The following is a 57,671-nucleotide window of genomic DNA, read 5'->3' on the forward strand; positions in this document are numbered from 1 at the left end:
TCCATTTAATTTCCTCTGGATAAGGGATTCTTGTACCCATAAGAAAAACACCTCCGCTAGAATCATATTGATTAAATACGACTCAGGAGGTGTTTTTTCCTTGTCTCACTTTATGGGGTCACTTCATAAAAGCTCTGAGCTTTTTTCTTTATAAATACTTAATAAACGTGTGTGTGTTAAATCCAAACCATTACATTCCATTTCAGCTCTTCAATTATGAGAATATTTTTCAAGTTTCTTTACCGGTTCATTACTGCATAAGTTAAAAGAATGAGATATAAGAATTAATAACCCAAGGGTTACTCTTTAGTTGGATTTCCATTCATATTTAATATCTGGTAAATTTTCTTCATTTTCATACCCTCTACCAATGATATTAAATCCATGCTTCTCATAGAATCGCTGTGCTTTTTTATTTACCTCAAATGTGTATAATGTTAATCTACCAGTTGATTTTTCCTTTGCTCTATCAATCAGTCTTTGACCTATACCGATTCCTTGATAATCTAGATGAATATAAAGTTGGCTTATTTCCGTTTCATTATAGGCGATCATTCCTACTATTTTGTCACTAACTAACGCTACTTCAATTTGAAACTGTACTGGTAAAATATGATTTATAAAATCTACTTGATTTTCAAAGCTGTGAAATTCTTTCTTATTAATAGCCTTTTCCTTACTATCTCGCCACATTTTAACTGTTTGTTCAGCGTACTTAGGATTATACTGAATAATTTTGACTTCCTCTTGGTTCACTATACTCCTCCTAAGTTTTTATACATTTATCTCTTAAAAACTGTTGAATACTAGCCGTCTTCACAAACTTCTATATTAAGGTAAATCTGTTGTTAATCTGTACTTACCACAATGAAGACATTTATATAAATGTCCAACTATATAAGAATTCAAGGCATTTTTGAGATCACTCTGCTGAAGATTATACTTTGATGCTTCTATTGTTAAATCACTTTGGAGTTCTGGCTCGAGGTGACGAACTCCTTCCCAATCTACTATTCCTATATAGGCACAAAAATCATTACAGTGTTCTAACCAGGATATTTCTTGCCACGATGGAATTGAAGGAGTTCTTAAATGAAGTTCAGCAACTTTATTATCATCTTTAAAGGAGATTGGATATTGATAATTAAAGAATACATCATGTTCCTTCCCTGCTTTTCCAGATGCAATGCAATGAACACATATAACTTCTAAGTCACTTTCTCCATAACTTCCCTCATTAAAGAAAGAACTCTCTTGGTTACACACCTCACATATATCTTTATAGTAAGATATACTTCCACTTTCATAAACATTAGGATGATATTTAAAATAAGGGAGCTGGTGGATAACTTTAAACTCATCTATTATATTTTCTAGGTCAAGGAGAGTAATTGTTATTTTTTTATCTTCAGTTTCCTGATATATAGTAAATTTCGTCGTATAATCATTCAACCGTTTAATTATTTTTCTTATGTTGATAATCTTATTGTATTCAGTATCAAGTACATGATAAACTTCTGTACTGTTACTAACAGACCTCCTAAATGATTCGAAATCTTGGGTAGATATGTATTTACTCACCTCAGACAAGAATGTCCCTTTCTGATTATTATTCAATTCTACAAGATCAATTTCTAATATTAAGGTATAGGACATATATTAATCTTCCTTCAAGTAAATTATTAGATTACTATCATTGAAATTATCTTTCATTATTAAATTAACCAGTTACTTTAATAAGACAATAATCATTTAAGATTTGTAAGTTTAAAGAAATCTGATTCAGGTTTCATAATTTTTGTACCTTTTTCTGATTGAAAGTAAATTTCTTTGTCGTTTTCATACAACACCTTTATTTCGATATCTCCAAAGTCTATGACACTTGTTTTTTCACGAGGTGATACTTCTTCATCCCAGTCAATAGCTTCGTTGATAAAATTTACAATTCCTTCTAATTGAATTTTGTCATTTATTTCAGAACAACCTTCATTAGAAGAACTTTGATAGATACATATACTAGCTGGAACATTGTCAATCCAAGTTGTTGAATGATAAATAGGAGTTTTATCAAAAATAACTTCCGTTCGATTATTCATTTTAAAGTAGCTTGCCGAAATAGATAATTCCCAATCTAATCCTTTTTTACGCCATCTAGACATAAAACCTGCTACTTCTTTGTTTTCATTAGAAGAGCTTTGTTCGTATTCAACTTTCCAACCATACTTTGGGAGTTCTTTTGAGTAAAAATCATAAATATCATTCCAGTGGTTTCCTTCCATTACATACTTATGTTCTGTTGGTTTCAAGCCTTCAAATAAAGGAATATCCTTGTGTTGTTCTGGTATAATTGACATTCCTTCATAAGTGTCATCTGTGACTTTTTGAAATGTAAACCAACCAATAACAATTAAAATCGCAATAGTACCACAAATTAACCAATTTGTTTTATTCATTGACTCCTCCTTAATCTCCATTCTAATTTTACCAAAAATTCCTAATACCTTGTACAACTATTCTCCCTCAAAAAACTAATCACAATCTCACAATGTCCCCCCACCTTAATTCTAACTCTACCACATTTAATAGATTTCCCTGACGCTACCCCTTAAGAGATTATCCTATATAAGAGTAAAATATTAAATTTAACCACAATAAAGAATCCTTTCAAAAGTCATAAATGATACTTTTAAAAGAATTCTTCAATTTACCCAACAAATATTTTTCGGCGATCATAGGCAAAGAAGATCATCGCGACACCTAAGATAGCACAAATCATGTACATAAATGAGTATGAAAAAATATCAGCCATCGGCCCCATAATGACACCGCTTAGCGATACACCTAGATCAGCCATAGCAATAAATAAACCAAGTAACACATTGCGATTCATCTGAGGCAAAACAAAGGTCAAATACGTTGTTAACGTTGGATAAAGGAGGGCCTGTGCTATCCCCATTAAAATTGCACCAACATAGAAAAAAATTGCTCCACCCATAATTGAAAAGCTTACACTTTGGGCCGCCAATGCCAGAATAAACATAGTCCCCATGATAAAAGATGAATGCCATTTTCCATCTGAAGGAATTTTTTTTCTTAAAGCAAAACGAGCATAAACAACTGCCCCCGCCTGGAGCATGAGATAAATTCCAGCATTACCGTTTTTTAATTGCATAGCGTACAGTGGTATAAAGGTTGTAATAGCCCCGAAGACAGAGGAAGAAACTAACATCAATACGCTGCATTTAAACAAAAATGGATTTTTTACTAACTGACTATATGACTTAAATGTACTTACTCCCTGCTCATTACTTTTTACAACAGGTTGATTCTTATCCTTTTCCATTTTGGCACTATAGCCAAATACTCCTGTAAAGAGGGCAATTGCTATCATCATTACTGTAAAGTAATCCATTCCCTCTTGCCAAATGCCTAACGCAAGCATTGGGCCAATAATACCCGGCATATATGAAAATAAAGAATAAAGTGAAATGCCCTGAGAACGATCCTTCTCTGATAGTGCATCAATAATTCCTATTTGTAATGCCATTGAAAAAAAAGCTGTCGATACCCCTTGTAACATACGCGCAATTAAATAACCACCTAATCCAGTAAATGTATATAGTATTAAAGCAATTCCATTGATAATAAGAATAATGCGTAAAATTTTTATTGGTCCGTGCTTTTGAATAATATGGCCTGCCCATGGACGAAAGAACATGGTTGTAAACAAATATGCCCCCATTATCAAGCCGATTGTTGTATTGCTGGCTCCTAATGATTCTCCTTGTAATGGAATAATCACATTTAGTATAGAATTGGCACTAAAATACAGAAGAACCAGCAGATACAAACGTAAAAAAGGCCAAGACATAGCTCCACTCACAATTTTTCTCCTCCTAAAATCGCGTAACAATGACTTTATGTATTAATATACTCTTTTCGAAAGTTATTCCACTATTAACAAAAAATCTGCATTACTTTCATATCCACTTTGCTATAAAGACTGTATATATGAATAATCATTTCCCTCAAATAGATCGCTTCCTTGTCTTACTTCATCGTAAGTAATATTAAAACGTTATTAACGCCTGCAATAATTTTTTTGCGTACTCTGACTGAACGTCCTTTAATTGTTCGATTTTAAGCGCTTCTTCGATTTGACCACCTCTAAAAATAATGACTCTGTCGCAAATATAGGCAGCAGCCTGTATATCATGAGTTATAAAAACATAACTCATGTTGTAGATTTTTTTTAACTCTATTAACAACTCAAGGACTTGTGTTTGAACAGATATATCTAATGAACTGATTGCTTCATCTAATAAAACACATTTTGGTTCTGTTGAAATGGCTCTTGCAATACACACCCTCTGAACCTCTCCACCTGATAACTCATGAGGATATTTTTCTTTATAGGAAGAACTTAATCCTACTTGATTTAATAGATGATCAATCTTGCTTTGATTTTCCTTTTTGCCCTTATTCTGAATGTTTAATGGCTCCATTATTGCTTCTTCAACAGTAAAGAAGGGATTAATTGAAGATTTATAGTCTTGAAAAACAGCGCTAATATTGCCTAATCTCACTCTTCTATCCTCTACACTCTTTCCTTCAAATAAAACTGTTCCACGATCAGGCTTTTCAATTCCTACTATCAAACGCCCTAATGTTGATTTTCCACTTCCACTCTCTCCGATAATACCGAGACATTCTCCCTCCTTACATTCAAAACTTACATTCTTTAAAACGTTCTGTCTTTCTGCAGAAAACACTCCACCTTTTTTATACGATTTCTCAACACGATCAACCTTCAGCAACTTTAGCCCCTCCCCTCATAATTTTTTTTAAATTATCACTCAGGGCTAGTCTAGTAGTAACTAAATATTTTGTATATTCATGTTTTGGTTCTGAAAAAATGGCTTGAGTACCCCCTCTTTCGATAATTTTTCCATCCTTCATAACTAAAACGTCATCAGCAATTTTTCTTACAACGCCTAAGTCGTGTGAAATAAAAATCATTGAACAACCCATTCTTTCTCGTAATTTAATAAGTTGTTCAATGACCTCAAATTGCGTAATGGTATCAAGCGCTGTTGTCGGTTCATCAGCGATAATAATGTCAGGCTCTAAGACGATTGTTAACGCGATCATAATTCTCTGCAACATCCCACCCGATAGCTGGTGTGGATATTTGTTCATAATCTCTTTCGGATTTTTAAGCATGACACTTTCCATGGCATTTTTCATTTTTTCTTCTATTTCTTTTTTATTCCACTCGAAATGTTCAGCAAGCGTTTCCTTTAAATGAACACCAATCACACAAGAAGGATCAAACGCACTCATCCCATTTTGCAGAATCATGCAAAGGCTTCTTCCCCTTTTCTTTCTCATCTCTTTTTCAGAAAGGTTGTTTACATTTTCCCCTTTAAATAAAATCTCCCCTGATTGGTGAAGCGAGGATCTATTTAATCTCATAATTGCCCTACATGTCAAAGACTTACCGCTTCCGCTTTCTCCAACAATTGCCAGACAGCTTCCTTGCTTTAAATGGAATGAACTATTATGTATAATGACTTTCCCCGTTTTAACATCCCATATCTTTAAATTTTTAACTTCTAATAGATTCATCATTTAATTAGCCACCTCTTTTTCTTGAAGCATAATTTTAGAGAGAGGTACATTTTCTTGATGCATATTTTTAGAGTTTACTAATTTAGGATCTAAAGCAACTTGAAGTGCGTCAGATAAAAAATTAAATGCCGATACGACAATAATAATAGCTAAACCGGGTGCTAACATTAACTCAGGCCTTGTAAACATTACTTCCCTCGCCTCATTTAACATCATCCCCCATTCAGCATTTGGAGCTTGAATGCCTAAACCGAGGAAAGAAAACCCGGATATTTGCAAAATCATGGAACCAATAGAGCTGCTTGATATAACCGCGATATCAGAAAATGTAACAGGAACAATGTGCTTGTATATAATTTTTATATCTTTTGTTCCAGAAGCTTTGGAAAATTTCACATAGTCTGATTCAGCATACTGCATCACAGACGTTCTAATGATTCGAGCAAACCAAGCCCATTTAATCAGAATAAACGCAATCAATATATTCTCAAGACCCACGCCCAAAATACCAACAATCGCCAATGCCATTACATACCCAGGAAAAGAAAGCATGATGTCACAAGCTCTCATGATTAAAGCATCTACTGTTCCTCTAAAGTATCCTGCTAGAAAACCTAAGATAGCCCCAATCAAAACAGATATTACTAATACAACTAAAACCCATAAAACGCTGGGACGAATCCCATAAATTAATCTAGATAAGATACATCTCCCTAAGTGATCGTTTCCTAATAGGTATTCCCACGAAAAGCCTGCATACCGAAGAGTCATATTTACTTGATTTGGGTCATGGGGTGAAAATATAGGAGCAAATATTCCAACAACAATAATTACAACAATGGCTAATAAAGAAATAACAGCTAACTTATCTTTACTTATATTTTTCAATACTCTCATTTAGAGATCATTCCTTAATTTAGGATTCATCACAGCATTTATAATGTCAGAAATCGTATTAAACAATACAAAGGCCACTGCTACTATAAAAACATAAGCTTGGATAATGGGGAAATCTCTGCTCAATATGGATCTAACACTTAGACTTCCTAACCCTGGCCAAGCAAAAACATTTTCTATTACTACAGTACTTCCCAATATAATGGGTATGGCCATACAAAATATTGAAATGGCAACTTGCAATGAATTCCTTAATATATGTAGCGTGATTTTCCTCTCTGTTAAGCCACATGCCCTTCCATACAGAACATAGTCTTCATTTAAATTGCTTAACATCGAACTCCTAACTACCCTAAAATAGATACCTGCATAACTTACAGCTATGACAATAACCGGTAGAATGTAATTTTTATACGACTCCATTCCACTAGTTGGTAATAAATCCAATTTAACGGAAAAATACCAAATCATAATAGCAGCCAGCCAATAAGATGGCATGGAAGTTAAAAAAAATGAAAATCCTCTTACCGACTTATCAATTAATTTCCCTTCATTCATCGCACAAATAACACCTAATAGTATCGATATTAGGATAATGACAACAGATGAAACGAACGTCAGCTTGAACGTATTTACAAAAGCTGGACCTATTAATGACCAAACTGGTTTTTCTGTCACATAGGAATTCCCAAAATCCAACTTTAAGCAAGCAATGACCCAATCCAAGTAACGTATGATAAATGGTTGATCCATCCCCAGCTCTTCTTTCGTTTGAGCCATTAATTCCTCTGTTATTGTTGGAACACCTTGCGCTTGCAATACCACTTCGGCTGGATCTAAGGGAGAAAGATTAGTTAATACAAACGTTAAAAATGATATGAATAGCAGTAAAGGGATCGAAATTAACAGCCTTTTAATGATGTAACGTCTCAAAGAAAATCTCCTTTCATTAGAAAAAATCAGCAGAAAATATCCTTTCCAATAAACTGTCAGAACTTTGCTATATGAGATAAGGGTTTAAACTAAGGGGGAATTCCCCCTTTTATTTTCGTTTAGGAAATTATAAAATTCTTGAACTGTGAATAAGCACACGACATCCAGATCCAGCGCCTAGCCCCTCTTGGGTCTAAGCTAATTTAGAATTGAAGGCAAAGAACGCCTTCTATTCTAAATCATCTTATTTGCCTTAGGCTGTTCAAGGCGCTTGCGCTTTTGTTCATACTATTATTCAAAATTCATTAGTTCAAATGGTAGTTCAAATTGGGTTTGCTTAAATGAAATACCTTTTAAATTTTTTGGGGCCACTACAGTGACGCTTCCATTTGAAATTGGGATAAAGACTGCTTCATCGTGGACGATTGTCAAAATATCAGCATATAATGATTTTCGTGTTTCCTCATAGGTGGACACCATAACTTCATCAATCTTCTTGTAGAGTTCATCTGCTTTTGCAATGCCACTTGTGGTATGTAAGTAAGAAGCCTTTGAAGTAAAAGCAGAGATTGTACTTTGTGGATCATACGCTAGTCCCCATGTTTGATTGAATAATAAATCATATTCACCAGTTGATCTTCTATTAGCAATTGAAGTTGACTCCTCACCAATAATCTCCAGCTGAATACCTATCTCTTTTAATGAATGTTGAATAAATTCAGCCTGTGTTTTTTGGGAAGAAGAATTGCTATCATAATAAAGTTTCATTGCTAATTTGTTGCCGTTTTTCGTTCTAACTTCAGCACCATTCCCTAATTTCCATCCGGCGTCTTTTAAGATTTCTTTCGCTTTTTCGACATCGTAGCCTCGTTTCTTCAAATCGACATCTGCATAATTAACGTTAGATGAAAACAATGTATTGGCTATTGTTTCTGTACCATTTAAAATATCCTTACTAATTGTTTCCCTATCGATAGAGTACCAAATCGCTTCACGAACAGCTGTCTCATTTACTGGATTATCCGATTTACTACTATTAGCTACGATAATTTTCGTATTCATTGGCTCACTTCTTATTAGTTGATATTCACCTGAATCAACTAATTGATTCATTGCTTCAACATCAAGACTGTCTGCACCTCGATCATCAGTGAAAACAAAGTTTACTTCTCCTTTTTGTAAGGCTAAAAATGTCGTTTCCCCTGCTGGAAGAACTTTAGAAGTAATTTTCTTAATCTTAGGCGAGCCACCCCAGTAGTTTTCATTTGCTTCAAAAGTGGCATACTGATCGGTCTTATGTTCTGTAAGAACATATGGTCCTGTCCCGTTGTAACCATTTACACCATCTTTTGTTTCCCCGTCAATAAAATTTTTTGGTGATAGGAATACATAAGGTCTAGTCATAGACAATTCAACTAAAGTTGGATAATATGCTTCTGACAGAACTAATTCAACTGTATACGCATCTACTACATTACAACTCTCGATTTTTGTTGATAGCTTAATCCAAGAATGCTTTTCTGCATTATTTTGAACAGCCTCAATATTTTGCTTCACGGCTTCTGAGTTAAATGGTTCCCCATCATGGAATTTCACATCTTTTCTTAAATGAAAAGTGTATACTTTTCCATCTTCTGAAACTTCCCAGGACTCAGCAAGTAAAGGCTTAATTCCATCTTTCGTATTTTCAACTAATGATTCATATACCATCCCTTGAGCTGGCATTGAACCTGTGTACAAATGAGGGTTCATATCATTAATATCTTTGGCTGATGCATAAACTAGTTCTTTTTCATTATTCGTTGAATCTGTATCTTCCTTTGCATTACCAGATTTTCCTGAATTAACAGAGCAGGCAACTAGAATAGATAAAACCAAAAAAACGAGTGCCGCTAACGTATGCCTTTTAATTAACAATGTACTCTTCTCCCTTTCGTCTTGCTAAATTTGAATGTAACTCACTTTTGCCGGCTAGATATGATTAGTGTTACACCCATATTCACTGAATTAAATCGTAATGATTACTATTTATGTAGTATACTACTCTATTATTTTTAAGAAAAGACTGTTTCATCGTCTTGTTCCTATACTTTTTCCAATTCATTGCATATCATTTTCAAGTCTTCATCAAAGCTTTGAACGGTAAATGCTTTAGATAGCAATTCACCTTTATGAGATTGAGCAACCTTTTCAATTTTATTCTCATAAGTTTTAATAAATTTATCTATGGTTGGGCAAGGCGATTTTGTATATCTTGCAATTCCTTGTATGATTTTTATTCGATAATAATCTTCCTTTGGCATCCTAGGGATATCCAAATACCCTTCCCTATTGACGAATATTTTCCTAAATGGAACAGCAGAAAAATCAAAATATTTTCCTTCCTGATCTGGTTCTGAAAAAGGATCGATTAACAGTGCGGTATAGCGTATATACAATAAGTATTCTTGCTGAATAATCTCTAACTGATCGAAATTTTCTATATCGTTACGTGATAAACTTTCCAATCTCACCGGATAATTATCATCTGTCATAAATTTAAGTAAATTGATACTTTGTAAATTCATCTTCCCTAGAACATTCATAATTTCTTTCCATTGGGCCAGCATATCACGAATTAAATATTGCGTAATGGGTCCCTCAGGATAAATTTTATATACATATTTCTTGGTATCTAATTCTCCAAATATAGCACTTAATGAAAAATCATTCATAAACAACGGTGGGTGTACATATAAAGAAATATTTCGTGTCTCCGCCTCAATTGGAGATTTCATAATTTCTAGCGTAATATCTAATTGTTCATATACCTTACATAGTCTGTTGACATTTTTAGACGGAAAGTGTGTGGAGCCTATATAAATCTTTTTCTTTACTGCTGTTGTTAAAACATGATTAAGTGGTCTGTCGTCCATCCATCGTGTATCACCAAAATATGTAGAAAAACTAATAATTTCCGCATCCGAATTAAGCTGGTTCATATAATTACTTATTAAACTATTCGATCCAAAAGTCGGAGAAATTAAAACAATACACCTTACTTGTTTTAAAAGCTTATCTTTGATTTGTTTTAATACTTCGATGTAGGCATCCGTGGTTACAGATAGAATAATAGTATCCCAGTCACCCTTAATTGTTCCATATCCATTAAAAACTTGATCAATGAAGCATTCACCTTCCATACCTCGATGCTTTTCATTTTGGACGCTTACACGAATTAATTGGTCACTTTGCTTAAGCTCCGCAAAGACTTTTTCTGAACGAACAGATTCTCTTCCGGCAATTCCCACATAACAATTCAATTTCTTTTTAAAATTTACAGCAAGTTGGATTGATGTAGGACCAGTTCCTAACAATAAGACTTTCTTAAACTCACTCATAAGGGCCTCCCTTTCTTACAAACAAGTAAGTTATGCTTTTTTATACAATGCAATATCAAATACATGATCGGGTCGTAATATCTTTTCAACTTGTCTCCACTTTTGCCCATCCACCTCTCTCGATGGGTAATTAAATAAGGACTTCAACTGATCACCATACCTCATAGCAACAACTACATTTTCATTCGTCAATATGTGTAATTGATCCAAAATGTCATATTTACTTTCAACAGTTGAACTAAAAATGATATGGGTCACATCTTTTATATAATCAAGATTTTCTACTAATGTTTTTTCTAATCTAATATTTAATCCAGCCCCCAATCTTTCTACAACGTTTCTTCCTAGGTTAATTGCTTCATCATCTATATCTACTCCCACAACCTCTGCTCCTGTTCGCTTGGCAATTAACAGTGGTGTCATTGGAAATGAACCAGATCCTACTAATAATACTTTTGATTTGGAAGTAACTCGGAAACTTCCGAATTCTTTTTCAATACACGATTCTATATTTTGGAAGTAATCAGTCATTTCGACATTTCCATTCTGCAACTTGAATGCACGGTATTTTTCCATTATAGCAACACAAAGTGCAGATTTTTTTCTTAAACCCACTACAAGTTGATTAAAAAAATCACTAGATTCTTCTCGTTCTAGTTGTTCCCAAGCTTCTTTATTACTTTCGTTTGTTATGAATTTTGAATAATCATCTATTAAAATCTCTAACTCTGAACAATTATTGATTGTATGGTCGTATCTTCCTGATAAATCATCAAATTTTTCAAAAAAATCACTTAAATGTTCTTCGAAAGTTTTTAAAGTATTCATTCACTTCACCCCAACACAGTATTATAACTAAACACCTATAAAAGCTTTGCCTTGTGCTACTATTCCGACAGATCCTTCAATCCTAAGACTTGTTAATTCTTCTTTATAACAAGTAGCAGCTACATTAATAGTGCCACCTGGTTGTCTGATCTTAGCAACAATCTCCCCTTTATTCTTCCAAGCTAGATAGGCTCCTAAAGAGGCCGTACCTGAACCACAACCCCTTTCCCATATCATGCTATCTAGATGTGGGACATAAATAAGAGGAGCCAATTCATGAGAATTAGATTTATACAATAGAATGCCGATTAAGTTACCACCTAAGGTTACTCCAAGCAACTTTGCTAATGATTGCGCTTTTTCCCTCTCTGTCTTACTAAATTCCTCTACTTCTATCACAATATGTATAAACTCATGATATCTTACGATAATCATATTTAAATCGCTGCCATCATACTTAATTGTTCTCTGTTCTATCCTCTTAGGAAAAGGCATAGTAACTTGACAGTAATATTCATCTAAATTTCTTTTCACATGACACATTATTAATTTATCTGTGCCTGAAACTTCTAATAATATTTCCGTCAAATCATTTTGCTGTAATCCGTTTTCAGATGCAATATAAGCAGCCAATGCCATACAAGCATTACCACAAAACTCACCTCCGGCCATCTGTAGCTGTGCAGCAGCTTTATTATTTATCGGTTTTTCTATAAAACCTACTTGTTCAGCATATACGTTGTCATATGACATTATTTTCGAAGCAATGTGTCTATACTCCTCAACTGGATAATTAGTTTTAACAAGGATCGTCATATTTTGTGTTGGATTAAATTTTATAAAATCTATTTCCTGTTTCATCACAACAACCCTTTACACTTATATTTTTTATTTGAGTTTTCATTGTTTCATTAATCATAAATCGTAATTATTACGATTATGAATCTATAATAAATTATTTCATAACGTTCTATTGCCTCAATACAACTTTATATCAACACACACAATTGTCGTAACCCTAATACCGCAATCGACTCCAGAGTCACTCCAGTATTGACGTTCAATTTCAAACTTCGCAATTATTCGTTTATCATTCAAGTTCCTAAAAGGCTTTATAGTTTGTGCAGGATATTTTATTTCATTATTTTGTCATAAGGTCGTATAAACTAAGCTACAATTTCAGGACAGCAACCTTATTACCTTCACGATTATTTAAAATATGATTTAGCAAAGTTGTTTTCCTGCACCTAAATAACCGCATAATACTGCCAATAGAATCTTTTTTATTTCAACTAACCTTTCATAAATAAAGTTTACTGAATTTATTCTAAAAGAGCAGATTTCCTTTATAAATGCTTTACGATCCGCTCGGCTGCTTGTCTGGCTCCTGAAATATTGCGAGCAATCGGACCTATTTCAAGCTCCGCTAATGCACCAGTGACATATAAATCCGGACCCCATTGTAAGGCTTTTGATACAATGGGATATCCGCATTCCGCACAAGGCAATTTCAAAGTCTCGATCATCGGCTTTATCCATTCACTTCCAGGGAGACTTGGCAAATATCCCGTAGCCAGCAATACAGTACCTGTTTGTTCAATGATTTTACCTTCCTCGTCAAAAAGATGAATGCTGCCATTCTTAACTTCACCTCGAACGACCGTACCCGCTTTAACAGCTAGGGATTGATTTTTAACCCGCTTTAACAGCTTTATATGTAAGTCATGAGGAATGGATCCCCTATATCTGGCAGAGATAATTTCCTCTCGCCTTTTTTCATAACATCCAATATTATGGAATGCTTTCTGCCGTTTTGGACCTAACCAGCCTGGATCACTATCAAAATCATGGATCTTGAAAGGGTGCCGTTTCAACAATGTGACTTGATTTGGATACAGCTCACTCAACTTAAGTGCCAAATGAATAGACGTGATTCCTCCCCCAACGATTGTAATGGGAAGCTTCATCACATCAAATTCGGGCATCGTTTGATCAAAAATATGATAAACACGTTTTGGATATTTGCTGTCAAGATCGATTGCCCAATCCGGCATATTAGGCTGTTCACCAATCCCAATGGCCAATACAAGCTTTTTACCATGTATTACACGGCCGTTTTTCAAATGTACCTGCCAGCCATCAATTGTATTTAATGCCCCTGCCACATGTCCTTGAATCCAAGTCTCATTTATCGATAGATCATTTAATAGATGCTCGCAGTGATCGTTAAATATTTCTAGGGATGGACGCTTATATCGACCATAAAAGGCCGTTCTCTTATGATAGGAGCCCTTCTTTACAAATGACTGAAGACTAAATGGATCAACATCTATATGATGGACAGAAGGGGAACGTAAATATGGCATCGAGATAACTTTTGTACTTCTCTTCCAATTCGCTAATGGTTCCGCGTGACGGTCAACGACAGCAAGATCATCTGCCTTTGCTTTTCCAGTTTTTATCAAAAAGGCAGCCAGCGTCAACCCTTGAATCCCTCCGCCAATAATCACCCATTCATACATAAAAAACACCACTTGCAAATTGTGATTTTAATAATCTATTTTCCATCATTAAATCATTTCCTGACTGATTGAGGATAGCACTACGAAACAAATATAAAAGACCATTGGTTATCTTTTCTCCCTTGCTTATTTCTCATCGTGTCACTGTAATCAATCCATTTTATTCGATTACACCTTTCCTTTATCACTTGATCAATTTCTGCATGTGCCTCATCCATTACTTCCTTAATGGATGTAATATCGAGCGAAAAATGGTCTGCTGCAGCTTTATATGGGGATCTTTCACTCATGAGCTGAATAAATTGCATCTCATTAAATGAGATTTCCTCTAATTGATTTTCCTTACTCTCTATAAATTGATAGATTTCCCGCTTCTGATCCGATAGTTTCGAAACAGCACTACGATATAAAAATTTAATTAAGATTGGATTAATTGATTTCATGCTACTCACCTTCATAATTTCCATGATGTGTTTCATTCCTCAAATTCCTTTATTTAGCGGTTGAACGAGTATATATTCTACCAACTTGACTTTTTCACTCCCGGAATTTGTCCTTTATGAGCGAATTCCCTAAATGCAATACGGGACATTTTGAACTTTCTTAAATATCCTCTTGGTCTTCCTGTCACTAGACATCTGTTCTTTAATCGCGTCGGTGATGAATCTCTCGGAAGTTTCCTAAGGGCTTCATAGTCCCCTTTTTCTATTAACTCCATACGAAGAGCCGCATACTTCTCCACCATTGCCTGACGTTTCTGTTCTTTTGCTACTTTCGATTTTTTTGCCATTACTATTTTCTCCTTTGGTTTTCTTTCATCTTTTAATAAAATGGAATCATTACGTTTTACGAACCATACTTTCCCCTGAGAAAAAGGACCTTACTTATCTTATTTGGTTTCTCGGTGTAAAGTGCATTTTTTAAAACGCGGACTATTTTCATAAGCTCGGGTACGGTCTGGATTTGTCCGTTTATTCTTCGTATTTATGTAATTCCGATCTCCAGTTTCTGTACACGCTAATGTAATTTTGACTCTCATCATTTTTCCTCCTATAGTGTCTTTATTGGTCCTTATATCTGAAAAAAAGTCAATGGGTCTATAAATTTCAGACAGTCCTAACTTTTTTATAGCGCAAATCGTCACTATTACGATTTGTGCTTTATAAAAACATCCAACATTATTTCTCATTAACATCGCGTAAAAATTTGTCGGTGTTTATAATACACCATTATTATAAAACGTAATGATTATTATTTGCAAGTGATTTTATAAACTCATTTTTTGTAGAGTACTGCAAAGTTACTTATTTAGTGTGTAATCGTTATCAAAATCCTTGTAACCGTACTACTGTTTTGAGAAATATGAGAAGGCCTAGAGAAGCTTATTGAGTAATAACGACTAGGGAACATCTTAAACTGATGTTCCCTTCATCTTTTGTTATAGGGTTTGGTTTTTAATACTTAATAATCCTTTGCGTAAAGAACTTTCCCATTCTAAAAAATAGAAATTAGCTCCTTTGTATAGTCATGACGTTGATCATCAAATAATTCAGCACACGGAAATTGATCGACAATGGTCCCCTTTTTCATTACCATGATTCGTTGACTCAGTTGTTTTACTGCTGCAAGATCATGTGAAATAAACAGATAAGAAAGGTTTAAATCCTGACGCAGCTCAGTCAACAAAGTTAATATTTCTGCTTGGGAAATGACATCCAGACTTGCAGTTGGTTCATCTAAAATAATTAACTCAGGTTCTATGCTGATCGAGCGAGCGATTGTAACCCTCTGCCTTTGTCCACCACTCAATTCATGAGGATAACGTCCCGCTAAACTGGCTGGTAATCCCACAGCATCTAGTAACTGAAGGACAAATTGTTCTTTCGATGTAAAAGAAAAATGCCTTAGTGTTAGATCATTTCGATAATGAATATATGGATCTAGTAGAGAATCCTTTATTTTCAGCTTAGGATTTAATGCGGCAGTAGGATTTTGAAAGACGATTTGCATATCTTTACGAAAAGGAATAAGCTGACGATGACGAAGATTTTCAATTGCCTGGTCTTTAAAGAAGATCGAGCCACTGTCAATATTTTCTAATCTTAGTAAACAGCGAGCGATTGTACTTTTACCACACCCACTTTCACCTACAAGCCCTAAGCATTCTCCTTTTTGCAAATCAAATGACAGATTATTAACGACTTCTTGCCCATTATATAATTTTGTTAGTTGTTTAACAGAAAGTAGATTCATATGAAACCTCTCCATCTAATCCTGAAGGAAGACCTTTTTCTAATATCGGTGCCGCTTTTATCAACTGTTTTGTATATTCATGCTGAGGATGATCAAGTATACGATGCTTGCCACCAGATTCAATAATTTCTCCACTCTTCATAATCGCTAAGCGAGTTGCATAACGTCTAACATGTCGCCAATCATGAGTGATAAAAAGTATCGCACAGCCAGACTCTTTTTGCCGCTTTGAAAGCAGCTCTAATATTCTATGGGTAGAGACACTATCAAGAGCCGTCGTTATTTCATCTGCAATGACCAGGTCTGGTGAAAACATTAGAGCTAATGCGATTGAAGCACGCTGAAGCTGTCCTCCACTTAATTGAAATGCGTACCTGTTATAAAATGTTTCATCTAACCCAACAGATTCTAATGCCTCCAGTGTTTGCATTCTACGTGTTTCTTTATTATTAATTCCATGTACCTTTTGATATTCTTGAAAATGCTGACCAATCGTTCGAAATGGAGTAAAAGAGCCTTGATAATCCTGGAATATATATGACAATTTCTTACCACGAATATCTCCTAATTGTTTACGAGACAACGACATCATATTATGCTCGTTGAAATTAATTACTCCTTCCATTCGTAAATTAGATGGCAGCATTTGACCAATCGCCTGTGAGAGCACACTTTTCCCACTTCCGCTTTGACCCACTAACGCATACCATTCACCTTTACGTATGGATAAAGAAACACGATCTATTATTTTTTTCTCGCCACTACTGACAGACAATTGTTCAATAGACAATATCATCTCTGCACCTCTTTTTTTACATCAAAGTGGTCACGTAAATAATCTCCGATTAGATTTGTGATTAGTACAACAACAACGATCGCTAGTCCAGGATAAATCATTAATTCAGGACTTGACTGAAAGTGAGGACGTGAGTCATTTAACATCGCTCCCCACTCCGGGACTGGGGGCTGTGCACCTAAACCAATATACGATAAAGAAGAAATAAGTAAAATAATCTTTCCTAAGTCAAGACTAGCCATCACAAGGACATTTCCCAAAATGTGAGGTACTAGATGTTTCCTCATTATTTTTATAGAAGATAAACCATTCGTTCGCGCAATCAAAATATACTCTTTTTGAGATTCAGATAATACTGTGCTTCGAACAAGTCGAGCGTAATTTACCCATTTAACCATTACAATAGCAAGTACAAGATTTCCTATACCCGGACCAAGCAAACCACTTAACACAATTGCAACAATTGTATCTGGGAAAGCTAAAAATCCATCGGCAATCCTCATAAATATACGATCAATAACCTTGCGCTTATATCCTGAAATAAGCCCAATTGGTATTCCTACAAGAAGAGCAACACCTAAGGCCATTAAACTGAAGCCAATTGTCTGTTGACCACCAAGCAAAAGCCTTGTCAAGATATCTCGACCAAGATGATCCGTTCCTAGTGGATGCGCTAATCCCATTCCCTCAAGTCTCCGGTCTAAATTTGTATAGGTCGGATCATGTCTTAAATAAAGAAACGTATATAAGCATGCAATTATCACAATGATAGTAAAGCTTATGAGTAGTACAGCTTGCCATCTATATTTTTTCTGTATCGATAAATACATAAAGGAGTCCTTCATCAATTGTTCTCCCTTTCTTTCATTTTCATCTCAGGGTTTAAATAGCGGTATGAGAGATCCACACATGCATTTACAATAAATACAATGATCCCCATAATAAGTATATATCCTTGTATCAAAGGATAGTCTCTTTGTCGAATTGCATCTACGATTAGTTTTCCTACTCCTGGATAAGCAAAAAGAACTTCAATTACGACAACTCCCCCTATCAAACTTCCTAAGCTAACACCAAAAACAGTTATGACAGGAGGAATGCTGTGACGAAATGCGTGAAATAAAAAAATTCTTCCTTCAGATAGACCACGAGCACGTGCTGCTCTTATGAATTCTTGGCTATAGGAATCAAGCAAACTAGATCGCAGCAGACGAACGTAAACACTAGAAATCGCTAATCCTAGTGTGATAGATGGTAAAAACAATGATATAAATCCATCCCTACCCATTGTCGGAAACCAGCTTAATCTAACCCCAAATAAATCGATAAAAATAAGTCCTAACCAAAAGCTTGGTATAGCTGCTCCAATTATCGATAGTATTCTACTTATTTTATCAATCCAACTATCTCGATAAAGGGCTGATAAAGAGCCCAATGGAATAGATACCAATAGCATTACACATATTGCACCAACAGTTAATTCCAATGTCGCAGGAAGAGCAGTTAGAAGCATGCTCATCACCTGTTGACCAGTAACGAAGGATGTTCCAAAGTCAAGTTGAATGAAGTTTAAAAGCCAGAGCCCATATTGGACGAGCACTGGCTTATTAAACCCTAATTCTGTTCTAAGCGCTTCTACTTGTTCTTGACTAACTGAAAGCTCATCTACATTTAAAATCGTTAACACTGGATCTCCAGGTGCGAGTCTGATAAATAAAAAACTAACAAAAGTAATAAATAATAGAAAGAATAGAACTTCAAGAAATTTACAAATAAGAATTCGAACCATTATTTCACATCCAGTTCGTTCGTTATCATGTAGTATTCACTTTTGGTTGTCACCCAATTTACTACTTTATTTTTGTTATACGCAACAATTGTGGAAGGATGTAAAACAAAGGAGTTTATCATATTTTCATGTACATAATCCGCTGCCTGTTCAGCTAGAATAGCGCGGTCTTCTTGATTAACTGTCTGATTAAGCTTATCAATAATAGCCGTTAACTCCGGTTCATCAGCTTTACTAAAATTCAAAGCTCCGGTTGGATGATACGTTGCATTTAAATAATACCCTGCATCTCCACGTGGTGCAGTTAAATTACTATAAGTGGCTAAATCCCAATCACGGTTAGACGCCATAAACTCTTCTGGTGTCTCAATTTGTCTAATTTCAACATCAATGCCAATTTGCTTGGCATCTGATTGAAATACTTGTGCAATTAAAGGCAAGTCTGCTCTTGCAGGATATGTTAAGAGTGTAAATGTAAGAGGTTCTCCATTCTTTTGCATTTTTCCATCCTTCATTTTATACCCTGCTTTTTCCAAATACTTTATTGCCACATTTTCTCCTGAAGGCTGTGAATCATATGTTGGAGCAAATGGTAATGAAGGTAGGAAAGGTCCTACTGCAACCTCTGCATGATTGAGAAGGATTTTTTCAACAATTTCCTGCCTGTCAATTAACGCATCTATAGCACGGCGAACATTAACATCCTGAATGCTTTTTCTTTGAAGGTTCATGGTAAATTGATGTACCCGAAACGTCGATGTTGACTCAACTTCAATAGCTTCGTCTTCTTGTAACATTTCTAGACTTTCAACCTCAGGTCGATAAACAATATCTACTTGTCCAGACTTTAACGCAAGAGTACGGGCATTAGCATCTTCATTGAAAGAGAATGTTACTTGATCAAGCTTAGAAGCCCCATCCCAATACTCATCAAAGCGTTCAAGTTCAAGCTTACTACCTGGGACAAATGACGTAAGCTTAAACGGACCGGTGCCAATCGGTTGATTAACAATATCAGTCTCTGTTACATCAATAATAGCTACATTTGGATTCACTAACTCAGAAATAAATTCTGGGAATTGTTCAGTGGTTTTAATTCGTAAAGTATAACCATCGGCATCTATACGTTCAATCTTCAATGCATTCTGAATGGCTACATTCTCTTTAACTGCTCGTTCTAAAGACATTTTGACAGCTTCTGCATCCATCACTTTACCATTCTGAAATTTAACATCTTCACGTAGCTTAATAATCCAATTTTGCCCATCTTCACCTTCCCAGCTTTCTGCTAGCCACGGCTCAATACTTAATTTCTCTTCATCTAATCTTATCAGTGTCTCTGTTATCCCCGCTCTCAAAGGAACATAGCTAGAATCCACATGAGGATCAAGCGAATTAGTAGAAAAATTATATAAAAAATGAATATGTTTATCCTCTTCTTCTGTAACGGATGAATTATTCAAACATCCACTTAATAACATTACACAGATAAACAATAACCCTAACTTTGTTAAATTTTTCTTTATGTATGGAGAAAGGCACGTACTATCTGTTTTATTTATTATTCTATTAATCATTTATAATGGACCCCCATATCAACTCGTAATAATTACGTTTTATATATTATCGTAACGATTCCTATTTATCAACTACTTTTTATCCTTTTATATGAAATAATAATCTGTTTTACGATCAAAGAATTCCCTGGAAAAGGAGAAATATAGATAAGAGTACGATAAATTAGAGGATCTTTTATTGAAATAATGAAATAGTTCAATATACTAAAAAAAAGACGCGTTACTAAATAAACGCGTTCTTTTCTTGAATGTGACAGAAGCTCCTTGAATAAAGAAACAAGTTAGTTATTTCATCGTTAATAAGCTGCTAATCTAGTTAGTCTGCTTGCTGAGATCTCTCTGAGCTCCCGTATAGCTTCCAATAAGATTTTGATAACCAGGAAGTTGGCTAGAAAGTAAAGCACCAAAACCTTCGACATCGTTGCGCCAATCACGTTGTAATTCGCAAGCAATGCTAAACCAGTTCATGAGTTGCACCCCACCATGGGCCATACGCGATAATGCCGCATCTGCTACTTGTTTGCTAAATGTTCCAGAAGCATCAGTGGCAACAAATACTTCATAACCAGCGTTTATAGCGGAAAGTGCCGGGAAAGCAACGCAGACATCCGTAACTACTCCTGCAATGATAAGTTGTTTTTTTCCAGTTTCTTCGATTACTTTGACAAAATCTTCATTATCCCATGCGTTAATTTGTCCAGGCCGAGCTATTTTTGGCGCGTCAGGAAAGAGTTCAACCAATTCTTGCATTAGTGGTCCGTTAGGCCCGTTTTCAAAGCTTGTTGTTAAAATAACCGGTAAATCAAAAAACTTAGCTGTTTTAGCAAGCGCCATAACATTGTTTTTAAATTCATCCACACCATAGTCACGCACAAGGCCGGAAATAAGGCCGGTTTGATGATCAACTAAAAGAACGGCAGCATCATCTTTATTAAGACGAGAATAGAAATCAGACATTTTATTGTCCTCCTTTAATTAAAGTAATCGAAGAAGATTAATAGATTGGAAAATGTATCTTACACGCCTTTGTTTGTTCCAATTTAACTGAACTGATTGCTGGTATTCGTTTTCTATAAACTAATTGTGTGTCAAAAGTATATATATCCTTGGTCTCCTGCACTTAATCTAGAGCTGGAGTGTGATCAATCCAATGAATAAATTGGTGTAAATATTGTTGAAGATAACGTTTTGTTTGTTCGTCCGTAAGCACTTTCTGATCAGAATCAATCTTTTTATGTACTTGGGAAATCAGTACTTTTTGAAATGGAAGAACATGAACCTGCATGGCTTCTAGTATTTGTCTGATTTGCATTTGAGCAAAAGCAGTACCTAATCCACCAGGAGTTGCTCCAATAAGGCCCACCGGTTTTCTGCTAAGAACAGAGGAATCCCGAGGTCTTGATGCCCAGTCCAATGCATTTTTTAATACGCCTGGAATTCCGGAATTGTATTCTGGACTTACAATAATGATACCGTCTACGTCCTGAACAGCTGATTTAAAGGATGTCACTGTTTCTGGAATGCCACTTATTTCTAAGTCTTCGTTGTACAAAGGAAGATCATTAATTTCGATCCAGTGAAATTGATGGGAATCATCCAAATCTGTAAATGATTTGGCAATGATTCGATTATAAGAATCTTTTCGTAAACTACCACAAATAAGACCGATGGTTTTGGTCATACAACTCCTCCTCGTTTGAAATCAACTCGATGGTACCATAATATACCAATTGCAAAAAGTGACGTTATACCTAATTACACTGCAGTCTAGAAACCAGTCAAAATTTTTTTATGTTTGTTTTGACTAAACTTATTACCCATTATTTTAATGAAGGAATTATTTCAAAAAAGGTAGAATATTTTCGGGGGTTCTATGTTTGCTAAAATATTGCTTAACATACTAACTTGGTTAAATGTATTTCATCAAAATATTTATGGATTCTAAAAGAATGATCATAATTACTTTTAATCATTGACCGATAAGGTTTTTCTCTTCCAATTTCTAGATACTTCTAGCATACTATAAACAATAAGGGATTCGGAGGGAGTATAGGAATGGAAGAAAAGAAAGTTACATGGTTAGAGCTCTTTTATGATTTGTTATTTGTAGCGGCTGTTGCGGCCGCAACTCATGTTTTACTTCATGTTGAAGATGGGTATATCCATGCAGAGTATTTAATAAAGTTTGTCTTAATTTTTATTCCAATCTGGTGGGCATGGGTTGGGCAAACCATGTTTGTTAACAGGTTTGGACAAGATTTATTTCATCAACGAATATTTTTGATCCTGCAAATGTTTTTTGTGCTCATTATGACATCAAGCTTATCAGTTGATTTTGATCCTTATTATCTATCTTTTTTAATTGGCTATATTGGCTTAAGAGCAGTGACTGCGATCCAATATCTTATTGTCCAGCGTATTGAAAAGGGAACTCGAAAAAAAGCAGCACTCTTTTTAGGAAGGTATTTTTGGATAGGAATCATTATTTCATTATTCTCCGTCTTTTTTGATTCTTGGATTCGATATGCTGTGTTATATGCTGGCATCATTATCGATGTTATTATTCCAATATTAGGCCGAAAGTATTTAGTAAAGGTGCCCACAAATACAGCGCATTTATTAGAGCGATTTGGTCTATTTTCTATTATTCTCTTTGGAGAAGCACTTATCAGCACCCTTGCGGTCATTCAACCTAATCAAGGAAACTGGAATTCAATAGCTTTTTCGGTCATTTCATTTATCCTCATTATATCGATGTGGTGGCAGTATTTCGATAATGTGGATAAGAAAGTGGACAAATCGGTTCAAACAGCTGGCCAAACCATTATTTACGGCCATCTTTTTATTTTAATGTCCTTGAGCATGATTGCAGCATCCATTAGACTATTGTACTTACATGAGGTCCATTACTCATTTATCCTTTATTTTGCTTTTGGTTCTGTATTGCTCTATTTCCTGTCATCTACCTTTGTTTTTCATCAATATAGACACGAGCACCACCGATTGAAAATATATCATTTAGGGTTATTCTTAGGAATTTTAGCAGTCTTTTTTATTATTAATTTAATTGTAGTAGTCCCAAATATTGTGATAATAGGAGAATTAACCTTATTTTTTATTATCTTTACCAAATTAACAACCACAAATAAAAAGCGACTGATGACTAATGAGATTCATCCAAGTGCAAAGGATGTTTAATATTATGTTAATATTATTTATTTTACATTATTCTTAAAAGTAAGGACAAAACATCAAAAACCAGTATCCAACTAAGGATACTGGTTTTTCTCACAATAGAAATTGGTATGTTAAGTTCCTATTTTATTAGGTTACATGAATATTTTCATAATACCCTTTTTTTATTCGATACAGTGAAATATCCACCTCAAGAATACTATGCAGTGAGGTACATACTTAAAACAATCCCTATTATACATTCTTAAAGCAGCATTTATATTTGAATCTCTTTTTTTTTTTCATTTTAGTAACTTCTTCTGCACTTAAGGGTTACCATGTATTTAAAAACCTTCTTACACTGGAGAAAATATTTTCTTTTTCAGTTATGACCTTAAACCCATTTATAACAACATTCCTTGTTCCCTCATCTAATGGTTCATTTACCCATTGGTCTGTTACAACCCCATACTCAACCTCTAACCCATTTTCGTAGAAAATTCTTAGGGATGTTAAAATTCCCCATTCTTCAAAAGTAAAACTCTTAATATCACCGCAATTAAAATTGCTTTTAATAATCTTAAAGTAAGTTTTTTATTTGTAGATATGATCGTTAAATCAACATCAGAATTTGAATGGAAATCACCTCTTGCAAATGAACCAACAACTGCAACACCTTTTATATGACTTTGTTGTTCTGACCATTCCTTAAATTTTGTTAAGAGTACGTCTGTCTTCTTTTTAATTTCCAAAGGTAATACCTCCTTTAAGTTCGGTTTCGTTTGGAAGTCGAAGTCTACAACAAAATCTTCCTTCGGATAAAAGATCGCTGACACAGCGTCTTCACTCGGTCTGAAACGCTCGCCCATATTGTTTAGGCAAAACCTTTATCAATTTGTCTGCTGAATAATCTTTAAATATTGAGATCTTAATTCAAATAACCCCTTTCAATTTGCTCTTAGCATTAACTGTGCTCTTACGAACTTTTTTAGTTCATTTACCTAAAATCAGGCTCGTTTTATAGGTATAAGTCCATTTAATTTCATTTATAGAACATATAGTGTTGATGTATAGGAAATTTATTAAAAGGAGAGATTTTATTGAATTACTATTACCAACCCCAAATAAATCCTAACGAACTACAACAGCGTTTTGGACAGCCCGATGGACAGACCTATGGACAGCCGCCTTACTATCCCCCCCGACCTCGCCCTAGACCTCGACCTCGCTGTCGTTGGGTTCGTGAATGTAGATGGGTTCGCCGTTGTAGAGATGACTACTCCCCATATGATTATGATTACGACTACTAATAAGCAGGGACCGTTAAATAAAAGAGTTGGAGATTCTCTCTCCAACTCTTTAGTCTTTATACTTTTATATGTTCATTTTCACCTGATCTACATCGTTAGCACAATAACTTAAATTAAAAAAGTAAACTAGAAAAGAATCCAGAATAACGAAAAGGTTATTGTTAAAAACTTGTTCCGATAATGAAGTCTAATTATCGGAAGCATAACGAAGACAAAAAACATAGATCAACCAAACTTCCCCCATTACGGTATGTTACTAACTTCAACAAGAATAGGCGTTAACTCTTCTTAGATCAACGCACTCCGGTAAGTTGAAAAGAATAATGAATATATCAATAAGTTGTAATACTTTTAGAGAATAAAATACAATCTTGTCCCAAACCTGCGTAATCGGTACTTAAGGACACAGAAAAACCCATTGATATATGGAATGAAATAGAGCCTTCGTTTACTGGAGAAGTAATGCACCGAACAGTGTTACACCCTAAGCCAATAACCTTAGTAAAAAACAATTCATAAAGTTCTCTTGCTAAACCGTTCTTCCTATCTTTGGGATTAACACCCACGAAGTGTATATAGGCTTCATTTAAATGCGTCTGTGATACAAATCCTATTAAAAAAGCAGATAAAACTTCATTTTCGTCTTCAACTATGAAACTTGTTGGTTGAAAATGTTCGAAAAACAGTCGAGGCAACAAATGTGTCATCTGTCGTCCACCCCACCAATCATTCAAAACATTAATTACTTTATAATAATCTTCTTCTTTAATATTTCGAGTTATCATATGGTCCTCCTAAATTGAATAAATTAACAAAATCATAACTTATACTTTTTATTACACTAACCTGCTCAGTTAGTTGAGCAAGAAAGCACTTATTTATTTCTTAATAAGTCAGGTATTCGGGTCATTACTTTTTCTTGTTCGCGGATAAAATCATATTATTCATAAAGTGTATGTGCATCTTTAGTACCCAAGTAGCCAAATCAAGAATGTCTTTTTGGCTATCCAAATTTTGATCAAATGTAGAAACACGCATATAGCCAAACTTCATGTTCATCCTCTTCTGTACCAAACATTGTATCAAAAACCATTTATGATAAATATTGTTACAAATAATATTGTTATGGATTTTTGTTACACTTATTACGAGTTAGCTAGAATAAAAGTTAATCATTACTATTAGTAACAAAAAAGCTACCTTTCTAAAAGTATAATGTTAATGACATTTATGACCAAGAATGTATATTTATAATTATTATGATTTTCTTTATACATCCTCCACATTAGGGCCATTTAGTTGAAGAAGAAATGGCATAAAATCATTTAGGTGAGTAAAGTTAAATAGATAAAATTAAAGAGAACGCACATTTTAGACATATCTAAAATATACGTTCTCTAATTGACATGTTCTTGAACTAAACTGCCCCTTTACCTAATAAAAAGGATCGCAGCAGAAATCATTTCAGCAACTCCTTCCCAATCTCATACCAGTCCCACAAAGAAACCTCTGCTCCAGTATAATAATGCAGGCTTTTTTCTCTTTTGATGTCTTCTATTACATCGTCCATTGCGGCTTCGATTCTTGCTTGATCATCATAGAGAATTCCTTGTGAAAAACCAAGGGAGATCGGAACCCATTCCTTTACCCGCTTTCCAAAATAGATCGACTTCTCATAGTCTTGAAGGAAGAAATGGCAATAACTGAGATTGGTTAACAAACCTTCACTTTGTTCTTTGTCCCCAACATAATGAAACAGGTCCTCCAGCAGGTTCGAGAGTTCTCCATATTGTTGCAGACTTAGTTCCTTTTCCCCTGCCAGGCGGTAATAATTGGCTTGAACGAGTTTTAAACGGGTGTATTCTTTTTGGTTCTTCTTTTCAAAAACAGCCATTGGTTTTTCAATAAGCTTCGCTGCCTCTATAAAATATTCTGCGGCTTTTTCGTTTTCATCAAAATAAGATAAGCATCTGGCATATGCCTCATAATCAGACCACGACTTTAAGCCAATTGAATCGAGAAATTCAACCTTTTGACGCAGCTTATTTGTATCTACTTTTATTTCTTTGGTCATGTATGATCACCTCACAAACGCAGGAAAAGAAGGAGCTTCTCCTTCCCTTCCTGCTGGAATCTTCGTTTAAATGCTGTGAATTAAAATAAAATCAATTGCGTCGGTATCCTTTAGAATGTTTTCGAGGTAGTCATCCATTTCTTTCCCCGCCTCGATAACTGACTTGGCATCCCGAATGCCTCCATACACAACGGAACTCTTGTAGGATGCCCCATTATCAATCACATCTTTTAATAGATCATAGGCCTCTTTCTCTTCTGGGGATATAGTTTTATTTCGGATGGCATCTTCAAATTTATCCATGTATCTTTCGCTGTTGGTTGTCAGCCATTCCCTCGATAAATAGAGCCGGTACTGCCCGCTGACCTTTGAGGCAAGACGCACGCCTCGTTTTTTGCCATCATTTAACTTCCCGTTTTTCGAGTAGGAGCCTTTGGCTTCAATAATGAATAGCTCGCCGGATGGAGTTTTCATGATGATATCTGGACCCGTACGTGCCTTCACCCTTGGGTCTTTATCCCGTTGGGCATATAAAAGTTTGTACCCCAGCAATTCGTAGTACCAAATGGCCGATTCGGTACCAAACGCTTCCGCTCTTTTTCTGGCGGTCAGATTGGTTCCCCAGTGATCGCGAATCTTCCGGTCAATGATTGCTTTTTGCGCCGCATCAAGTGTTTCGTCACCAAATTTGGCTGCTGTTAGCTTCGCTATTCGTTTAAGATCGTTCCCATTCTTCCCTAGCTGGGCAATCATATTATCAGAAGCGCCCATATCTCTTAATGATTTAGAGGCTCCGCCTGTTATGGCATCAAGGATAGCTGAGAATAATTTTGGCTGATCAGCAAAGTTTTTAAGAATCATCTCATAGGTCCCAGCGATGATGTTTTTAGGTACCCGTTTAACGAAACTCACGACTTTTTCAACGGTCTTTGCAATATCACCGACAGCCGGAATAAATCCAAAGAGAGCGAACAATCCGGCACCGACATCTGCTTGAGTGAATTCAGCTGCAGCTTCAACGATATCCCCATACCCAAGGTACCCGGCAACCAATTGTCCAAGCAGGAAGCCAACAGAGTCATAAGTTTCCTCATCCATCCAGCCCCAATCGACCAGAGTTGCAGCAAATTCGTTCACCGAAGCACCTGCCAGCAGTTCCTGAATGTAATCAGTCCATTCCTTATCATAGATATCTGGGTCACTTTCGTTATTAAACTCTTCAAGATCCGTAAATGAATCTCCGTCGGCATTTTCTTCAAATGGATTGAATCCCATATCCAGTTCATTTCCATCATCAAGGCCATCCATATCCGAATCATGGTAGTATACCAGTGTTCCATAGGACTGTTCCTCTTCATCAGTCAATCCATCGCCATCCGAATCATCGACTTCCGGATCATTGGTAATGGTGTAGGATAAACCTGCTGCACTTGCCTTTATGCTGTTAGTTTCTTTTTGCTGAGCCTTTTCCCACTCCGGTGTATAGATCAACATAAAGACGGAAAATTGGGTCGTTTCTCCGATGATATATCCCTTTTCAGCGTCCACTTTTTGTTTTTCAAGTGGGGTGAATGTATGCGTTTCTTTATCATAAGTATACATCTTCACACTTTCAAAGTCGCCATTCGGGATGTCACTTTTTTCAATCGGGATCTTAACCGTTGCGTGTTCAAATTCCCGATTTACAGAAATATCAACAAACTCTGAAACAGCTCCAGGAACATCTTGGAAAATTACTTGATCTGAAACATTGATCAATTTAACAGCTCGTGATAGATCTCCTATTCCGTTGATTTCAAGGACTGCTCCTGATTCTTTTTCGGTAAAGGTTTGGGCAAAGCTTTCAAGCCCATCATATAGTCGGTCATGGTCTGAATCTTTTTTATGAGGATCACTTCCAGCATGATATTCACCAGCATCGTCCAAGCCGTCATGATCGGTATCCTTCAATAATGGGGAGGTACCGAATTCCACTAATTCAAAATGATCATCCAAACCGTCTGCATCACTATCCTTTAAGACCGGATTAGTGCCCGCTTTTTGTTCCTGAAAATTATTTAGGCTGTCTTGATCGGTATCCTCTTCCCCATCAGGCTTCCCATCATTATTTGTATCTTTCTTAAGAGGAGAGGTATATTGCTGTAAAATTTCAAATCCATCCAGCAATCCGTCTTGATCGGTATCCTTTTCCTGCAGGTTTGTTCCTAGCTTTTTTTCTACCTCATCCAGCAAATCGTCTCCATCCGAGTCAAGAATTCGCTTTGCTTTTTCTTTCAGCTCTTGAGCGCTTGTCCATGCTTTTTTGTAAAAATGAATCGATTGTTCTCTGTTGTTTTTAGTTTCAAAATCTACGCCTTTTTCATAATCCTTATGGGCTTTCTCTAACTGTTTTTGATCTTTTTTATCGAACATTTCTGTATTGCTTTCAAGTAATGTTAGAAGCTTATCTGTAACAATTCTGTTTGCTGAAATAACTTTGTCGATGACTGAGTCTATTTTATCTGAAGGAGTCTGAGGGTGATTTTCAAGGATGTTCAGTGAGTTCAAGCTGTGGTCAAAAAACGCTGTGGACTTTATCGCATTGTTTGTTTCAAAATTGCCGTCAACAGCAGCTTGTAATTCAAAAAGCGCGTATTCTACTCGTTTATGATTTTTGGGAACTTCCTGAGGATCCGGAAATGCTTCAATTTGTTTCATTGCCTCGTTGATTAACTGTTTCGCATTTTGATCCGACAATTGTGATGTCTCTTCCGTCTCCACCTTCGCAGAGCTGCTCTTATCATTCGCTTTTCCCAGGACGATTCCTGGAGATACGGCAGAAAAAACCAACACAACCCCCAGTAATAAATGGATAAATACTTTAAATTTCACTGTAAAATTTACACCTCTCTTTTGTTTTTATTTTGGAAATTCCATACTACAAATATCATCATACTACTTAAATCTTTTATTAACATAGGAAATTATGATTCTTTTTTGTTTATTATTCCTGTGATTTTTGACTTGTAAGGTAAGGGAATTCAACAGGGATTACACGTTTAATCAGGAAAATAGATTTAGGGCATATGATAAAAACAAATAGTCTTATTTTGCTGGTTTTTAATCACCACTAGCTATTTCCTCATATTGGTAATTATATTGATTACTAGTATGCAGAGGGCTGACTATTCGAAGCAACTATCAAGAAGAGGCTGATATAAAACGATTTGCAAGGGGATTACATTGTTTATAAAAACAAAACCTTGAAAAATTAAATAGTTCCACTTCCTCAGTATGGATCACTGACGAAACCGTAAAATCTATGTATCAGTTAAATAAAGAAAAGGCACCCAAAAGGATGTCCTACCTAGTTCCTATATTTTTACTTATCATTATGATGTAAGAGGAAATACGATAGAAAGTAATGATAAATCCACCATTTTTTCATATCATGTAAAGCAATATTATGCAGCTTTTAGATTTCATTTTCCTTTAAAACATGATAAATTTCATCAAGAGTTTTCCCTTTATTAGTAAAGTGATGAAAAGCATAGTTATTGGAGATATAATCAAAATTCACAAAAAGCCCCGACTAATAATAATTAAAAAATAAAATAAGCTAAAAGGAGGACCATTTGGGCTCCTCCTTTTACTATAGTTATAGTTTTATTTATGAAGCTAAGTTATGACACCTTTCAACACCTTGATAGTTAAACAAGAATAGGCGTTAACTCTTCTTGGATCAACCCACTCCGGTTAGCTGAAAAGGATAATGAATATATCATTAAGATGTAACACTTTTAGAGAATAACATAACTATCCAATTTTATCTTATTCTCTTTTTTTACTGTCTACCTGTAGGGGATAATCCTACATTAGCGACTCCCTCTTAAACCCTTGAAACCTTTAGTTTAAGTATCAATACTTCACAATCTACTTCTATAACCCAACAAAAAATTATTAATAAATCAGTAATCTCTCTTGTTTCCCTTTTTTACAAAGTCCCAATCTACCTCTATATTTTTTCTAACCCGTTGAAGAAGCTGAAAAATAGTTTCTGTTTCTTCGGGGGATAATCCAGATAGTGCAACCTTATTGGAATATTCCCCCTCTCTCTTTAAAAAGGGATAAACATTCTTAGCTTTATCAGTTGGAAATAGTTTTTTTATTTTTTTATTAATCTCATCGTCTCTCTTTTCAATAAATCCTTGTATTTCAAGTTTTTGTATTGCCCGAGCTGCTGTTGTCCGGTCTACTTTTATCATTTCTGCTAACTTTTCTTGAATAATTCCTGGATTTTCACATATTCGAACTAGGTACAAATACTGTCCTTTTGTTAAGTTATATTCTTTAAATTCTATATTACTTATAGAATCTAATGCCCTAGCTATCATTCCAATTTCATGAAGAATTTCCTTCATAAAAAACCTCCGAATTTTGTTGCATTTACAACAAAATTATTTTCATATATACTTTTCTGTGATGATTAATTTAATTATGACTTGTTTAAATAAATAAATCCAGAAAGGGAAGAAGATAATTGGAAGTAAAAAAAATAACTAAGGATAATGACCTGAAAAAAGCATTTTATATTAGAAAAGAAGTATTTGTTGGGGAACAAGGCGTACAACTAGAAGATGAATTTGATGAATATGACACACTGGATGGACAATGTGAACATATATTAGTTTATTACAATGAACAACCAGTCGGAACGGGAAGGATAAGAGTTCTAGATGGCTTTGGTAATCTAGAGAGAATTTGTATCTTAGAACCTTTCCGTAAATTTGGTCTTGGAAAAATAATTATTAGTGCGTTAGAAGAAATTGCGGAAGAAAAGGGAGTGCTCCAGGTTAAATTACACGGACAAACGCAGGCAGAAGGTTTTTATAAGAAACTTGGTTATCGGACTTCATCTAATATATTTATGGAAGATGGAATCCCACACATTTTAATGCTAAAAGAATTTACTACAAAATAATGATGAATAGGTCGAGTAAAGCGAAATATGCTCTTTATGTATTAGGAATTTTAATATTAACCCTTGGTATTTCTTTCACTATACAATCAGAGCTTGGAACATCACCTTTTGATGCACTTTTGGTCGGTCTATCCATAAACGTAGGTCTTACTGTGGGAAGTTGGGAAATAATCATTGCATTAATACTAATATGTTGTAATTCATTATTAAAAAGACAAAGACCTGAAGTTTTAGGATTGTTAACTGCATTTATAACGGGTATTTGTATTGATATGTGGCTTTTTTTATTACACAATTTGATAACACCTGAACTATGGTTCGGCAAACTTGTTTGTTTTGGAATCGGCTTAAATGTTATAGGTTTAGGAACTGCAATTTATTTACACACAAATTTTGCACCGATTCCAATTGACCGTTTAACATTAATCATACAAGAATTAACAAGAACAAATATACTGTTTTCGAGAACATTCATTTACCTCGCATTCTTGATAATAGCAATGATATTTAATGGACCTATTGGCGTTGGAACTTTATTAACCGTTTGTTTAGGGGGGATAATACTTAATTTCTTTATGACATTTACTAAACGCATACTAACAAACTCTAGTACATCACCTGATTATGATACTGATAAAAACCATTCAATATAGAATGGTTTTTATTTTTTCTTGTTCTACAAACCTGCTTCTTTAGTTTAACAAGAATAAAAATGAGCTACCTCAGTAACTTCCTTCTTCAACTCTACTGCCCTTTAGTTGAAGAACTTAAAAAGGTTGCCGCAGCAACCCAATATCATCTTCAACTCTTGCACCCGTTAATTGAACAAAAAATCTTAACACATAATAATGATTATTCTATAACAAAAGATAAGACTTTCAATATAACATCTTGTCATACTGTAAGGTGAGAAATTAGTGGGTTATATTTTAAAGTTTATATAGGTGGAACAATATTGGTATCAAACCGCTCTGGTAACCACTGGAGCGGTGCTACTAATTAATTCTGGACGTATTCAGCAATTACAATATTTCGATATACCCTTCTGTCCCATGCACTCGAATTCGTTGCCCATCTTTTATCAATTTGGTGGCATTTTCCACTCCAACAACTGCTGGTAAGCCATATTCACGTGCGATAACTGCTCCATGGGTCATCAGTCCACCAACTTCGGTGACTAGTCCTTTTATGGATACAAACAATGGTGTCCAGCTAGGGTCAGTGTATAAGGTAACTAATATATCTCCATCTTCTAGATCAGTATCTTCCATGTTTAAGATGACACGAGCGCGTCCCTCTATAACTCCGGAAGAAACAGGTAGACCTACAATAGCTTCGGCTGGGAGATTTTCTCGTTTGTACTCACCTGCAATGATTTCACCATCAGACGTGATAACACGTGGGGGAGTTAGTTTTTCATAAAATTTATACTCGTCTTTTCGTTTGTTGATGATCTGGTAATCCAGTTTATTGGTGCGTACGACTTCGTGAAGTTCTTCAAAAGTAAGATAGTATATATCTTCTTTTTCATGAATAACGCCCTCTTGTACAAGTTGTTCGGCTTCTTTCAATAAAGTCTGCTTATAAACGAAGTAGCGATTAATCATGCCATATTTTGGATATTCCCTAAACCCGCTGAAATTCCGGATTAGGTCGATCATTCGTTTTGTTTCTTTAGCTTTTTGTTCACCATCCGGTAATTGCTTCAATCGATCTAATAACTCTTGTTCTTTTTTCAAAGCAACACGCAGCCCTTGCTCAAATTTCCGTTTGCTAGCATTAGGCTCAAAGTTTTTGATGTTATTGAGAATCATGGGGACAAGTGTAATTGGTTTTTCACTCCAACGAGTTTTAGTAATATCGATTTCTCCAGCACATCGCATTCCGTATTTGTTGAGATAAGCTATTATTGCATCTTGGGTTTCCTGTCCACCATCAAACTTAACCAGTTCATCCAAAAAATGATCATCTTTTACATGTTGTAAATAATCAATTACTTCTGGATAAGGACGAATAACATCTGCGACATCCAAAAGCTCAAGACCCATTTCCGAAGTAATATTGTTTGGCACAGATTGAGAAAGCGTGTCTGCTACGTTTTTTTCACCTAACCACTTATTCATTTTTTCATTGATCCATAAAGAAGCATTCATAGCAGCCATAATCACACCAGAACTTTGTGGGTCAAATAAAATCTTCTTTAATGCTTGAATATCTTCTAGAATAAAATCAAATAAATCTGATCCTGATTTCGTTGGGATGTTTTGTTTTAACTCTTCTATCGATGTTTGACTACTCTTAATCAAATCAGAAACGATTGTCGGATCGTTTTCGATTTGTGCTTGAAATCCTGCAGACGACATACCTTTATTGCTTTTACCAGGACTCTGTTCTTTTTTATCATTTGGTAACGATTTTATAAAATCTCCTCGCTCTATTATGGTCATAAGTGCGTCTTTTATGAGCGGATCGGATTGTCCCAGGGTATCTATTATATTTTTTCTGCTAACAGGTGAAGCCAACATATGTGTTACATCAACAAACAACCTTCCACCAGCTTTACGCATGGGTGCAGGAGTTGTTAACAGGAAAAAAGACAATCCTAATGGTTTCATGGGGTCGGTCATCATCTGTTGATGACCAACAGATACATAGACGTGATTTTCTTGGGTCTTCACTTCAGGGATGGGGTATAAAGTAGTGATTGGCCGACTCTGGACAATATAAAATGTATCATCTGCCAAACACCACTCGATATCTTGTGGGCAACCAAAATAAGCTTCAATCTGTCTTCCTATGCGTGCTAGTTGTAATATTTGTTGCTCAGTAAGTGTTTGAGTCTTTTGCTGATCCGGATCGATCTGCTTTGTCTCTGTTCCGCCTTCTTTTAGTCCATAGATAGCCAATTTCTTGGTTGCTATCATCTTATCAACGATTTCCTCTTCCTGTACTTTATAACAATCGGCAGAGACCAAGCCTGAGACCAGTGCTTCTCCAAGTCCAAAACTGGCATCGATTGATAGTAGCTTTCGGTTAGAAGTAATCGGATCGGCGGTAAATAAAATCCCTGATGCCTGTGGGAAAACCATCCGTTGAATGATAACGGATAAATACACTTGGCTTTGGTCAAATCCGTTTTGCATACGGTAGATTACCGCACGATCCGTAAATAGGGAAGCCCAACATTTGCTGATATGCTGCAAGATTGCTTCTTTTCCGATGATATTTAAATAGGTGTCTTGTTGACCAGCAAAAGAGGCATGTGGTAAATCTTCAGCAGTGGCACTAGAACGCACTGCATATGCATGTTCATCGCCAAACTGGGAGAGATAATGAGCTACTGCGCCCACAACATCGGAAGGAATTTCTACTTCCATAATGATTTGTCTAATCTTCCTGCTGATTTCACCAATTTGATCTCGATCCTCTATTTTTAGCATTGTTAGTTGATCCAACAAAGCTTGAAACGTTTCGTTTTGTTCGATGGCTTTTTGATATCCTACTGTTGTAATACAAAATCCTTCTGGTACTTGTATTCCTTGAATTTTTGATAATTCCCCTAAATTTCTCCCTTTTCCACCAACGAGCAAAAGCTGTGTTTTTTCTATTTCCTGAAAACCGAGAGCCAAAGAACTCATTCTACATCTCTCCTAACCATTAATGTTCTATTGATTTTACCAGTAGAAAATGGGAATAAATAGTCTATATTTACCATTTTTTATATGCTATAATTAAAATAGGAAGAGTACAAAAAAATATCCAGACCTTACCATACAGTAAACTGATGCCCCGGTTCATCTCTTTGAAAGCAGCTCATATACCTTTTAGCCCACAATGATTATAATTAACTTTTTTCCATTTAATCTATTTATTTTTCCAAAAACACCTTACATTAATATTAGATTTCAAGCTCTTATTAAACTAACCTGCATCTGTTAGCTGAATAAGAAAAGCCGCCAAGAATGGCAGCTAATTGTTCAGCTCAAGCACCCGTTTGTTAAACAAGGAACGCGATACTCTTGTTATTCAAGCATCGCAACCTTAAATTTAATTAAAAGCAAATAAAATTTTAATAGTTAGAAATTTCTATCAGATTACCATCTGGATCCCTAGTATAAATAGAGGTTATTGATCCTAATGCTCCTGTTCTTTTTACTGGACCTATTTCAATAGATGCTCCGTAACTATCTAAATGGTTAATCACATCTAACATAGGAACATCTGTGATAAAACATAAATCAGCAGTACCAGACATGGGTAATTTTGCTTTTGGTTCGAACTCTTTGCCTACTTCATGTAGGTTTATTTTCTGCTCTCCAAAATGTAGTGCTTTTCTTCCCTCTCCAAATGTGATAACTTCCATTCCTAAAACTTGGTTATAAAATTCACATGTTTTATCAATATTCTTTACAGTCAAAACCAAATGATCTAATTTAGAGATTTCCATTGGATCACTCCTTTTTATTCTTTAAAGCAAGTAATACGACTTTCAATTCAGCAATCCTGCACCGTTAGGAAATAAAAAAAAGCTGCCAAAGCAGCATTCCTATAGTAAACATCCGTACTACTTGTCAATGTCTCAACGCATCATAAATCGAATAATCCACCTCACCTGAAATATTTGCCATACCATTTTCACACAACTCCATAGCCATCAAATTCTCCTCAGAAGGTGGAAGATTTTTCTTGGACGCATATATTCCGAATTCAGTTGACGTTCTAAATCCAAAGCGTTGATAGTAACGATAATCTCCTTCAACAATTATTCCCTTATATCCCATTTTAGCAGCTAATTTAATACCTTCCTGTAACATATACTTACCAACACCCTGACGTTGATAAGTAATTGCTACTGAAACTGGTGATAGCATCAATATCTCATTTTCATACTTATTACTAATTGGAAGTTTTGAAAGGATAAAGTGTCCTATAATTACACCTTCTTCCTCAACAACTAAATCAAGCTGGGGAATGTAATATTGTTTTTCTCGGATCTCTTTTACTAAAGCTTTTTCAGCTACTCCGTCCGAATAAACGGTATTTTTGAATACCTCATATACAAAGTCTTCAATAAAACTATATTCTTCTTTATCAATTAATCTTATTTTCATTATTACCCCTCCAATGTGCAGTTACAATTTTACTAAGTAAAAGAACTATTCTTGCTACAGAATCGCGCCCAATTGTTGAAGATGACAATATACTTTAAAACGTGTGAGTACATGACAGATATAAGTTTTAATCACCACCTACTTATTTAGTCAGTAAAGGTTGAGTCATACATTTATTGTTAAAATAGTCAAATTCCTTATAAAAGTCATTGGCATCGAATGTGTCCAATGCAAATGTAGTATATGTTATTTCTCGATAATCAAATATACATTCCATTAACCATTTTCCTAGCCCATTACCTCTGTATTTATCATCTATAACCACATCTAAAATCTATGAAAAAACAGCTTTATCTGTAACTGCTCTCGCAAACCCAATTTGTTTACCACTAAGGTATAACCCATACGAAAGAGAGTTGTTAATACTTTTTTCAATCGTTTCTATTATTCTATTGAAGCCCAATATGTTGTAGAAAGTAACTTTTTGACAGCATCTAAATTTATAAGTTGGATATTGTCACTAACCATAAAATCATCTTTACACACTCCATTAATGCTCCCCTAAATTTATACATAGCGATTACTTAATATTCTCCATATAGAGTGTTATTACCTGCTTGTTCCCAATCCTGCCCTTTATCAATAATAAATAAGCGAATCTTCTTATTGAAGATTCGCGCTCTATTGTTGAAGATCGTTATTCAACTAACGCACCCGTTAGTCATAATGAACGAAACGGCTCCCATCGCTTAACGTAGGTTGCACTTGGTCATAATGTTACTGCCCAAAATAAAAACCAAGTGTAGAGCTACACACGAAAAGGAGCCGAATATTATGAAGGATGTACAAAAATTTGTTGGTTTAGACGTATCTAAAGATAAAATTGCTGTTGCGATTGCTGATCCTGGTCGTGGTGAACCTAGATTTCATGGAACTATTCAAAATAAACCCGAAGACATTCGCAAACTAATGAAAAAGTTAGGAAATCCTGACAACCTATTAGTATGTTATGAAGCAGGGTCTACTGGATATGGAATTTACCGATTACTTCTTTCAATGGATATTGAATGTATGGTTGTGGCACCCTCTCTTATCCCAAAGCGATCTGGCGATCGTGTAAAAACAGATAAGAGAGATTCTATTAGATTAGCTCAGCTACTTCGTGCTGGAGAGCTTACTTCTGTATGGGTTCCAGATGAAGATCATGAAGCATTAAGAGACTTAATTCGTGCACGTCATGATGCTCGTGAGGATTTACAAAGTTCTCGTCAGAGACTTATTCACTTCTTACTTCGCAATGAAATACGTCCTCCGCAAGGAGTACGAAATTGGTCTGTAAAACATCGTGAATGGTTAAAACGATTAACATTTGAAAGAGCTTCTCATCGTATTGTTTTTCAAGAATATCTCCATGCAATTTATGAAGTTGAAGATCGTATGAAACGTATCGAATCACAGATTCATGAAGAAGCCCTTCAAAGTGAACATGCTCCCGTCATACAAGCACTTCAAACCTTAAGAGGAGTTGCTGAAATTACGGCAGTTACGTTAGTTGCGGAAATCGGACAATTTTCAAGGTTTTCAAGTCCTAGACAATTAATGTCCTATGCTGGTCTTGTTCCGAAGGAATATTCAAGTGGGTCTAGCCGTTGGCAAGGTTCGATTACTAAGACCGGAAACTCCCAAATTCGTCGTTCCATAGTAGAAGTTTGTTGGTCTTATCGTCACCGACCATCTCTTAAAGGTGAATTGCTTAAACGTCAAGAAAACCAAGATCCAGAGGCAAAACGAATTGCTTGGAAGGCTCAACACCGTCTTCATATGAAATATCATCGCATCTCTGCTAAAGGAAAAGGTGGAAAAGTAGCTGTTGTTGCTGTCGCTCGAGAATTACTTGGCTTTATTTGGGCTATAGCTTGTTCTATTGAGGATAAACTAGTAAATGATTCGAATGCTGCTTAAGTAGATTGAAAGTAAGACATATATGAAATTTTTTATTAAGTAATAACTTTGTGATTGTAAATTAAAGATTTGGCTCGAAGGCAAACCCCCGGGAAGGAGAACCCTCAAGTTGAAATATGCACTAAGTCTAAGGACTGAACGTGCGCCGTTAGTCAGAGGCAGCTCCGTGACGGATGGAGTGAAATGTGGTACCCAACCCACGCATATCAGTTTGTATACCACCGTCAGCGTTTTGCCTTCGTGCCAAGTTTTTAAGGTTATCCTGTTCAACTTTATGCATTGTATCTATTTCGGATTTAGCTTATCAAGGGAAAGTACGCCCTTGACAAGCTAAATCCGAAAGGATATTTGGGTCTATAAGTTGAACAAGGAATAACTCTATTCATATTGAATAAAGCACCAACTAAAAACATTTGGGTGTGCGTGGGTTGACTGTTTCGTTCATATCAGTTCAACAAGCAAAAAGATCGCCTTAGCGATCTCCATCTTTAACTCTAGCCCCTGTTAGCAAAACAAGTTAATTTAGTATTAGGGTAATGTTTTTATAATATATTCTTTTATTGAACATCTCTACGCAATTCTATCTTTTTTTTCTAGGACCTAAAATTAATTTGATTGCTGTTCTACTTTCATTATTGATTAAAATATCTGTAAATGCAGGAACAAAAACCAGATTAACACCACTAGGAGCTATGAATCCTCTTGCAATTGCAATGGCTTTAATCGCTTGATTTAAAGCACCTGCTCCAATCACTTGAATTTCTGTAACTCCTGTTACACTTATTACGCCTGCAATAGCACCTGCAACTGAATTTGGGTTTGATTTTGATGATACTTTCAATACCTTATCCATATTAATTTTTCCCCCTGTTATTTAATCTCTTGATATGATCACTGGAAAGTATTTAATTAACGTATCTTTAATCATATTCAAATTCAAATCAAACAGAACTATTGAACTTATTCCTTTGATACTTGTTGTGTTATCCTGCATCTGTACTCAAATTAAAAATTAGGCATTCCTTGTTTAAGGAATGCCTCCGTTAGTTTAAGTGAACTTATTCACAATGTTACATTTCAATTGGAGAATGACAAGAATGTCATTTATATTTAACCCTTAAAAATGTATAACCCCGTCCTAAAATTAGGACAGGGTTAACATAAAATTGATTTATTCTTAATAAAACACTTCACCAAACTTAAATCTTACCAATAAAGTCGTTAAGAACTAGGTTACTTCGTCATGAAGTTACTTCTGCATTATCTGAATAAGGTTGCCGCATGTATCGTCGAAGACAGCTATTGTGACTTCGCCCATTTTTGTCGGTTCCATAGTAAACTTAACGCCTTTTTTCATTAATCGTTCGTACTCTTTTCGAATATCTGCAACGCCAAACATTGTTGCTGGGATGCCCTCAGCAGATATCTTCTTTTGATACTCCTTTGCGGCAGGGTGTTCATTCGGTTCGAGTAAAAGCTCGGTACCGTCTTGTTCATCGGGAGAAACAAGCGTTATCCACCTAAATTTCCCCATGGGAACGTCATGCTTTTTTACAAATCCCAGCTTTTCTGAATAAAATTCCAGTGCCTTGTCTTGGTCTTGTACGAATATACTTGTAACAATGATTTTCATAATGTTTTGCCTCCTTTGATATTTACCACGTTGGTGCTCTGCAAACAATCTGGCTCCAAGCAGAAAAATCCCTACATTCGTCAGAAGTTTTTAACGAAAATTACTCTATCCATCCTTTAAGCAAATTTTTAAGTGGTTCGTTGTTAAATATAACTACTCGATATTTTCCCATTCTTTTTGATTTTACGAGCCCAGCATCTTCCAATACAGATAGATGTTTTGCAATCGCTTGTCGCGAAATGGAAAGGTCGTGCTTCATAATGAGACGTACCATAAGTTCATACAATGTCAGCTCGTTGCGTTCGGATAGTTCGTCTAATATAAGCCGCCGAGTCGAGTCGCCAAGTGCTTTGAATATAGCTTCTTTGTCCCAATTCATATATCGAGTATAAGCAACTCTACGGTTGCTTGTCAAGAACAAGCAACTGTATGGTTGCGTGATAAAGGAACCGTATCATGCAATCTTAACAATTTAAAGTCTCATAATTGTAGTTTGAACCATTATAGAAATATAAACTGAATTTCAACAAAAAAGTGCATTAATCCTCATTGGATCAACACACTAGTTAGATTTATAAGCATCTTGTATGTTTTTTTATTTAAAACGTTCTTATCCAACTCCCGTTAGTTACATAAGAAAAAGAGCTGATCGTGATCGTCACAGCTCATTAAAGCTATAGTACCTTTTAGTTGAATTAATCAAGTAACCTTCTATTGATAAGTACGTACACAATTGTTAATAAAATCATCATAGCAATTATAAGAATCGTTAATTCATAAGGATAGTCAATAAACTATTGACAACTACTAACAACTAACAACTAACAACTAACAATCCTAATGGTAGAAAAAAAGTTCCACCTGTTAATGTACCTTATATGGACTTATTTTTTATCATCTTTTCATTAAATCCTGCTAACAACCAGGTTTGCTTTTTTACAGCTACTAAGTTCGACACAAGTAAAAGAGCTATACCAATTACGAATAATCCATAATCCACCTTTTCACCCCCAAAGACCACTTTATTTCCTGCTACTTTTTTATACGAACTAAAAAGGTAAAGTTCCCTTTTTTTTGAACTAACTTGCCCCATTAGTTCAAGAAGAAAAAGAGATACGAAGTAACTGCCACCGTTAGGCGATATGTAATTCCTCTTTTGTTTCTAAATTTTATCTGTACTATGTGCGTTTTCTTCCTCTATAACTATACTATAAGAAATATTAAGTTTATCCCAAACCCAATTCTGAAATAATTCTTCTATAACTTTTTTTATTTCGGTATCATCCATATTCTCGTCAATCCATAATTTTTCAAAAGTGAACGTTTCTGCTTCCATCGAATCTTTATATTTTGTACCAACTGAAAAGGTAACTATTTTTACCCATTTAATTATCCTCCGTTTGAATTTAGCCTATAATAAACTGTTTATAGTATCTCTTCTTCTTCAATAAACCTCCATCTATAGTTGAAAAATAAATAGATTGCCTAAGATTATTTCAAAAATTACAGAGCAAATTAATATCCATATCGTTTCTATACGTAAAAAAGAACTTACTACACTTCGATGCTTTATGTCGGCAATTTTTTTAGCTACTTGGAGATTGATTGGTATAAATAATAAAGAAAATAGAAATCCTCCTGAAACAGAAATAAAAAAATGAATAACTCCCAAATTAGTAGTTAATTCTGCTACACTACTTCCTATTATGTAGACAGGTAAACCAGCCCATATAAAAAATGTTAGAAATGATAATAATGACACAATTACAAGTAACATAGAGTTCCTTTTTAGCACAGTTAAATAACTCTGGAAATACAAAATCATCAATCCTCTCCTTATATAAAACTTATAATTTATATTTTACTATAAATACCAATTCTCATTTTTAATTTTTCTTCAACTATCCTGCCCGTTACTTTAAGTACATTTTTTCACAAACTACTCCCAAATCTCATCTAATTTATACGAATAGAAATCTATTGTTTTTTTATAACTTAATATTTCATCATCGGTTGTTGTAACTATTAAGCATTTTAGTAACAACTCCATCGCTTTACTATGCTCGTTCAAATTATATTAGGGCATCGAATAGAACGTTTGAATTGTCCTATTGTTTGGAAAAGATCCAATTCCCTTAAGAAATGTACTTGTGACTTTTTATATTTTCCTAATGTTCTATATGTACTCCCTAATCCCAATAAGGCTCCTTCCAATTCCTTTGAAGACAAACCTAATTTGATTGCATTTTCATAAAAGGGAACTGCTTTCGATTCTTCTCCTAATAAATCAAAACTACAAGTACATTGATAGTTATTTGACGCATTATCGGGGAACTTCTGTACCAGTTTCATAAGTAATTCGTCGTTAGATTCTTTATGATTTCCACTTTTCCGTAAAACAATAGCTTTATCTAATTCTTTTTCCATCATTTGCAACTCCGTCTCTAATCTATTTGTTTCACTAACCTGCTCCTTTAGTTGGTTGAAGAACGATAAAAAAAGATTGCCGCAGCAACCCAATTAAAATTTAAAGTTAACTTCTTTTATGTAATACCTTAACAGCTTTATGTTCTTTTTTTACATATATATTATATTGTGTATCATCTTTAAATCGTTCATTACGACTATTAAAAGCTCTAATGGGAGTTTCAATTTTATACTTTATTCCTTCTTCTTTTAATTTTGCAATAATCTTAAAGTATTCCTCGTTACCATATGTAGAGTATATTTGTTTCCAATTCCTGTTGGAGAAGGTTCGAATCAAAGAAATAATAATGAATACAGAAGCAAGAATTGCAATTGTTATGTACATTCTAATTCGCCCCCTAATAAAAATGTTCATTACCATTTCTGTAAATAATATGTAATTCCTTTTTCAACTGTACTGCCCGTTACTGAAATAAGAAAAAGCGTCTCCACTTTTGTAGAAACGCACCCGTCAGCACAATAAAACTTACATTTCAAAAGAGTAATCCCTCTCAACTTTACAAACTCGAACATTGTAATTTTTATACCATTCTATCTTACCTTTTTCTTGAGCTACTATATGGGACGAATTTTGTTTCCAACTGTTAATGTCTTCTAAAGACTCCCAATATGAAACAGTTATACCTAACTCATTATCTCTTGCACTTTCAATACCTAAAAATCCTTGTTGCTTTGAAGCCAACTCTTCCATTGCTTGTGCCATTTTTCCATATCCATTATCAACATCAGTTCTTTGTGATGTAAATATCACTGCATAATATGGTGGTTGTGGTTTTTTCTCATTTCCGTTCATCTATTAAATCCCCCCATTAGTTATTTGAATTCCAATTCTCAATAACTTATATATGTATTCTCTATTTGTTCGTGTATATTTGTAATGCTTAGCGACTCATTAGTAAAGGAGTTTAGGTACCCAATGACTATATCATCATATTTATCTAATTTAAAATTCCCTTGTAAAACAACACCATAAGCATATTTATTAATTTCCTCTAGGTATATTTCAAATATTTGACTTGGGAATATATCTCGAAATTTTTTAGGTTTGTTTTTTAGTTTTATTTTAACTGCATACGGAAGCTGTTCCCCATAAATCCGCTGGTCAAAATTGAGTGCTTTTAAAATTATTTTTTCTACTCTTTCAATATCTGCTTCTGAATTAATCTTCTTAAATTCTTCAAACAATAATGTACTAATTTTGGATATAGACTTGTTCAATTAATCCCCTCCTAAAAGTCCACCTTTACATCTATAATAAAACAAATTCTTGTTCAACTAAACTGCGTCTATAGTTCAATAAGAAAAGCTGCCTAAAAAGCCAGCTGGATATTAAAGTAACGCACCCTTTAGTTTAGGTACAATATTTCACAATCTCTTGTGTAATAAGAATGAAGGCGATCAATTCATACTAGAAAAATTTTTTGACGTAAAGCAGATCGAGGTGTTTATTTATGCTTTAAAAGCAACAAATGTTTAAAAGCATCCAAACTGGTTCTTTTGGATGCCTTTTGTCAAAATCTGATACGTACACTATAAAATGATCGTTGGGAATAATTACTTCTCTGTTGCTGTATTTCCCATTGCAATAGAAATTCTATTCCAACTGTTGATTTGATTAATAATTAGAATAAGGTCAACATATTGTCTTTCGTCATAATATTCACGTACTCGTTGATAAAGCTCATCTGGTACACGTTTTGTTGGGATTAAAGTCACGTATTCTGTCAACTCAAGAGCTACTTTTTCCGCATCTGAATAAAATGTAGACTCTCTCCAGGCACTAATACAATATAAACGTTGTTCCGTTTCTCCCATTTTTCTAGCATCTGCCGTGTGCATGTTAATACAGTATGCACAACCATTTATTTGAGAAGCCCGAATTTTTATAAGTTCACGAAGTTTACGGTCTATACCTGTAGTTTTCGTATACTTCTCCATTTCCATCATGATTTTAAGTGCTTCTGGTGCTACATTGTAATAATCGATTCGTTGTTCCATTTTAATTACCTCCCTAAAAAGCTTAGTTTACTCTGCATTTTATACCTTTCCCTTTAATTCAAAAGGTCGCTGATTTTTCTAGTTTAGAAAGATTGTGAGTTAATATAACCTACTAATTCCTTTTCAGCTGATTTCATTATTTCTTCTTTGTCGTTAGTAGACATGTCTAAGCCTTGAGCACGTATTAATTTCATTTGGTTAATCCCCATCATGTGCAATACTCCGCGCATATATTGTGGCGCAATATCTAAATTTACATATCGGTAATTAGTATCATATTCACTACCACTCGTAAGGATAAATGTGACCTTGGTAGTTTCGTCTGACATTAATCCAACCGAACCAGTTTCAGTGTATTTGAATGTTTCTCTAGATGTTAGAATATTATCCAGATAGTCTTTAAACTTTGCAGGCACATTCCAATTATGCAAAGGCATGTAAATATAAATATAATCTGCTGACTTCCATTGTTTTATTAATTTATATTGTGCTTCATGACTTTTTAATCGTTCAGCAAACATTTCTTTAGGATTAGTAAAATTTAAAGTATCAGCAGTAATTTGCGGGATAAAATTATTTGGATCGTAGACATTTAATACTTCGATTGTTCCTTGACCATTTAATTTTTCTTGTAAAGTTTTTAAACCAACATCTGCTAAACGGTTTGCTGCTCTTTTTTGATTATTGTAATCAGGATGAGCCATTAGCTGTAAAATATTCATCGTTCCACCTCTATTAGTTTGATTATTGTAGACCTCTTAAATAGGTTTTAATTAGAGACTAAGTTAATCGGCGATTAACATTATTCATATTAAATGTTATAATTATTTTTGTCAATTGAACAAACTTACCCAAGAGAGAGGTTTCATTTATTTGACTAGTACTCTAAATTCTCCTAAGATACAATTAATATTCCTTAATCAAAAGTAGGTGAATTTATATGCAATATAGTGTAGGAGTAGAATATGCTTTACATTGTCTGGTTTATTTAATTGATGTTCCTTCCAAGGAAAGTGTTGGGATAAAGGATTTAGCAGAATTCCAAGGACTTTCTGAGACATTTCTTTCAAAAGTTTTCGGTAAATTATCTAAGGCTGGAATTGTAAGTTCTGTCCCTGGTGTAAAGGGAGGATATAGGTTATCTAAGTCCCCAGAAGATATTTCCTTTTGGGATGTAGTTGAAGCAGTTGAAGGTCCTAAGCCTATTTTTCAATGTAAAAATATTAAAGAAAATGGTTATTTGTATAGAGAAGGCTGCTGTTCAGCTCCCTCATTTTGTACCATCAATTTAGTTATGCTCTCTGCGGAAGAAAAAATGCGTGATGATTTACGTAGTAAAACTCTTTCATGGTTAAATGAAGAACTTAATCGTGTCTTGCCCAAACAAATACGTGAAGATACCCGGAAATTTTTTTCGAAAAGTAGCATATAAAAAAACTCTCTAAATACCTTAAATAAGGTATTTAGAGAGTTTTTTTAATCCAAGGGAAACATTCCTTCGATTTTCTATTAATAATCACAACTAATTCTCAACTAACCTGCTAATTAGTTCAAGAAGAGTTGAAATTTCACTCTTCTCGTTGCTTTTCTTTTGATAGAGTAAAGTATATTCCAAGAATAACAACAATAATTAAAAAGGCGTAAGTTACAAAAGGTAATTCATCTGACCACGCTAATGTAAGTCCTACAGATTTCATATGTACTGCTGCTTCAGTAATAGAAACGGATATTTGATTTAATGCATCCAAAATTAGATAAGTTTTAATCCCTTGTTCAAATATCCTGCTCCGTTAGCTCGATAAGAAAATGCGACACATCGTTTTAGAAGTATCGCACCCGTTAGTTGAAAAAAACCTTAAGTTACTCAGCTAAAAATTCATCAATATATTCTTTCAATTCTTCCTTAATCTCTTCAAAAGTTTCATCAAGTAATTCACCGATAATTTTGCTACCAGGAATTTTTTTTGAAATGGGCATTCCCAAGAAAGAACGTTCGCATTCCCATATTTTAATGGTATGTAAATCTTTAAGTTCTTCATTTTTTTCAGCAATTCCTATTGAAACTGAGGAACTGTATCCAGGTATAAAGGGGTCGTTGCCCTCTTTATCGAATACAGCATCAAAATCTAAATTTTTCTTAGCAAAAACAGATTTATATTCACTTAACAATCTTTCGATATAGTCTTTTAATGTCAATTCGGTATTTTTAATCTTTTCCATTAGTTCTTCAGTGAAATCCGTTTGTTGAAATTTCATATAAAAATCACTTCTCTTCAAATAGGATAACTTAAAAATTCGTTCAATCAGTTAAAAATCCTTATTGAACTAAACTGCACCTTTAGGTCAATAAAAAAGGCACTTAATCCTTCTTAAAGATAAGCACCCGTTAATTGAAAAAATAGCCATAATTCAATATTTTTTGTAATCCTTCTTTAGCTAGTGTATCTTACTAAAAACCTATTTCATTGCGTACATCTGATGAGGTTTTTTTCCTGTAATTAGACAATATAAATTGAAAATGCCAACTCCAATTAAAGCACTTAGAGTATTCAATATGACATCATCAATATCAGTAGCCCTTCCACTTTCTCCCCATTTGAAACCTGAAACAATATATGAATTTAGTAGCTGGAAAATCTCAATTCCTATTGATACCACAAATAACTTTAAAACAGTTGTTTTTTTCCTGTTGGTTATTTTCAACGTTAATAGTGCAAATGCAAATGGAGTAAGTAAAAATAAGTTGCCCAAAATCTGTATTACCATAACTGGAGCAAAAATTGGACCAAAAAATGTATTCAGAGTTGTTTTAAAAGGAATTAAATTAATCTGATTGAACGGTAGTGTATGTATTCCTAGATATTCCATTACTAAGAAATAGGTAATATTTATGTATGTTACAAAATGATGAAGAATGAATAGATATAATATAAAACCCACATAAATGAGAAAATCGAAAAGTGTATGAATATGTATTTTTCTATTGAACCAAAAAATCAAACCTAATATCAAACAACCATTTACCAAAATTGTGGTTAAATCCATCAACAAATTATTTTTGTACGTAACAACAGGAATTAACAACCATCCCATATATATAACTGCTATTAAAAAGGTTGTTAAAATTTTAATTTTGAAATTGTTAAAGTTTTGCATAGAGTACCCCCTTCATTACTAATAAAAAAAACTAAGCTTCCTTCTTATATTAGAAGGAAAAAGCGATACCTTCTTTAATAAATTATCGCACCCTTTAGTTTAAGTACATTTCTTCACAAATTTAGCCTTTATTACAGAAGTTCTGCCCCGTTAGCATAATAAGTTCCATAAATAATGGCTAAATCCTCCTTGATCAACACACCCGTTTGTTCAACAAGAATCCTTCCACCACTCTCCTTTTCTATCAAAGTAATCTGGAATTATTTATATAATTAACGACAATTAAATGTTACTTTATAATGACGAAGGGAAAGGTGGGAAAGCATATTAAAAGTTTAATTATTGGTTTTGTTATAATACTTTTAGTTGGAGGTACCATTTATATGTTTAATAAAAAAAACAACAACTATAATGAAGCACTATATGCAGCGGGAATGAATTTTGATTTTGAAGAAGTAGAACCTTTTTTAAAACATTTATCATCCTCAATATTGGATTCAGGTTTTAGTCAAGACGAAATCAATACTATTCAATCTGAATTTGACATAATGAAACACAATGAGGTTAAAGAAATTGGAACCTTTGATGTTATTTATAAAGGAAAGCCGACAAAAATACGAATTGAAGGCGAAGTTCATATTCAAGAAGGTCCTAAAGGAGTTCTACTTAAAGAAGTTGTTCTTTATATGTATAGTTTTCAAGAATTAGTTGACATCATAGATGAAGAAATGCTTAAAACTGAAGAAGAAGTGGAGTAATAAGAGATGGTGTAATTTACATCTCTTTCTATAACTAACCTACTTACTTTAGTTGAATAAGAAAAAGCTACCTAAGTTGGCAGCTGATCTTTAACATAAGTACCCGTTACTTGAAGAACAGATGTATTATCCAATAATCGGAATTTGTTTTTTGAGAATAAATCATCGACCGATATTTTGTGTTTGTAAAAATATTTACTGGTAGCTCTTTAGAATGCGTACTTATATAGACCAAAATACAATGGACCGAGTAAAAGTACAAATACTACAGCAATAATGATGTATTTGACTGGAGGTGAAACATCCTCGAACTCCTCTCCGTAGTCAGCTAGGAAGAAGCTGTATATTATGTCCCAAAATAACGCCCCAAAAAACACGATCTGCCATAAAGAAGTATTCATTATTTGGATATTTGTTACGTAACCAAAAAGTCCAATCCAGGTAATAATCGAGATTACAAAATCTAATTTTGCTGGAAAAGTCTTATATTTTCCTTTGATCAGATATCCAATAGCAACAGCACCAAGAATTCCCAAATAAATTGTCCAAAACATATTAACAAACATTATCCATTTCCTCTTTCCTCTGTTTCCCCTGAATCATTAATTCAAGGTTAACCCCTAGTTATTTACGAAAATTATAAATCCTTTTGATTAATTTTGAATACAGGGGATTTTTTCCAAACATTTACCTCTACAGAAATTTGTATAGGACCGTTGAAAAAGTCGCATCTCACTTTATGAAATGCGACTGATTATTCCTAACTTTCACCTATAAACAAGTAATAGAGTTGTTACTTTTTATTCAAGTAAGGCACTTTATAGTTTAAGTGAAAATCTTCACAATCTTTTGTGTAGGAGCATACAAAAAAGACGCCTTCTTACTAAAGAAAAGTGCCCTATTCTAGAAAATCATTATGTAAGATAAAAGATCCACAGATGATAAAGAAAAGTATCCTTTAGTTGAAGAAAGAATTTTCTTTTTAACAATAAGGTAATTATTTATTTCTAAGCCGTTAAGTCATTTTGTTACTTTGATCTTTGGTCAACTTTTATTTATATTTCTAAAAACTAACTAAACTCCAAACTGTTTTAAATGATGGTCAAGGTGCTTGTATATTCCTTTTCCCCATTGCTCGGAAGTAAGTTTACCGAAAAAAGGATGTGGATGAGTCGTACACTTCTCTGGACCATTATTTTGGAAAGTTATAATTTTTTGTTTCAGTTTTTCCTTCTCTGTTTCAAATTCTTTTTCATCTACAATCAAAATGGTCGGAATTGTGGACATATTTTGGGCTAATGGCTTGTCGTTATAAAATATTGGTTTCACAAAGTTTCCTATTAATATTCCTAGCCAACCTCTCGCTGGAAAAGAATGTCCTATTGCAATGTCTTGAAAGGATGAGCAATGTGCTAGCATTTGGGCAACATCCATTTTACCCCATTGGGGTTTTGAATTTGGGCTTAATTTGTCAATACGGTTAAAAATTTCCTCTGTATGCAATTGAATAAAAATATTTTTCATTTGTGCATCTCCCTTTACCAATGATGGGACTATTCGTATCCAGGTGCACCGGTGTATTGGGATGTCCGTGAGCGACCGTAAGTTACTGTCATTGGCGTTTATTTTCTTCGCTTTGCCGGACGATCTCGTCAACGACGTGCTCGATCGGTGCGGTGGCGTCGATTATAATTCCGTTTTTCGGTATGTCTTCTTTCGTTTGGTGCAATCGTGCAATGAGTTCCCGTTCCGTTTTCTTTCCGCCCCACTCATTTTCCGGTCGCTCGTCAAGCCGCCGGTTCAATGTGTCAAGGTCGACCTCGAGGACAAACACACCGTCAAATAGATCTATGAATTTCGAAAAGTTCCTAGAACCACCGCAGAAAAATGTTACCTCCTCATCCTGGTTGGCGACCAATGCTTTTACTTTATCTACATGCCAAATGTGGTGCTCGTGCGTGACGCCATCCGTCCGTGTACCAGTTTCCGGATCGCCTTGATAAGCCAATTCACGGTCACCATTAATGGCATGGTAGCCGCGCCGCTGCAATTCTTTGCAGACCGAAGTTTTGCCGGTGCCGGAAACGCCTTCAATCAGATAATTCCTAATGCCCATGGCTAGACCCTCCATTTCTGTCGTTAAACTGCTTCGTTAGTGCAATAAAAAAGCCTTACTACTTATTGTAGTAAACAACTAAACTGCCCCGTTAACATAAGATGTTCTTATTGAAAAATAATAGCTAATAAGACTAGAAGAAAATCACCAACAATAATGAAAAAATTATTGCTAATATTACATCGTGTTTAAGTGTAGTTTTTAATGTAGGCATCCATTTAATTTTACCTGGAAGGCTAACAAGCCTTCCAATAATAAAAAAGATAACAAAATAACTAAAAAATGTTCCGAGCATAAAATCACCTTTATCAGCGTTTTCTTTTATATTAACATTTTTTGTTAAACTAAACTGCTCCTGTTAGCTCAATAAGAAAATGCGACACCTCATTATGGAAGTATTGCACCCAGTTAGTTTAATAAGCCTCTCTATTTAAAAGAAAATTAATCATATCTAAACCAATACCACTAATTATCATTCTCTCTTTCCTATTACCTAATAATTTCTGGGACCAATCAACAATACCGCCATCCCCTATATTAATTTCCTGTTCATTTAATTTCATTATGATGGTGAAATGTAATCCTTGATAGTAAAGATTATCCCTTACTACTTTGTTTTTTAGTAAACTAACGTCAGATTTTTCATTGATGTGTTCGCTCAGCTTTTGTATTAAGCCTTCACTGTCATTATATCCCCTTGATGCGTTTATTTTAACTGTTATATCGGTATTAAATACTGTTTTGAATATTTTTCGATATACATCTATATGTTCTAAAAAAGCTTGTTTTTCAAAGGAATAGCCACCCTTATCTCTTCCTGAAGAGACCATACAAAAAATATTAAAGTGAGGTACAAGTCCTGGTTTGTCAAACTTTTGTGCACGGATATGTCTATGTGATGTACAAAAGCGTATTAGATCAGAATCGTGATTCATCTTTCCTTTTTTTATCAAATCACATATATGTAAGGCTAATAAATTGGTCGCATCTGATACTACTTCTGTTCCTCTTAATGCGGATATTACTTTATTTTGGTCAGCTGTTGCTACGACCGAGCAAGATCCAAGGGGAGAAACAGGGGAAATCTGAATAGGAGTGTATAAAGAACTTCGGGCAATCATCAATAAATCTATCTCTAATTGTCTCAACCAGATAGGGTCTATGTCGGCAGGATGAACAAATCTGTTCATCGAATATTTTTTGAGTAATTCACTTGGCGAGATATCGTTTGTTCTTTTTCTAAACACTTCAAGTAAAAGAGTATTTAAGTCAGAATAAGGAATTTTACTTCCTAATATTTCCATCAAATTTCCTATACCTATATCTTCCAAAATTCTTTGTATTGCTTTCAACGCCTTATTTTCCATATTAGCCTCCTTGTTGAATAGAGTATTTTCAATTTTGTATATTTAGTTCGATTTTATAGTAGAAATTCCTCTTTTATTCAACTAACCTATCATTTAGTTTAAGTACATTTTCTTCACAATCTCACATAAATAACCAGTTTTTTTGAAAGTCTTATTCAATTAAATGACCCTTTTGGAATTAAATAGCCTTTTGTTGAAGAAGAATAGAGTATTCCCCTTCTTTTCTTTAGTCCACTTATTCATAATATTTTGTTCGGTTAGTTATAGTAGCCTCAGAAACTGCGAATAAATAAAAAAGGGTACCATCGGCAATAAACCAATTGGTATCCCTTCAATCCATATCATTTTTATTCCTTCACACGAACAATTGATAACCCTTGTCCAACGGCAGTATAATAGATTCCAAATTAGGATCATTCGCCTTACGTTCATTAAATGACTTTACATACTAGACAAAAATTTTAAAAAAAAGAAAGAACTTGGAGTTTTTCCAAGTTCTCTATCGTTCGTTGTATAGGTAGTGTAGGAAAGTACAAAAAGATTTCATAGGATTACTCCTGAAAAATTCCCTCTCAGCACTTCCTTTCCATGTTGATTTCCGCATACAAAGGAGGCAGATATACATGTCCTATTTTCCTGCTTTTCGAATTGCTCAATTGGTTACTTCACAAATTATAGTATCACCAGTAAATACTGGTCTTAAAAACTCAAAATTCATTGTACGAGCGAGTACATTGTAATCACCGCCTATTTTTGTCGGCAATGTAGCGGTTAGTAATCCCTGTACGACAAGTCTTCCCTGTTCATCTGGAGTAACATGGTGAGAGCCTTCATCACCTGAAATCTTGATAAACAATGCCACATCTTCTGGTGTGAAGGTCCGTTTAAATTCAATAATAGCACCTCTTTTAAAGACAATTTTGTTCCCCCCTATATTTGAAATACATTTAACTCCACTTCAATTGAAATGTGACATATATTCATAGGCAGTTGTACCATATACGCTTTTAAAGTGTTTATTTAAATGGGTTAAATCAACAAAACCACATTCCGCTACTGCTGAATAAATATCTCCATTTTTCTCTATCAACTTCTTTGCACGTTCTACCTTGCAATTAAGAAAGTATTGGTATGGGGAAATTCCAGTATGAGCCTTGAATAATCTGATAAACTGAAATTTTGATACATGAAGCTCTTTGCATATGTCGTCCAGTTTCATTACATTTTCTAAGTTTGTATGAAGCATTTCCTTTGCTTTTCTAATTAGAGCGTCTTCTTTCTTAGAGTTGGTAGAAAGATTGGTTTGCATAAGACTGTCTGCGAGGGATAACAGTAATTCACTGCACAACGCTTCATCTTTTCCGCCTAAAATTGCATCTGAAAGGCTTAATATTCTTTGCTCAAGTCTATAATCATATACAATAGGGGAGGAAAAACGCACTATATCCTTTTTCTCAATAACCTCTAAAAGAAGTTGTGGTTCAATATATAACATAACATAATCAAGCCCTGTTTTATCATGTGCCATTCCGTCATGTGCCTGTTCTGGATTAAAAAGCATCACACCATTTTGATAGGATAATTGTAAACTGCCATCCAAGTTATACTCTTGAATACCACGCAATGTTACACCTATTGCATACTCCTTGTGAGAATGCTTTTTATACGTAAAATCAGTGATACTAGCTGACAACGCAGTAATACCTGCCGATTTTTTATAGATAAATTTTTCCATTTAATCCACCCCTCTATCTACATCCAAATCATTATAGCAGAATACGCTAAAAATAATGCCATCAGCACATTAACAAACTTTTGATGCTTCTGTAAAAACTCCTTAAACAATGCACCAAAAAGTACCCATGTAATAAATGCTAAAAATCCAATAACAGTTATAGCTATAACACTTATTGGAACCGTAGGCATTGAGACACGGTAGGGCATAATATAGGTAGGAATTACAGTCATTGTAAATAGTACCACCTTTGGATTTAAGAACTGCATAAGGAAGCCTGACATAAACGTACCCGTTTGGTTTACAGTTGGTTTTGATGTATCCGTTTTGTAAACTTGATAAGCGAGATAGAGCATATAAAAACTTCCGATTATCTGCATAACAAATAAGATTTTTGGTATTATAGTTACCAGTATCGTATTCAACACAGCAGAAATAACAAGTAAAAAGCCAAACGCAATAGTTGCCCCATACGTATACTCCATTGCCTTTTTTGTCCCAGTATTATGTACTGTGGATAATATGACGATATTAGTGGGTCCTGGTGTAAAAGTTACAATAAAACAGTATAGTAAAAAAGACGTAATATTCATGAGGAACACTCCATTCAAGGTATTCTCATAAATGATACATCTGACAATTACAATTCATATAGTATATTATTGCAAAATTTAGGTAGGCTTTTTTCAACAACCACGTTAGTCGAATAAGAATAAGAAAAAGAAAAAGCGACCCTTCCTTATTTAAAGATTTGTCTAATCTTCCTGCTGATTTCTCCAATTTGATCTCGATCCTCTATTTTTAGCATTGTTAGTTGATCCAACAGTGCTTGAAACATATCGTTTTGTTCGATGGCTTTTTGATATCCTACTGTTGTAATACAAAATCCTTCTGGTACCCCCATTGGTCAACACACTAGTTAAATTTATCAGCATCTTGTCTGTTTTTTTATTTTTAACACGTTCTCATTCAACTAACCTTCCCGTTAGTTATATAAGCAAAAAGCCACCAAAATGGCAGCTTTTTCAACTCTTGCACCCTTTAATGTAATATGAATAAATCTTCACCTTTTTTTGCCAATACGTGAATGTCTTTTATCAGCCGCACTTAGTATAAATAAGGTAGCAACACCCCAAACAATTGCTTGTATAATCGCTGTCCATTTACCAGATGGAAATAAAAAAGACATCAAAAATAAAACGATTGGACTAAATAATATTAAAGAAAAGCCTATTGCAAATGACACCTTTTCAGATAATGCTTTAATTTTATCCAACATTAATTCACCTTCTGTTTTTCTTCTTTGGCTTTAACGTCATTTTTATCAGAAAATTTCATCATAGCTCTGTCAGTTGCTTTCGATTCTAATATTCCACTTGTATCTATAATCAGAGGTTCATTGGTCTTTCGGTCTTCACCTTCATAACAGAAACTAGGTGTATTCCATTTTATGTTCCGTTCTCAAATTCAAATTTAGCTGTATGTACAAAATTTAGACCCTTAGCGAGCCACGGAAACCCCTGGCAGCATAGTAGGATTCTGCTCCATTGTGGTACACAAAGACAGTGTCGTAGCGATGATCACAAAAGATGGCCCCGCCGTGTTTTCTAATATTAGCAGGTGTTTTCACCCAGCTCGATGTTTTCGTATCGAAATTTCCAAGTTTCTGCAACTCCCGGTATTGTTCTTCCGTTAAAAGCTCAATGCCCATGTCAGCAGCCATATGAATAGCGTTATTTTCTGGTTTATGTTTTTTCCTTGACTCCATCGCTTCACGGTCGTAACAAACACTTCTGCGGCCTTTAGGACTTTCCGCTGAACAGTCATAAAAAATGTATTCGCCCGTCTTTTTATCATGACTAACAACATCTGGTTCACCGCCAGTTATTTCCATTTCATTAAGCGACCACAGTTTTTCAGTATTAGCTTCCAGCTTTGCTTGAACTTTCGCCCATTCAAGATCTTTATGGCGGTTCATGTTTTTTTCAAAACGGGCTTTCAATGCTCTGAGTAATTCTTCACGTTGTTCTAGTGACAACTCCTTATTTCTCTTTGTCATATTTGTTTCCCCCTTATTGTTTTTACTCATAATGGTTTAAAGACTAAACTGCTTTTGCTAGCTTAATATCTTCCACAAAAAGAGTACTTCTCCTTCTTGAAGAAAAGCACCCTGTTAGCTTAAGAAGAAACTCTATTTTTACTTGTCTTTGAAAATTTAAATAGTCCAATCAGTAAACATATCATACTCAAAGCCCAAACAACCCCAGAAATCCCTATCTGAAGAGAAATTTCTTCAGATGCCATTGGGTGGTTAAAATCAACGGAAATTGCCTTTATGAAAAAATATATTGCAACTGAGACAAACAGCATATGTAATAATGTCCAGACGTATGCAGAACTGTTATTTTTATTTTTTAACCAGAGAAACGATGCAATTAAAATTGTAATTCCCATTACAATAGAGAAACCGCCGATTAACAAACCGATTACTTCTTGTTCTAATGGCATAGGGTACCCTCCTTCACTTGGATTTTTATAACAATAATTGTATCATTCATTTAATTTTAGTGGAATATATTGTTAAATTAAGAACAATCAAAAAGGGTTGCCACAGCAACCCCTTGTTCAACTCAAGCAACCCTATAGTACATTTCTTCACAAACTTCTATCCTAATTGAATCAAAATAGGCGCTACTCTTATTTAAGCACCGCATCCATTACATTAAGCACTCTATTTACCAATTATTTAGATTATAATAAGAAAAATACATAAATATTACTTTAAAATATGATAGGGTACTCCCAATAGGTTCCATAATACAATACTACTTAATACTGCAAGTCCCCAAGCTAATAGAGGTTTATGAAAGTGGAGTTTTACTAATGCAAATAATAGAATATCAAAAACAAGCGACCACCAAATGTTCCAAGAGTTATAATGTTTTATTAAACCTATTTTCAAGTCTATAATTTCTATTCCAATATATATTAACACCCAAAACAAGTACCACATTATTGCTTTTCCTTTTTCTTTTGGGAATCTACCTAAGTAAATAAATACAGTTGCAGGGTATCTTAAGAACATAAAAGATAGCATAATATATATATCATACTTAAATAAAGGTATTATTTCTTCAAACCTCCATAATGGATAATCATGGAATATTATGTTATAAAATAAATCACCCATTATAAAGAACTGAGTCGTAGAGTAATACTTTTTC

Annotated in this window: 63 protein-coding genes and 4 pseudogenes (1 of these 67 running past the window's edge); 6 read left to right on the top strand and 61 right to left on the bottom strand. The window is 34.6% G+C overall.

From position 1 onward, the window contains the following. Positions 1-306: 306 nt before the first annotated feature. The 25 genes and pseudogenes from I7822_RS04800 to I7822_RS04915 form a co-directional block, all read right to left on the bottom strand. On the bottom strand, positions 307-756 hold the full coding sequence (locus I7822_RS04800) for a GNAT family N-acetyltransferase (RefSeq protein ID WP_307847680.1): 450 nt from the start codon (positions 754-756) through the stop codon (positions 307-309). A 75-nt stretch (positions 757-831) separates the two neighbouring features. Beyond that, entirely contained in the window at positions 832-1,656 is an 825-nt protein-coding gene (locus I7822_RS04805) for a CbrC family protein (protein WP_207975647.1), read from the bottom strand. Positions 1,657-1,748: 92 nt separating this feature from the next. Continuing rightward, complete coding sequence (locus tag I7822_RS04810; protein ID WP_207975649.1) at positions 1,749-2,453, bottom strand: hypothetical protein; 705 nt, start codon at positions 2,451-2,453, stop codon at positions 1,749-1,751. 251 nt (positions 2,454-2,704) lie between these two features. Then, a complete protein-coding gene (gene cntE, locus I7822_RS04815; RefSeq protein ID WP_207975651.1) occupies positions 2,705-3,883 on the bottom strand; it encodes a staphylopine family metallophore export MFS transporter CntE in 1,179 nt (392 codons plus the stop codon). 187 nt (positions 3,884-4,070) lie between these two features. Then, positions 4,071-4,817, bottom strand: a complete 747-nt coding sequence (locus tag I7822_RS04820; RefSeq protein ID WP_207975653.1) for an ABC transporter ATP-binding protein — start codon at positions 4,815-4,817, stop codon at positions 4,071-4,073. After that, on the bottom strand, positions 4,804-5,628 hold the full coding sequence (gene cntD, locus I7822_RS04825; protein ID WP_207976293.1) for a staphylopine uptake ABC transporter ATP-binding protein CntD: 825 nt from the start codon (positions 5,626-5,628) through the stop codon (positions 4,804-4,806). Before cntD ends, I7822_RS04820 begins: the two co-directional genes overlap by 14 nt. A gap of 3 nt (positions 5,629-5,631) precedes the next feature. Beyond that, positions 5,632-6,528 carry a staphylopine uptake ABC transporter permease subunit CntC gene (gene cntC / locus I7822_RS04830; RefSeq protein ID WP_207975655.1) on the bottom strand — a complete coding sequence of 299 codons (897 nt, stop codon included), beginning with the start codon at positions 6,526-6,528 and terminating at the stop codon, positions 5,632-5,634. Next, positions 6,529-7,461 carry a nickel/cobalt ABC transporter permease gene (gene opp1B / locus I7822_RS04835; RefSeq protein ID WP_207975657.1) on the bottom strand — a complete coding sequence of 311 codons (933 nt, stop codon included), beginning with the start codon at positions 7,459-7,461 and terminating at the stop codon, positions 6,529-6,531. A gap of 291 nt (positions 7,462-7,752) precedes the next feature. Further along, positions 7,753-9,378, bottom strand: coding sequence for a staphylopine-dependent metal ABC transporter substrate-binding lipoprotein (gene cntA, locus I7822_RS04840; RefSeq protein ID WP_243459272.1), 1,626 nt, complete (start codon positions 9,376-9,378; stop codon positions 7,753-7,755). Positions 9,379-9,545: 167 nt separating this feature from the next. Further along, entirely contained in the window at positions 9,546-10,841 is a 1,296-nt protein-coding gene (locus I7822_RS04845) for an opine metallophore biosynthesis dehydrogenase (protein WP_207975659.1), read from the bottom strand. Positions 10,842-10,871: 30 nt separating this feature from the next. Then, a complete protein-coding gene (locus I7822_RS04850) occupies positions 10,872-11,669 on the bottom strand; it encodes a class I SAM-dependent methyltransferase (protein ID WP_207975661.1) in 798 nt (265 codons plus the stop codon). Between the two features lie 27 nt (positions 11,670-11,696). Beyond that, positions 11,697-12,530: a histidine racemase CntK family protein gene (locus I7822_RS04855; protein ID WP_207975666.1), complete on the bottom strand. Its 834-nt coding sequence runs from the start codon at positions 12,528-12,530 to the stop codon at positions 11,697-11,699. Between the two features lie 117 nt (positions 12,531-12,647). Further along, a complete protein-coding gene (locus I7822_RS30825) occupies positions 12,648-12,806 on the bottom strand; it encodes a PDDEXK family nuclease (protein WP_207976296.1) in 159 nt (52 codons plus the stop codon). 43 nt (positions 12,807-12,849) lie between these two features. After that, positions 12,850-12,956: pseudogene (locus tag I7822_RS30145) on the bottom strand (GTP-binding protein); the annotation flags it as partial. A gap of 59 nt (positions 12,957-13,015) precedes the next feature. Continuing rightward, the gene (locus tag I7822_RS04865) at positions 13,016-14,191 is read right to left on the bottom strand and encodes an FAD-dependent oxidoreductase (protein WP_207975668.1); all 1,176 of its coding nucleotides are present in this window, start codon (positions 14,189-14,191) and stop codon (positions 13,016-13,018) included. Positions 14,192-14,271: 80 nt separating this feature from the next. Then, a complete protein-coding gene (locus tag I7822_RS04870; protein ID WP_207975670.1) occupies positions 14,272-14,670 on the bottom strand; it encodes a hypothetical protein in 399 nt (132 codons plus the stop codon). 41 nt (positions 14,671-14,711) lie between these two features. Continuing rightward, complete coding sequence (gene rpsN / locus I7822_RS04875) at positions 14,712-14,981, bottom strand: 30S ribosomal protein S14 (RefSeq protein ID WP_207975672.1); 270 nt, start codon at positions 14,979-14,981, stop codon at positions 14,712-14,714. Between the two features lie 99 nt (positions 14,982-15,080). Then, complete coding sequence (gene rpmG, locus I7822_RS04880; RefSeq protein ID WP_207976298.1) at positions 15,081-15,230, bottom strand: 50S ribosomal protein L33; 150 nt, start codon at positions 15,228-15,230, stop codon at positions 15,081-15,083. 455 nt (positions 15,231-15,685) lie between these two features. Further along, on the bottom strand, positions 15,686-16,444 hold the full coding sequence (locus I7822_RS04885) for an ABC transporter ATP-binding protein (RefSeq protein WP_207975674.1): 759 nt from the start codon (positions 16,442-16,444) through the stop codon (positions 15,686-15,688). Beyond that, complete coding sequence (locus tag I7822_RS04890) at positions 16,425-17,240, bottom strand: ABC transporter ATP-binding protein (protein ID WP_207975676.1); 816 nt, start codon at positions 17,238-17,240, stop codon at positions 16,425-16,427. The genes I7822_RS04885 and I7822_RS04890 overlap by 20 nt, the downstream gene beginning before the upstream one ends. Next, positions 17,237-18,085: a nickel transporter permease gene (gene nikC / locus I7822_RS04895; RefSeq protein ID WP_207975678.1), complete on the bottom strand. Its 849-nt coding sequence runs from the start codon at positions 18,083-18,085 to the stop codon at positions 17,237-17,239. Before nikC ends, I7822_RS04890 begins: the two co-directional genes overlap by 4 nt. After that, the gene (gene nikB, locus I7822_RS04900; RefSeq protein ID WP_207975680.1) at positions 18,085-19,029 is read right to left on the bottom strand and encodes a nickel ABC transporter permease; all 945 of its coding nucleotides are present in this window, start codon (positions 19,027-19,029) and stop codon (positions 18,085-18,087) included. Before nikB ends, nikC begins: the two co-directional genes overlap by 1 nt. Then, positions 19,029-20,606 (bottom strand): nickel ABC transporter substrate-binding protein, encoded by a 1,578-nt coding sequence (gene nikA / locus I7822_RS04905; protein WP_207975682.1) that lies wholly within the window; start codon positions 20,604-20,606, stop codon positions 19,029-19,031. The genes nikB and nikA overlap by 1 nt, the downstream gene beginning before the upstream one ends. Before the next feature lie 312 nt (positions 20,607-20,918). Continuing rightward, on the bottom strand, positions 20,919-21,563 hold the full coding sequence (gene ycaC, locus I7822_RS04910; RefSeq protein ID WP_207975684.1) for an isochorismate family cysteine hydrolase YcaC: 645 nt from the start codon (positions 21,561-21,563) through the stop codon (positions 20,919-20,921). Positions 21,564-21,726: 163 nt separating this feature from the next. Then, positions 21,727-22,287, bottom strand: a complete 561-nt coding sequence (locus I7822_RS04915; protein WP_207975686.1) for an NADPH-dependent FMN reductase — start codon at positions 22,285-22,287, stop codon at positions 21,727-21,729. A gap of 374 nt (positions 22,288-22,661) precedes the next feature. Here I7822_RS04915 and I7822_RS04920 point away from each other — a divergent pair, with 374 nt between their 5' ends. Further along, a complete protein-coding gene (locus I7822_RS04920) occupies positions 22,662-23,804 on the top strand; it encodes a low temperature requirement protein A (RefSeq protein WP_207975688.1) in 1,143 nt (380 codons plus the stop codon). A gap of 488 nt (positions 23,805-24,292) precedes the next feature. Here I7822_RS04920 and I7822_RS04925 read toward each other — a convergent pair whose 3' ends face one another. From I7822_RS04925 to I7822_RS04955, 7 genes are all read right to left on the bottom strand, one after another. After that, on the bottom strand, positions 24,293-24,532 hold the full coding sequence (locus tag I7822_RS04925) for a nucleotidyltransferase domain-containing protein (RefSeq protein WP_207975689.1): 240 nt from the start codon (positions 24,530-24,532) through the stop codon (positions 24,293-24,295). A gap of 890 nt (positions 24,533-25,422) precedes the next feature. After that, positions 25,423-25,875, bottom strand: coding sequence for a GNAT family N-acetyltransferase (locus tag I7822_RS04930; protein ID WP_207975691.1), 453 nt, complete (start codon positions 25,873-25,875; stop codon positions 25,423-25,425). A 124-nt stretch (positions 25,876-25,999) separates the two neighbouring features. Continuing rightward, positions 26,000-26,143, bottom strand: a complete 144-nt coding sequence (locus tag I7822_RS04935; RefSeq protein ID WP_207975693.1) for a hypothetical protein — start codon at positions 26,141-26,143, stop codon at positions 26,000-26,002. A gap of 406 nt (positions 26,144-26,549) precedes the next feature. Continuing rightward, positions 26,550-27,164 (bottom strand): hypothetical protein, encoded by a 615-nt coding sequence (locus I7822_RS04940; RefSeq protein ID WP_207975695.1) that lies wholly within the window; start codon positions 27,162-27,164, stop codon positions 26,550-26,552. Between the two features lie 66 nt (positions 27,165-27,230). After that, the gene (locus I7822_RS04945) at positions 27,231-30,035 is read right to left on the bottom strand and encodes a hypothetical protein (protein WP_207975697.1); all 2,805 of its coding nucleotides are present in this window, start codon (positions 30,033-30,035) and stop codon (positions 27,231-27,233) included. Positions 30,036-30,618: 583 nt separating this feature from the next. After that, positions 30,619-30,723 carry a methyltransferase domain-containing protein gene (locus I7822_RS30150; RefSeq protein ID WP_207975699.1) on the bottom strand — a complete coding sequence of 35 codons (105 nt, stop codon included), beginning with the start codon at positions 30,721-30,723 and terminating at the stop codon, positions 30,619-30,621. Between the two features lie 388 nt (positions 30,724-31,111). Next, positions 31,112-31,564, bottom strand: a complete 453-nt coding sequence (locus I7822_RS04955; RefSeq protein WP_207975701.1) for a MarR family winged helix-turn-helix transcriptional regulator — start codon at positions 31,562-31,564, stop codon at positions 31,112-31,114. Between the two features lie 119 nt (positions 31,565-31,683). Between I7822_RS04955 and I7822_RS04960 the strand changes: the two genes are divergently transcribed. Beyond that, entirely contained in the window at positions 31,684-32,124 is a 441-nt protein-coding gene (locus I7822_RS04960; RefSeq protein ID WP_207975703.1) for a GNAT family N-acetyltransferase, read from the top strand. 2 nt (positions 32,125-32,126) lie between these two features. After that, entirely contained in the window at positions 32,127-32,777 is a 651-nt protein-coding gene (locus I7822_RS04965) for a YczE/YyaS/YitT family protein (protein ID WP_372442113.1), read from the top strand. A gap of 369 nt (positions 32,778-33,146) precedes the next feature. Here I7822_RS04965 and ppsA read toward each other — a convergent pair whose 3' ends face one another. From ppsA to I7822_RS04980, 3 genes are all read right to left on the bottom strand, one after another. After that, complete coding sequence (gene ppsA / locus I7822_RS04970; protein ID WP_207975707.1) at positions 33,147-35,762, bottom strand: phosphoenolpyruvate synthase; 2,616 nt, start codon at positions 35,760-35,762, stop codon at positions 33,147-33,149. A 431-nt stretch (positions 35,763-36,193) separates the two neighbouring features. Further along, positions 36,194-36,571, bottom strand: coding sequence for a VOC family protein (locus I7822_RS04975; RefSeq protein WP_207975709.1), 378 nt, complete (start codon positions 36,569-36,571; stop codon positions 36,194-36,196). 124 nt (positions 36,572-36,695) lie between these two features. Continuing rightward, positions 36,696-37,235, bottom strand: a complete 540-nt coding sequence (locus tag I7822_RS04980) for a GNAT family N-acetyltransferase (RefSeq protein ID WP_207975711.1) — start codon at positions 37,233-37,235, stop codon at positions 36,696-36,698. An 834-nt stretch (positions 37,236-38,069) separates the two neighbouring features. Between I7822_RS04980 and I7822_RS04990 the strand changes: the two genes are divergently transcribed. Further along, the gene (locus I7822_RS04990) at positions 38,070-39,197 is read left to right on the top strand and encodes an IS110 family RNA-guided transposase (protein ID WP_207975713.1); all 1,128 of its coding nucleotides are present in this window, start codon (positions 38,070-38,072) and stop codon (positions 39,195-39,197) included. A 580-nt stretch (positions 39,198-39,777) separates the two neighbouring features. Here the strand turns inward: I7822_RS04990 and I7822_RS04995 are convergent. From I7822_RS04995 to I7822_RS05045, 11 genes and pseudogenes are all read right to left on the bottom strand, one after another. After that, positions 39,778-40,050, bottom strand: a complete 273-nt coding sequence (locus tag I7822_RS04995; RefSeq protein WP_207975716.1) for a stage V sporulation protein S — start codon at positions 40,048-40,050, stop codon at positions 39,778-39,780. A gap of 396 nt (positions 40,051-40,446) precedes the next feature. Then, positions 40,447-40,830, bottom strand: coding sequence for a methylglyoxalase (gene glxB, locus I7822_RS05000; protein WP_207975718.1), 384 nt, complete (start codon positions 40,828-40,830; stop codon positions 40,447-40,449). A gap of 100 nt (positions 40,831-40,930) precedes the next feature. Continuing rightward, entirely contained in the window at positions 40,931-41,209 is a 279-nt protein-coding gene (locus I7822_RS05005; RefSeq protein WP_207976300.1) for an ArsR/SmtB family transcription factor, read from the bottom strand. Between the two features lie 495 nt (positions 41,210-41,704). Next, complete coding sequence (locus tag I7822_RS05010; protein ID WP_207975719.1) at positions 41,705-41,851, bottom strand: hypothetical protein; 147 nt, start codon at positions 41,849-41,851, stop codon at positions 41,705-41,707. Positions 41,852-42,289: 438 nt separating this feature from the next. Next, a complete protein-coding gene (locus tag I7822_RS05015; protein WP_207975721.1) occupies positions 42,290-42,655 on the bottom strand; it encodes a hypothetical protein in 366 nt (121 codons plus the stop codon). Positions 42,656-42,769: 114 nt separating this feature from the next. Next, positions 42,770-43,257, bottom strand: a pseudogene (locus tag I7822_RS05020) (tetratricopeptide repeat protein). A 106-nt stretch (positions 43,258-43,363) separates the two neighbouring features. Next, positions 43,364-43,642, bottom strand: coding sequence for a hypothetical protein (locus I7822_RS05025; protein WP_207975723.1), 279 nt, complete (start codon positions 43,640-43,642; stop codon positions 43,364-43,366). Positions 43,643-43,783: 141 nt separating this feature from the next. Then, a complete protein-coding gene (locus tag I7822_RS05030) occupies positions 43,784-44,110 on the bottom strand; it encodes an antibiotic biosynthesis monooxygenase family protein (RefSeq protein ID WP_207975725.1) in 327 nt (108 codons plus the stop codon). Between the two features lie 38 nt (positions 44,111-44,148). Further along, positions 44,149-44,535, bottom strand: coding sequence for a hypothetical protein (locus tag I7822_RS05035; protein WP_207975726.1), 387 nt, complete (start codon positions 44,533-44,535; stop codon positions 44,149-44,151). A gap of 336 nt (positions 44,536-44,871) precedes the next feature. Further along, positions 44,872-45,315 (bottom strand): carboxymuconolactone decarboxylase family protein, encoded by a 444-nt coding sequence (locus I7822_RS05040; RefSeq protein WP_207975727.1) that lies wholly within the window; start codon positions 45,313-45,315, stop codon positions 44,872-44,874. 83 nt (positions 45,316-45,398) lie between these two features. Continuing rightward, positions 45,399-46,037 carry an FMN-dependent NADH-azoreductase gene (locus tag I7822_RS05045; RefSeq protein WP_207975728.1) on the bottom strand — a complete coding sequence of 213 codons (639 nt, stop codon included), beginning with the start codon at positions 46,035-46,037 and terminating at the stop codon, positions 45,399-45,401. A 218-nt stretch (positions 46,038-46,255) separates the two neighbouring features. On the opposite strand from I7822_RS05045, the gene I7822_RS05050 reads away from it, so the two are divergent. Continuing rightward, positions 46,256-46,747, top strand: coding sequence for an RrF2 family transcriptional regulator (locus I7822_RS05050; RefSeq protein ID WP_207975729.1), 492 nt, complete (start codon positions 46,256-46,258; stop codon positions 46,745-46,747). 136 nt (positions 46,748-46,883) lie between these two features. On the opposite strand, the gene I7822_RS30155 is transcribed toward I7822_RS05050, so the two are convergent. The 3 genes from I7822_RS30155 to I7822_RS05060 all read right to left on the bottom strand — a co-directional run bounded on the left by I7822_RS30155 (position 46,884) and on the right by I7822_RS05060 (position 48,471). Then, the gene (locus I7822_RS30155) at positions 46,884-47,012 is read right to left on the bottom strand and encodes a hypothetical protein (RefSeq protein WP_279381915.1); all 129 of its coding nucleotides are present in this window, start codon (positions 47,010-47,012) and stop codon (positions 46,884-46,886) included. A 163-nt stretch (positions 47,013-47,175) separates the two neighbouring features. After that, positions 47,176-47,571 (bottom strand): hypothetical protein, encoded by a 396-nt coding sequence (locus I7822_RS05055; protein ID WP_207975730.1) that lies wholly within the window; start codon positions 47,569-47,571, stop codon positions 47,176-47,178. A gap of 201 nt (positions 47,572-47,772) precedes the next feature. After that, positions 47,773-48,471 carry a VanZ family protein gene (locus tag I7822_RS05060; RefSeq protein ID WP_207975731.1) on the bottom strand — a complete coding sequence of 233 codons (699 nt, stop codon included), beginning with the start codon at positions 48,469-48,471 and terminating at the stop codon, positions 47,773-47,775. Positions 48,472-48,854: 383 nt separating this feature from the next. Between I7822_RS05060 and I7822_RS05065 the strand changes: the two genes are divergently transcribed. Next, positions 48,855-49,229 (top strand): hypothetical protein, encoded by a 375-nt coding sequence (locus tag I7822_RS05065; RefSeq protein WP_243459273.1) that lies wholly within the window; start codon positions 48,855-48,857, stop codon positions 49,227-49,229. Between the two features lie 209 nt (positions 49,230-49,438). Here I7822_RS05065 and I7822_RS05070 read toward each other — a convergent pair whose 3' ends face one another. From I7822_RS05070 to I7822_RS05125, 12 genes and pseudogenes are all read right to left on the bottom strand, one after another. Next, complete coding sequence (locus I7822_RS05070) at positions 49,439-49,795, bottom strand: hypothetical protein (RefSeq protein WP_207975733.1); 357 nt, start codon at positions 49,793-49,795, stop codon at positions 49,439-49,441. Between the two features lie 508 nt (positions 49,796-50,303). Further along, entirely contained in the window at positions 50,304-50,753 is a 450-nt protein-coding gene (locus I7822_RS05075) for a DUF1569 domain-containing protein (RefSeq protein WP_207975735.1), read from the bottom strand. Between the two features lie 88 nt (positions 50,754-50,841). Next, positions 50,842-51,345, bottom strand: a complete 504-nt coding sequence (locus I7822_RS05080; RefSeq protein ID WP_207975736.1) for an ATP-binding protein — start codon at positions 51,343-51,345, stop codon at positions 50,842-50,844. A 413-nt stretch (positions 51,346-51,758) separates the two neighbouring features. Then, complete coding sequence (locus tag I7822_RS05085; protein WP_207975738.1) at positions 51,759-52,712, bottom strand: hypothetical protein; 954 nt, start codon at positions 52,710-52,712, stop codon at positions 51,759-51,761. 543 nt (positions 52,713-53,255) lie between these two features. Continuing rightward, positions 53,256-53,631 (bottom strand): annotated as a pseudogene (locus tag I7822_RS05090) (FAS1-like dehydratase domain-containing protein). A gap of 39 nt (positions 53,632-53,670) precedes the next feature. Then, on the bottom strand, positions 53,671-54,447 hold the full coding sequence (locus I7822_RS05095) for an AraC family transcriptional regulator (protein WP_207975740.1): 777 nt from the start codon (positions 54,445-54,447) through the stop codon (positions 53,671-53,673). A gap of 17 nt (positions 54,448-54,464) precedes the next feature. Then, positions 54,465-55,040 (bottom strand): LysE family translocator, encoded by a 576-nt coding sequence (locus I7822_RS05100; RefSeq protein ID WP_207975742.1) that lies wholly within the window; start codon positions 55,038-55,040, stop codon positions 54,465-54,467. 155 nt (positions 55,041-55,195) lie between these two features. Next, a pseudogene (locus tag I7822_RS30575) lies at positions 55,196-55,345 on the bottom strand (hypothetical protein); the annotation flags it as partial. A gap of 165 nt (positions 55,346-55,510) precedes the next feature. Beyond that, on the bottom strand, positions 55,511-55,726 hold the full coding sequence (locus tag I7822_RS05110) for a hypothetical protein (protein ID WP_207975744.1): 216 nt from the start codon (positions 55,724-55,726) through the stop codon (positions 55,511-55,513). 213 nt (positions 55,727-55,939) lie between these two features. Continuing rightward, a complete protein-coding gene (locus I7822_RS05115) occupies positions 55,940-56,506 on the bottom strand; it encodes a DUF4256 domain-containing protein (RefSeq protein ID WP_207975746.1) in 567 nt (188 codons plus the stop codon). Between the two features lie 119 nt (positions 56,507-56,625). Then, the gene (locus I7822_RS05120; RefSeq protein WP_207975748.1) at positions 56,626-56,955 is read right to left on the bottom strand and encodes a hypothetical protein; all 330 of its coding nucleotides are present in this window, start codon (positions 56,953-56,955) and stop codon (positions 56,626-56,628) included. A gap of 268 nt (positions 56,956-57,223) precedes the next feature. After that, positions 57,224-57,671, bottom strand: the 3' portion of a protein-coding gene (locus I7822_RS05125) for a CBO0543 family protein (protein ID WP_207975750.1). 68 nt of this gene lie beyond the right edge of the window; only the last 448 of its 516 coding nucleotides appear in the window; its start codon lies off the right edge, out of view; its stop codon occupies positions 57,224-57,226.

It is taken from the genome of Metabacillus bambusae (assembly GCF_017497975.1).
Classification (GTDB): Bacteria; Bacillota; Bacilli; order Bacillales; family Bacillaceae; genus Metabacillus; species Metabacillus bambusae.

What these genes read in the sequence shown, in the direction of transcription:
- I7822_RS04805 (WP_207975647.1), bottom strand. Translation starts at nt 1,656, where the DNA reads ATGTCCTATACCTTAATATTAGAAATTGATCTTGTAGAATTGAATAAT.
- I7822_RS04810 (WP_207975649.1), bottom strand. Translation starts at nt 2,453, where the DNA reads ATGAATAAAACAAATTGGTTAATTTGTGGTACTATTGCGATTTTAATT.
- cntD (WP_207976293.1), bottom strand. Translation starts at nt 5,628, where the DNA reads ATGAATCTATTAGAAGTTAAAAATTTAAAGATATGGGATGTTAAAACG.
- cntC (WP_207975655.1), bottom strand. Translation starts at nt 6,528, where the DNA reads ATGAGAGTATTGAAAAATATAAGTAAAGATAAGTTAGCTGTTATTTCT.
- I7822_RS04845 (WP_207975659.1), bottom strand. Translation starts at nt 10,841, where the DNA reads ATGAGTGAGTTTAAGAAAGTCTTATTGTTAGGAACTGGTCCTACATCA.
- I7822_RS04850 (WP_207975661.1), bottom strand. Translation starts at nt 11,669, where the DNA reads ATGAATACTTTAAAAACTTTCGAAGAACATTTAAGTGATTTTTTTGAA.
- I7822_RS04855 (WP_207975666.1), bottom strand. Translation starts at nt 12,530, where the DNA reads ATGAAACAGGAAATAGATTTTATAAAATTTAATCCAACACAAAATATG.
- I7822_RS04865 (WP_207975668.1), bottom strand. Translation starts at nt 14,191, where the DNA reads ATGTATGAATGGGTGATTATTGGCGGAGGGATTCAAGGGTTGACGCTG.
- I7822_RS04870 (WP_207975670.1), bottom strand. Translation starts at nt 14,670, where the DNA reads ATGAAACACATCATGGAAATTATGAAGGTGAGTAGCATGAAATCAATT.
- rpsN (WP_207975672.1), bottom strand. Translation starts at nt 14,981, where the DNA reads ATGGCAAAAAAATCGAAAGTAGCAAAAGAACAGAAACGTCAGGCAATG.
- rpmG (WP_207976298.1), bottom strand. Translation starts at nt 15,230, where the DNA reads ATGAGAGTCAAAATTACATTAGCGTGTACAGAAACTGGAGATCGGAAT.
- I7822_RS04885 (WP_207975674.1), bottom strand. Translation starts at nt 16,444, where the DNA reads ATGAATCTACTTTCTGTTAAACAACTAACAAAATTATATAATGGGCAA.
- I7822_RS04890 (WP_207975676.1), bottom strand. Translation starts at nt 17,240, where the DNA reads ATGATATTGTCTATTGAACAATTGTCTGTCAGTAGTGGCGAGAAAAAA.
- nikC (WP_207975678.1), bottom strand. Translation starts at nt 18,085, where the DNA reads ATGAAGGACTCCTTTATGTATTTATCGATACAGAAAAAATATAGATGG.
- nikB (WP_207975680.1), bottom strand. Translation starts at nt 19,029, where the DNA reads ATGGTTCGAATTCTTATTTGTAAATTTCTTGAAGTTCTATTCTTTCTA.
- nikA (WP_207975682.1), bottom strand. Translation starts at nt 20,606, where the DNA reads ATGATTAATAGAATAATAAATAAAACAGATAGTACGTGCCTTTCTCCA.
- ycaC (WP_207975684.1), bottom strand. Translation starts at nt 21,563, where the DNA reads ATGTCTGATTTCTATTCTCGTCTTAATAAAGATGATGCTGCCGTTCTT.
- I7822_RS04915 (WP_207975686.1), bottom strand. Translation starts at nt 22,287, where the DNA reads ATGACCAAAACCATCGGTCTTATTTGTGGTAGTTTACGAAAAGATTCT.
- I7822_RS04920 (WP_207975688.1), top strand. Translation starts at nt 22,662, where the DNA reads ATGGAAGAAAAGAAAGTTACATGGTTAGAGCTCTTTTATGATTTGTTA.
- I7822_RS04930 (WP_207975691.1), bottom strand. Translation starts at nt 25,875, where the DNA reads ATGATAACTCGAAATATTAAAGAAGAAGATTATTATAAAGTAATTAAT.
- I7822_RS04935 (WP_207975693.1), bottom strand. Translation starts at nt 26,143, where the DNA reads ATGAAGTTTGGCTATATGCGTGTTTCTACATTTGATCAAAATTTGGAT.
- I7822_RS04940 (WP_207975695.1), bottom strand. Translation starts at nt 27,164, where the DNA reads ATGACCAAAGAAATAAAAGTAGATACAAATAAGCTGCGTCAAAAGGTT.
- I7822_RS04955 (WP_207975701.1), bottom strand. Translation starts at nt 31,564, where the DNA reads ATGAAGGAAATTCTTCATGAAATTGGAATGATAGCTAGGGCATTAGAT.
- I7822_RS04965 (WP_372442113.1), top strand. Translation starts at nt 32,127, where the DNA reads ATGAATAGGTCGAGTAAAGCGAAATATGCTCTTTATGTATTAGGAATT.
- ppsA (WP_207975707.1), bottom strand. Translation starts at nt 35,762, where the DNA reads ATGAGTTCTTTGGCTCTCGGTTTTCAGGAAATAGAAAAAACACAGCTT.
- I7822_RS04975 (WP_207975709.1), bottom strand. Translation starts at nt 36,571, where the DNA reads ATGGAAATCTCTAAATTAGATCATTTGGTTTTGACTGTAAAGAATATT.
- I7822_RS04980 (WP_207975711.1), bottom strand. Translation starts at nt 37,235, where the DNA reads ATGAAAATAAGATTAATTGATAAAGAAGAATATAGTTTTATTGAAGAC.
- I7822_RS04990 (WP_207975713.1), top strand. Translation starts at nt 38,070, where the DNA reads ATGAAGGATGTACAAAAATTTGTTGGTTTAGACGTATCTAAAGATAAA.
- I7822_RS04995 (WP_207975716.1), bottom strand. Translation starts at nt 40,050, where the DNA reads ATGGATAAGGTATTGAAAGTATCATCAAAATCAAACCCAAATTCAGTT.
- glxB (WP_207975718.1), bottom strand. Translation starts at nt 40,830, where the DNA reads ATGAAAATCATTGTTACAAGTATATTCGTACAAGACCAAGACAAGGCA.
- I7822_RS05005 (WP_207976300.1), bottom strand. Translation starts at nt 41,209, where the DNA reads ATGAATTGGGACAAAGAAGCTATATTCAAAGCACTTGGCGACTCGACT.
- I7822_RS05015 (WP_207975721.1), bottom strand. Translation starts at nt 42,655, where the DNA reads ATGATTTTGTATTTCCAGAGTTATTTAACTGTGCTAAAAAGGAACTCT.
- I7822_RS05025 (WP_207975723.1), bottom strand. Translation starts at nt 43,642, where the DNA reads ATGTACATAACAATTGCAATTCTTGCTTCTGTATTCATTATTATTTCT.
- I7822_RS05030 (WP_207975725.1), bottom strand. Translation starts at nt 44,110, where the DNA reads ATGAACGGAAATGAGAAAAAACCACAACCACCATATTATGCAGTGATA.
- I7822_RS05040 (WP_207975727.1), bottom strand. Translation starts at nt 45,315, where the DNA reads ATGGAACAACGAATCGATTATTACAATGTAGCACCAGAAGCACTTAAA.
- I7822_RS05045 (WP_207975728.1), bottom strand. Translation starts at nt 46,037, where the DNA reads ATGAATATTTTACAGCTAATGGCTCATCCTGATTACAATAATCAAAAA.
- I7822_RS05050 (WP_207975729.1), top strand. Translation starts at nt 46,256, where the DNA reads ATGCAATATAGTGTAGGAGTAGAATATGCTTTACATTGTCTGGTTTAT.
- I7822_RS30155 (WP_279381915.1), bottom strand. Translation starts at nt 47,012, where the DNA reads ATGAAATCTGTAGGACTTACATTAGCGTGGTCAGATGAATTACCTTTT.
- I7822_RS05055 (WP_207975730.1), bottom strand. Translation starts at nt 47,571, where the DNA reads ATGAAATTTCAACAAACGGATTTCACTGAAGAACTAATGGAAAAGATT.
- I7822_RS05060 (WP_207975731.1), bottom strand. Translation starts at nt 48,471, where the DNA reads ATGCAAAACTTTAACAATTTCAAAATTAAAATTTTAACAACCTTTTTA.
- I7822_RS05065 (WP_243459273.1), top strand. Translation starts at nt 48,855, where the DNA reads ATGTTTAATAAAAAAAACAACAACTATAATGAAGCACTATATGCAGCG.
- I7822_RS05070 (WP_207975733.1), bottom strand. Translation starts at nt 49,795, where the DNA reads ATGTTTGTTAATATGTTTTGGACAATTTATTTGGGAATTCTTGGTGCT.
- I7822_RS05075 (WP_207975735.1), bottom strand. Translation starts at nt 50,753, where the DNA reads ATGAAAAATATTTTTATTCAATTGCATACAGAGGAAATTTTTAACCGT.
- I7822_RS05080 (WP_207975736.1), bottom strand. Translation starts at nt 51,345, where the DNA reads ATGGGCATTAGGAATTATCTGATTGAAGGCGTTTCCGGCACCGGCAAA.
- I7822_RS05085 (WP_207975738.1), bottom strand. Translation starts at nt 52,712, where the DNA reads ATGGAAAATAAGGCGTTGAAAGCAATACAAAGAATTTTGGAAGATATA.
- I7822_RS05095 (WP_207975740.1), bottom strand. Translation starts at nt 54,447, where the DNA reads ATGGAAAAATTTATCTATAAAAAATCGGCAGGTATTACTGCGTTGTCA.
- I7822_RS05100 (WP_207975742.1), bottom strand. Translation starts at nt 55,040, where the DNA reads ATGAATATTACGTCTTTTTTACTATACTGTTTTATTGTAACTTTTACA.
- I7822_RS05110 (WP_207975744.1), bottom strand. Translation starts at nt 55,726, where the DNA reads ATGTTGGATAAAATTAAAGCATTATCTGAAAAGGTGTCATTTGCAATA.
- I7822_RS05115 (WP_207975746.1), bottom strand. Translation starts at nt 56,506, where the DNA reads ATGACAAAGAGAAATAAGGAGTTGTCACTAGAACAACGTGAAGAATTA.
- I7822_RS05120 (WP_207975748.1), bottom strand. Translation starts at nt 56,955, where the DNA reads ATGCCATTAGAACAAGAAGTAATCGGTTTGTTAATCGGCGGTTTCTCT.